General features: G+C 64.1%; 37 protein-coding genes, 2 pseudogenes and 2 riboswitches. Of the genes and pseudogenes, 20 read left to right on the forward strand and 19 right to left on the reverse strand.

The genetic code is table 11. The features are described 5' to 3' along the window. Together H7995_RS28330 and H7995_RS24735 are read left to right on the forward strand one after the other, a co-directional pair. Window positions 1-283, forward strand: a pseudogene (locus H7995_RS28330) (PAAR domain-containing protein); the annotation flags it as partial. Beyond that, window positions 280-669, forward strand: coding sequence for a hypothetical protein (locus H7995_RS24735; protein WP_185819059.1), 390 nt, complete (start codon window positions 280-282; stop codon window positions 667-669). The pseudogene H7995_RS28330 and the gene H7995_RS24735, both read left to right, overlap by 4 nt. 233 nt (window positions 670-902) lie before the next feature. Here the strand turns inward: H7995_RS24735 and H7995_RS24740 are convergent. Beyond that, window positions 903-1,169: pseudogene (locus tag H7995_RS24740) on the reverse strand (LysE family transporter); the annotation flags it as partial. A 34-nt stretch (window positions 1,170-1,203) separates the two neighbouring features. Beyond that, window positions 1,204-1,839, reverse strand: coding sequence for a TetR/AcrR family transcriptional regulator (locus H7995_RS24745; RefSeq protein WP_185819060.1), 636 nt, complete (start codon window positions 1,837-1,839; stop codon window positions 1,204-1,206). Window positions 1,840-1,923: 84 nt separating this feature from the next. Here H7995_RS24745 and H7995_RS24750 point away from each other — a divergent pair, with 84 nt between their 5' ends. Beyond that, entirely contained in the window at window positions 1,924-2,571 is a 648-nt protein-coding gene (locus H7995_RS24750; protein ID WP_166592789.1) for an NAD(P)H-dependent oxidoreductase, read from the forward strand. Here the strand turns inward: H7995_RS24750 and H7995_RS24755 are convergent. From H7995_RS24755 to H7995_RS24765, 3 genes are all read right to left on the reverse strand, one after another. Continuing rightward, a complete protein-coding gene (locus H7995_RS24755) occupies window positions 2,549-3,454 on the reverse strand; it encodes an amino acid ABC transporter substrate-binding protein (protein ID WP_182344266.1) in 906 nt (301 codons plus the stop codon). The two genes, H7995_RS24750 and H7995_RS24755, sit on opposite strands and share 23 nt — an antisense overlap. 47 nt (window positions 3,455-3,501) lie before the next feature. Beyond that, window positions 3,502-4,851, reverse strand: a complete 1,350-nt coding sequence (potE, locus tag H7995_RS24760; protein WP_182344268.1) for a putrescine-ornithine antiporter — start codon at window positions 4,849-4,851, stop codon at window positions 3,502-3,504. A 114-nt stretch (window positions 4,852-4,965) separates the two neighbouring features. Continuing rightward, window positions 4,966-5,637 carry a class I SAM-dependent methyltransferase gene (locus tag H7995_RS24765; RefSeq protein WP_185819061.1) on the reverse strand — a complete coding sequence of 224 codons (672 nt, stop codon included), beginning with the start codon at window positions 5,635-5,637 and terminating at the stop codon, window positions 4,966-4,968. 153 nt (window positions 5,638-5,790) lie between these two features. Here H7995_RS24765 and H7995_RS24770 point away from each other — a divergent pair, with 153 nt between their 5' ends. Next, window positions 5,791-6,453, forward strand: a complete 663-nt coding sequence (locus H7995_RS24770; protein WP_185819062.1) for a hypothetical protein — start codon at window positions 5,791-5,793, stop codon at window positions 6,451-6,453. A 91-nt stretch (window positions 6,454-6,544) separates the two neighbouring features. Next, entirely contained in the window at window positions 6,545-8,314 is a 1,770-nt protein-coding gene (locus tag H7995_RS24775; RefSeq protein ID WP_166592794.1) for a SulP family inorganic anion transporter, read from the forward strand. Window positions 8,315-8,335: 21 nt separating this feature from the next. On the opposite strand, the gene H7995_RS24780 is transcribed toward H7995_RS24775, so the two are convergent. Beyond that, window positions 8,336-8,527 carry a hypothetical protein gene (locus tag H7995_RS24780; protein ID WP_166592795.1) on the reverse strand — a complete coding sequence of 64 codons (192 nt, stop codon included), beginning with the start codon at window positions 8,525-8,527 and terminating at the stop codon, window positions 8,336-8,338. A 201-nt stretch (window positions 8,528-8,728) separates the two neighbouring features. Here H7995_RS24780 and H7995_RS24785 point away from each other — a divergent pair, with 201 nt between their 5' ends. After that, entirely contained in the window at window positions 8,729-9,739 is a 1,011-nt protein-coding gene (locus H7995_RS24785; protein ID WP_166592796.1) for a GlxA family transcriptional regulator, read from the forward strand. Between the two features lie 21 nt (window positions 9,740-9,760). On the opposite strand, the gene H7995_RS24790 is transcribed toward H7995_RS24785, so the two are convergent. Further along, complete coding sequence (locus H7995_RS24790; protein ID WP_185819063.1) at window positions 9,761-10,504, reverse strand: hypothetical protein; 744 nt, start codon at window positions 10,502-10,504, stop codon at window positions 9,761-9,763. 264 nt (window positions 10,505-10,768) lie between these two features. After that, a complete protein-coding gene (locus H7995_RS24795) occupies window positions 10,769-11,656 on the reverse strand; it encodes a LysR family transcriptional regulator (protein WP_185819064.1) in 888 nt (295 codons plus the stop codon). 147 nt (window positions 11,657-11,803) lie between these two features. On the opposite strand from H7995_RS24795, the gene H7995_RS24800 reads away from it, so the two are divergent. Then, a complete protein-coding gene (locus H7995_RS24800; protein WP_185819065.1) occupies window positions 11,804-12,577 on the forward strand; it encodes a glucose 1-dehydrogenase in 774 nt (257 codons plus the stop codon). A gap of 42 nt (window positions 12,578-12,619) precedes the next feature. Further along, window positions 12,620-13,918 carry an MFS transporter gene (locus H7995_RS24805; RefSeq protein WP_185819066.1) on the forward strand — a complete coding sequence of 433 codons (1,299 nt, stop codon included), beginning with the start codon at window positions 12,620-12,622 and terminating at the stop codon, window positions 13,916-13,918. 235 nt (window positions 13,919-14,153) lie between these two features. Here the strand turns inward: H7995_RS24805 and H7995_RS24810 are convergent, their stop codons facing one another. The 3 genes from H7995_RS24810 to H7995_RS24820 form a co-directional block, all read right to left on the reverse strand. Beyond that, window positions 14,154-15,215, reverse strand: coding sequence for a YkvI family membrane protein (locus H7995_RS24810; RefSeq protein WP_185819067.1), 1,062 nt, complete (start codon window positions 15,213-15,215; stop codon window positions 14,154-14,156). Window positions 15,216-15,296: 81 nt separating this feature from the next. Next, window positions 15,297-15,677, reverse strand: a complete 381-nt coding sequence (locus tag H7995_RS24815; RefSeq protein ID WP_185819068.1) for a RidA family protein — start codon at window positions 15,675-15,677, stop codon at window positions 15,297-15,299. A gap of 30 nt (window positions 15,678-15,707) precedes the next feature. After that, window positions 15,708-16,844, reverse strand: a complete 1,137-nt coding sequence (locus H7995_RS24820; RefSeq protein ID WP_185819069.1) for an NAD(P)/FAD-dependent oxidoreductase — start codon at window positions 16,842-16,844, stop codon at window positions 15,708-15,710. Window positions 16,845-17,028: 184 nt separating this feature from the next. Between H7995_RS24820 and H7995_RS24825 the strand changes: the two genes are divergently transcribed. Continuing rightward, window positions 17,029-17,652 carry a helix-turn-helix domain-containing protein gene (locus H7995_RS24825; RefSeq protein WP_166592805.1) on the forward strand — a complete coding sequence of 208 codons (624 nt, stop codon included), beginning with the start codon at window positions 17,029-17,031 and terminating at the stop codon, window positions 17,650-17,652. Window positions 17,653-17,763: 111 nt separating this feature from the next. On the opposite strand, the gene H7995_RS24830 is transcribed toward H7995_RS24825, so the two are convergent. Further along, complete coding sequence (locus tag H7995_RS24830) at window positions 17,764-18,483, reverse strand: SDR family NAD(P)-dependent oxidoreductase (protein ID WP_166592806.1); 720 nt, start codon at window positions 18,481-18,483, stop codon at window positions 17,764-17,766. Between the two features lie 153 nt (window positions 18,484-18,636). Continuing rightward, complete coding sequence (locus tag H7995_RS24835) at window positions 18,637-20,529, reverse strand: sigma-54-dependent Fis family transcriptional regulator (RefSeq protein ID WP_166592807.1); 1,893 nt, start codon at window positions 20,527-20,529, stop codon at window positions 18,637-18,639. A 333-nt stretch (window positions 20,530-20,862) separates the two neighbouring features. Here H7995_RS24835 and H7995_RS24840 point away from each other — a divergent pair, with 333 nt between their 5' ends. The 5 genes from H7995_RS24840 to H7995_RS24860 all read left to right on the forward strand — a co-directional run bounded on the left by H7995_RS24840 (window position 20,863) and on the right by H7995_RS24860 (window position 26,236). Further along, the gene (locus tag H7995_RS24840; RefSeq protein WP_166592808.1) at window positions 20,863-21,939 is read left to right on the forward strand and encodes an ATP-NAD kinase family protein; all 1,077 of its coding nucleotides are present in this window, start codon (window positions 20,863-20,865) and stop codon (window positions 21,937-21,939) included. Window positions 21,940-21,941: 2 nt separating this feature from the next. Then, a complete protein-coding gene (locus H7995_RS24845; RefSeq protein WP_185819070.1) occupies window positions 21,942-22,919 on the forward strand; it encodes a thiamine pyrophosphate-dependent dehydrogenase E1 component subunit alpha in 978 nt (325 codons plus the stop codon). 33 nt (window positions 22,920-22,952) lie between these two features. Next, window positions 22,953-23,972 (forward strand): alpha-ketoacid dehydrogenase subunit beta, encoded by a 1,020-nt coding sequence (locus tag H7995_RS24850; protein WP_166592809.1) that lies wholly within the window; start codon window positions 22,953-22,955, stop codon window positions 23,970-23,972. Beyond that, the gene (locus tag H7995_RS24855) at window positions 23,969-25,081 is read left to right on the forward strand and encodes an acetoin dehydrogenase dihydrolipoyllysine-residue acetyltransferase subunit (RefSeq protein WP_166592810.1); all 1,113 of its coding nucleotides are present in this window, start codon (window positions 23,969-23,971) and stop codon (window positions 25,079-25,081) included. Before H7995_RS24850 ends, H7995_RS24855 begins: the two co-directional genes overlap by 4 nt. Window positions 25,082-25,171: 90 nt before the next feature. After that, window positions 25,172-26,236 carry a 2,3-butanediol dehydrogenase gene (locus H7995_RS24860; RefSeq protein ID WP_232534628.1) on the forward strand — a complete coding sequence of 355 codons (1,065 nt, stop codon included), beginning with the start codon at window positions 25,172-25,174 and terminating at the stop codon, window positions 26,234-26,236. Window positions 26,237-26,471: 235 nt separating this feature from the next. Here H7995_RS24860 and H7995_RS24865 read toward each other — a convergent pair whose 3' ends face one another. Next, complete coding sequence (locus tag H7995_RS24865; RefSeq protein WP_185819071.1) at window positions 26,472-26,915, reverse strand: glycine zipper domain-containing protein; 444 nt, start codon at window positions 26,913-26,915, stop codon at window positions 26,472-26,474. 91 nt (window positions 26,916-27,006) lie between these two features. Continuing rightward, complete coding sequence (gene metH / locus H7995_RS24870; protein WP_166593029.1) at window positions 27,007-30,717, reverse strand: methionine synthase; 3,711 nt, start codon at window positions 30,715-30,717, stop codon at window positions 27,007-27,009. A 155-nt stretch (window positions 30,718-30,872) separates the two neighbouring features. Here metH and H7995_RS24875 point away from each other — a divergent pair, with 155 nt between their 5' ends. Both H7995_RS24875 and nfuA read left to right on the forward strand, forming a co-directional pair. After that, entirely contained in the window at window positions 30,873-33,164 is a 2,292-nt protein-coding gene (locus H7995_RS24875) for a fatty acid cis/trans isomerase (protein WP_185819072.1), read from the forward strand. 136 nt (window positions 33,165-33,300) lie between these two features. After that, a complete protein-coding gene (gene nfuA / locus H7995_RS24880; protein WP_045057579.1) occupies window positions 33,301-33,885 on the forward strand; it encodes a Fe-S biogenesis protein NfuA in 585 nt (194 codons plus the stop codon). 92 nt (window positions 33,886-33,977) lie between these two features. On the opposite strand, the gene cobM is transcribed toward nfuA, so the two are convergent. The 4 genes from cobM to H7995_RS24900 form a co-directional block, all read right to left on the reverse strand. Further along, the gene (gene cobM / locus H7995_RS24885; RefSeq protein WP_185819073.1) at window positions 33,978-34,724 is read right to left on the reverse strand and encodes a precorrin-4 C(11)-methyltransferase; all 747 of its coding nucleotides are present in this window, start codon (window positions 34,722-34,724) and stop codon (window positions 33,978-33,980) included. 81 nt (window positions 34,725-34,805) lie between these two features. After that, complete coding sequence (locus H7995_RS24890) at window positions 34,806-35,219, reverse strand: cobalamin biosynthesis protein (protein ID WP_166593032.1); 414 nt, start codon at window positions 35,217-35,219, stop codon at window positions 34,806-34,808. Further along, window positions 35,216-35,920: a CbtA family protein gene (locus tag H7995_RS24895; RefSeq protein ID WP_166593033.1), complete on the reverse strand. Its 705-nt coding sequence runs from the start codon at window positions 35,918-35,920 to the stop codon at window positions 35,216-35,218. Before H7995_RS24895 ends, H7995_RS24890 begins: the two co-directional genes overlap by 4 nt. Before the next feature lie 11 nt (window positions 35,921-35,931). Continuing rightward, complete coding sequence (locus H7995_RS24900; protein WP_095170170.1) at window positions 35,932-36,120, reverse strand: CbtB domain-containing protein; 189 nt, start codon at window positions 36,118-36,120, stop codon at window positions 35,932-35,934. A 99-nt stretch (window positions 36,121-36,219) separates the two neighbouring features. After that, a riboswitch (cobalamin riboswitch) is annotated at window positions 36,220-36,445 on the reverse strand. 156 nt (window positions 36,446-36,601) lie between these two features. Next, window positions 36,602-36,812, forward strand: a riboswitch (cobalamin riboswitch). A 99-nt stretch (window positions 36,813-36,911) separates the two neighbouring features. Here H7995_RS24900 and cobW point away from each other — a divergent pair. The 4 genes from cobW to H7995_RS24920 all read left to right on the forward strand — a co-directional run bounded on the left by cobW (window position 36,912) and on the right by H7995_RS24920 (window position 43,561). Next, window positions 36,912-37,979 (forward strand): cobalamin biosynthesis protein CobW, encoded by a 1,068-nt coding sequence (cobW, locus tag H7995_RS24905; protein WP_182344296.1) that lies wholly within the window; start codon window positions 36,912-36,914, stop codon window positions 37,977-37,979. Between the two features lie 3 nt (window positions 37,980-37,982). Beyond that, window positions 37,983-41,813, forward strand: coding sequence for a cobaltochelatase subunit CobN (cobN, locus tag H7995_RS24910; protein WP_185819074.1), 3,831 nt, complete (start codon window positions 37,983-37,985; stop codon window positions 41,811-41,813). Between the two features lie 75 nt (window positions 41,814-41,888). After that, window positions 41,889-42,896, forward strand: a complete 1,008-nt coding sequence (locus H7995_RS24915) for a magnesium chelatase ATPase subunit I (RefSeq protein WP_166593036.1) — start codon at window positions 41,889-41,891, stop codon at window positions 42,894-42,896. Between the two features lie 53 nt (window positions 42,897-42,949). Further along, window positions 42,950-43,561: a vWA domain-containing protein gene (locus tag H7995_RS24920; protein WP_244647818.1), complete on the forward strand. Its 612-nt coding sequence runs from the start codon at window positions 42,950-42,952 to the stop codon at window positions 43,559-43,561. Window positions 43,562-44,090 lie beyond the last annotated feature (529 nt).

Raw genomic sequence — 44,090 nt, forward strand, 5'->3', positions numbered from 1 at the left:
TATTCAGGAGGTGTGTATTGGCGATTCGGGGGCGGCTTGCGAGAAGGTCAGGTTTACCGAGGGAGGGAAGTTTGCTGGGGCCACAGGTGCGGGGGCTTTGGTGGGCGCGGCAGCCAAATATGCCAGCGGTTCAATCTGCCTGGCGCTTGGCGTATCCACAGGTATCGGAGGTGTTGTCTGTGTCGCGGCCATAGTGGGGACAGGTGCCTGGGTGGGTACGGAGTACGGTGGTATGGCTGGTGAAGATTTAGGTGAAATATTGTACGAAAAAACCTTGCCATGACAGCGGAAGAGTTTTGGAAGTCATGGCTCGCTTTCGGGCTTTTGTCCGGCCCAGGCCTGCTTGGTTTTTTGAGTATTGCCTATAGCCAGTACCTGCGCCGTTGTCATCTGCAAGCAATGAAAGAGGCAATGAAGAACAGCCGCTATATTTGTATTTGGGGAACAAATCTCGGGAAGCGCGGTTGGATCTGGTCCCTCTTGGAGATGGCAAAAATCTCCCAGATGATCACGATGCCAAGAAGCTCGCTTCAGGTCGGTGAGCTGGATCCAGACGATCTTGAAAACTTCCCTACCCACCTTAAACGTCTACTGAAAATCAATTCAGTGATATTGGTTGGTGGCGCTACTTGGTTCGTGATTGTAGTTGTGCTGCTGAAGTTTAAATAACGTGATCGAAGATACTCCGAACTGAAAACAACCCTCGGCATTTCCAGTCGAAGCCTGGTCCATCATTGGGATAAGGCCGGGGCGCCGGGACAGATACCGGGGTATGCCACGCATGTCAGCGCTACCAGTCGTGCTGCCCAATATATGCAGTCGGGTGGCTACATCGGGATTGGTATTGGCGGGGTGTCTTCGTTGTTGGCGATTCAGGGGGTGTGTAGCGGCGATTTGGGGGCGGCAGCACCGCAATACTTGAGCAGGCTGAAGGCCAGCTCCGACAGCGCGATCAATGCCCCCTGGCCAAAGGCGACTGCAGCGCCCCACAGCAAGCAGCCGGCATTGATGCCCAAGGCCGCACGCATCGCCTGACGTCTACCCTCTACCCTCTACCCTCTACCCTCTACCGTCGCGGTTCGCAGCACCAATGCGGTGTCGAGGCCCGGTGTCAGGGTCAGTAGGGGGGCCGCGAGGGTGAAGGCCTGGAAGTTGTCAGTAATGGACATGGGCGAAGGCCTGTGCAGTCAGCCAGCGGGCAAATTAGCACAGGCCCGCCGAGCTGCCACTGCGTTCGACCATCGCGACAATGGTTGCAAACAGTTCGTCTTGCGCCTCGGTAGCGGTGATTTCACCTGTCGTGGCGGCGTGGGAGAGCGCCTCGGCGGCGCCCAGCATCGCGCGCAGGCCGGCGGCTCCAATCTGCGCACCCTTGGCGAAAGGGGCGAGGGCGCTGCGGCATTTCTCCATGAAGATGGCCTGGTACTCAGCCTTGATTTTTTCCAGCTCCGGCGAGCTCGCCAGCGCTGCGATCACCCCAGGTATCTCGTTGCCCTGCAGCAAGACGCACTCGACATAGGAGCTGGCGATTACGCTTGCCCGACTGGCCAGGGTCGGTTCGCTCGCCGCGAGCGCCGCGTCCATCAGTGCCGTCTGGCGTCCGTCGAAATCCTGATAGAGCGCCGCCAGCAGCCCCGGCCGGGTGACGAAATGGTCATAGACCACGGGTTTGGTCACCCCGGCTGCTTCGGCGAGGCGTCCCAGGGTCAAGGCCTCGGTGCCTTCCTCCCGGACCAGTTGCCAGGCGACCTCCAGTAACTGACGCAGGCGGTCTTCGCGAGACAGGCGACGACGCGCTGGGGCAGTGGGATCTGGCTGGAGCGGTTGGCGACTTGACATGTTTATATACCAAAAGTAACTTAGTGGCGTTAACTTACTAAAAGTATATAGCTCTCGTCCTCACCCGTCAGCAGGAGTTTTGCCATGCACGCACTCATCGTGGTCGCTCATCATGATCCCCACTCGCTGAGCCAGAGTATCGCGGCGCAGGTCGCCCAGGGCCTGGCCGATAACGGCAACACATTTGAAGTCGCTGACCTGTGGGCGGAAGGCTTCGACCCCAGGTTTGGCGCCGCCGATTTTTCCGTGCATCACCGCCAAGCTCCAGTGCCTGCCGACGTGGTGGCCGAGCAAGCCCGAATCGACCGCGCCAATGCCCTGGTGCTGGTGTATCCGGTGTTCTGGTGGTCGATGCCGGCGCTGCTCAAGGGCTGGATCGATCGGGTGTTCGCCAATGGCTGGGCATTCGATTTCACCGCAGACGCCCCACTGCTGAAAAAACTCCAGCACCTGCAGGTGCACCTGATTGGGGTGGGTGGCGCGGACCGCGGCACCTACGAACGGCACGGCTATGGGCCGGCGATGAAGACTCAGATTGATCACGGGATCTTCGATTACTGCGGGGCCCAGGTCATGACGTCTGAGTTATTGCTGGAGTCGGAAACCCAAGACCCGCAGGTGCATCTGGAACTGGCGCGGCAGTTGGGTCGCAGTCTGTTCAGTGCAACGCTGGCCGATCGTGCGGTACGGGCTCAAGGCCCGACCGCGCTCAAGGAATCGCATAGACCTTGAACAGTTTTTTCGCCATCTCGCCGACACCGCCCAGGTGCCTGGCGTAGGCCTGCTCGATCTCGCCTGAGCGATACATCTCACTGAGGGCCGTGTCGACCAGCAGGCGGAAATCTTCATCATCGCGTGCCAGCGCCATGGCCGTCGGCGAGTACTCGAACACTCGATCCAGCAGGATCAGGTTGGAGGTGGCGGGTTGATTGGCGAGCAGGTTGCTCAGCAGCATGCGTTCGGCGAAGAAGGCATCGGCCTTGCCTTCGGCGACCAGCTTGAGGCCCGCGGCGGTGTCCGGCACGGTGACCAGGTTGGACACCACGCCCAGCAGTTGCATCTGTTGGCGGATCCAGGCTTCGCTGATGCCGCCAGCGGTGGTGGCGTAGGTCTGGTTGGACAGCCCATGATTGACGGTCGCCCGCCAGGTCGGGCCGGTACGGGCGACCTTGCCATTGAGTACATTGAGCAGCGACTCGGCGGCATCCTGGCGCACCACGGCCGAAAGACCGGCGGTGTAGATCGGGATCGAATAGCTCACCCGTTGTCGGCGCTTCAGGGTGGGCGGGGTCGGCGTACAGAGGATGTCGACCTTGCCCGAGCTGACGGCCAACATCTCATCGTCGATGGTCATAGGTTGGTAACGCACCTGCAACGTCGGCAAACCCAGCTCGCTCTTGAGCTTGTCGGCGACTTTCAGGCAGAGGTCGATTGCATATCCCTGGGCGCTGTCGCCGGCCTGGACACTGAAGGGCGCCAGGTTGGCCATATACCCCAGGGTCAACGTATTGCTCGCCCGCACGCGCTCAAGGGTACTGGCGCTGGCGATAACCGGCGCCATCGCCAGCAGGCAGGCGAAGAGCAGGTGGGTGGCTCTGGTGCGTTGTGGCTTCATCGTCGGGCGCCCCGCAGTCGGCTGTCTATGCGATCTGGAAATCAGTGCTAGGGATTGGTTCCGGTCCCGGTGCCGGCCTCGGCGGGTGCAGGGATGTCGACAAACCGCTTGGAGAGAAAGCCGTAGAGCAGGTAGCCGAATGCCAGGACCATCAGGCCGCCGAACACCGCATCCTTGCCGCAGGCGTACAGGGCGTACAACGAATAGGCCACGGCGATCAGCAACAGCACGGTGTTGCGCGTGTAGATCGCCGCGCTGACGCGGGCTTTGTACATCATCACCAGCAGCCCGGTGGCGGCTGTCACGTAGGGGATCAGGTTGGTCACCGCCGCCAGGCTGACCAGCTTGGCGAACTGGGCGCTGGCGTTGGGGGAGATGGTCGACAGCGCCATCAAGGTCTGCAACACGCCGCACACCAGCATGCCGATGATGGGGGCATCCTGGGCACTGACCTTGCTGAAGAATTTCGGGAACATCCCTTGGTCAGCGGTCATCTTTGCCGTTTGCGCCAGGGTGAACTGCCACCCCAGCAGCGAACCGACACAGGCCATCACGGCCAGCGCCATGACGATGTTGCCCACCACGGGGTTGAACATATGGGCATAGACCAGCGCGAAGGGCGCGGTCGAGTTGGCCAGTTCAGCGTTGGGGATCATCCCCTGGATCACCGTCGTCGACAGCACATAGACCACGGCTGCACCGAGGGTGCCGAACAGGCAGGCCAGGGGCACGTTGCGCTTGGGATTCTCCACCGCATCGCTGGCCTGGGCCGCCGACTCCATGCCCAGAAACGCCCACAGGGTCAGGGGAATGGCTTTGCTGATGGCATCGGAGATCGGCAGGTTATTGGGGTTCCAGGCGGCAATCAGCACTTCGGGTTTGAACCAGAACCAGCCAATGATGCTCAACCCCGCCACCGGGACAATCACCCCCCACACGGTCAGCGCACCGATCTTGCCGGTGATGCGCGGGCCCCCGAAGTTGGCCACCGTGGTCAACCAGAGCAGGCCGACCGTACCGACGAACAGGGGAATGGCACCACTGCCAAGCCAAGGCACGAACGAGGTCATGTAGCCCACCGCAGAGATGGCGACGGCCACGTTGGCGATGCCCAGGGAGAGAAAGTACAGGTACGAACAGAGGAAGAAACCCGATTTGGCGTGGGCTTCCTCGGTGTAGGCGGACAACCCGCCGGAACGCATGCAATAGATGCCGCACTGGGAAAAACAGTAGGCGATAGCCATGGAACCGATGGCCGTGACGATCCATGACAGCAACGAGACGGCCCCCAGTTGGGCCATGCTCGTGGGCAGCAGGATGATGCCCGACCCCATCATGTTCACCGTCACCAGTGTGGTGAGCCCGGTGAGGCTCATTTTTTTGCTTGAGTCGGCCATCACCATTCCTCGATTTACCCAACACACAGCGCCGGCAGGTGAGATCAGCGTAGCAGTGGGATCGAGATCGAGCCTGGTTCGACAGCAAGCATTTATTGGGTAAACGCGGTTTTTTTAGTCCTGGCGCTGGGCAATCAACAGCAGCGACTGCGGCACCGGGCTCTGTGGGTGCTGCGGTTCCTGCAGGCCGCTCAGCCGGAAGCCGGCCATGTCCAGGGCGTTGAACCAGCTGGACAAGGTGCGCATGTACCACGGCATCGGTTGCCAGTCGCCCTTGAACCCGGCGAAGGTCTCTTGGCGCCAGCCGTCCTGGTACTCGCCCGCTGCCGCCGTCCAGGGGTGCAACGTCTGGATCAGCAGGGCGCCGTCGGGGGCGAGCAGGGCGTGCAGGGCGCTGAGCAGGGGGATGATGTCCTGGTGCAGCAGGGCGAAGTTGGCGCAGATCAGCGGGTACTGGTTGCCGATATCGACCCGGGCCTCGACCAGCGCCTCATAACTGGCCAGGTGTACGGGCGCCGAGCCTGCTGCCCGCGCCGCCTCCACCAGGGATTGCGTACCGTCCACGCCGACCGCCTCGATCCCGCGTTTTGTCAGCTCACGCAACAGCCAGCCTTCACCGCAACCCAGATCGAGTACGCGTTCGGGCTGGCGCCCGAGCACTGCCAGCAGTATCGCCTGGTCAGTGACCTGCCGGCGGCTTTCAATGCTGGCGCTGCGCACCGCCTCGATCCAGGAAGAGGCGTTGTGGTGCCAGCTTTGCAGCAGGGCGGATTCGGCATCGGACATCTGGACCTCCAGGCCTTTGGCAGGCAGCGCGAAGAATTTTTCACACTACACTGAAACTGGATCGGGCCCCAGGGGCTGACGTTACCCGTGTTCTGGCCAATCAATTTTGCGCAACGCACAGCAGATCGATTCAACAGTGATAAGGATCAGTGCATGGCCAACACAGACGACGCAAAGTGCGCGCGGGTCCTGGACCCCGTCGAGCGAGTCACCGAAGTGATCTTCGGTCTGCTCATGGCAATGACCTTCACCGGCACCATCAGCGTCGCGACCGGCGGCCAGGAGGAAGAGCGCACGATGATGATCGCCGCGTTGGGCTGCAACCTGGCCTGGGGCCTGGCCGATGCGGTGATGTATCTGCTGCGCAGCCTGGTCGAACACAGCCGCAAGCGCACGTTGCTCGCCAGTCTGCGGGACGGGTCGGATCCGGCCGCCGGGCGGGCGCTGATCGCGCAGGCGTTGCCCGGGCGCCTGGTGGCTGCGGCCGGTACCGAGGAGCTGGAGGCATTGCGGCAACGGTTGATCCGCCACGCTGCGACGGCGGTGCAACCGCGCCTGGGCTGGGATGACTTCAAGGGCGCTGTCGGGGTTTTCCTGCTGGTGGTGTTGTCGACATTTCCCCTCGTGGTGCCGTTCCTGCTGCTCGATCAGACGGCGCTGGCGGTTCGTCTGTCCAACCTGATCGGATTGCTGGTGCTGTTCATTGCCGGTTGGGTGCTGGCCAAGTATGCCGGTGGCAAACCCTGGCAAGGCGCGTTGACCACGGCCACCACCGGCGCTGCGCTGATCGCCGCGATTATCGCCCTCGGCGGCTGAGCGCCGCGCGGCGCGCCTGGGTACCTGCGTGATAGCCAATCTTGTTCCCTGTTGATTTTTCCATTCGCTCTACAGTAGAAGGCCCCCGCCCATGAGCCAGACGGATCCCTTGCCTCCCGCCCCGGAACCTGGGCGTATCGCCCATCGCCAGTCCAGCGACAGCCAGCCCGGCTGGGCCCGCTGGCTGCCTGGCCTGCAAACGCTGCGGCATTACCAGCTCGCCTGGTTGCGCCACGACATCGTCGCCGGGCTGGTGCTGACCACCATGCTGGTGCCCGTGGGCATCGCCTATGCGGTGGCGTCCGGCGTGCCCGGTATCTATGGACTCTACGCGACCATCATTCCGCTGCTGGCCTATGCCTTGTTCGGCCCCAGCCGGATCCTGGTGCTGGGGCCGGACTCCTCCCTGGCGGCGGTGATCCTCGCGGTGGTGCTGCCACTGTCCGGTGGCGATCCGCAACGGGCCATCGCCCTGGCGGGAATGATGGCGCTCGTCTCGGGAACCGTGTGCATCCTGGCGGGCATCGCGCGCCTGGGGTTCATCACCGAGCTGCTGTCCAAACCGATTCGGTATGGCTACATGAACGGGATCGCGGTGACCGTACTGATCAGCCAGTTGCCCAAGCTGTTCGGGTTTTCCATCGACTCCGATGGCCCACTGCGCAACCTGTGGTCGATCACCAGCGGGGTGCTGGACGGCAGGAGCAACTGGACCACCTTCGCCGTGGGCGCTGCCACCCTGGCCGTGATTCTGCTGCTCAAGGGCAACAAACGTGTGCCGGGCATCCTGATCGCGGTGGCCGGTGCGACGATCGCCGTGGGGCTGCTGGACCTTGGTGCGCGGGCCGGGGTGGCGGTACTGGGCTCGTTGCCGCAAGGGTTGCCGGCATTCGCGCTGCCGTGGATCACCCGTGACGATATCGTCCCGGTGCTGATCGGCGGTTGTGCCGTGGCCCTGGTGTCATTCGCCGACACCAGCGTGCTGTCACGGGTCTATGCGGCGCGGACCCGCACCTATGTCGACCCGAACCAGGAAATGGCGGGGCTGGGTTTCGCCAACCTGGCCGCCGGGTTTTTCCAGGGCTTTCCCATCAGTAGCAGCTCTTCGCGGACCCCGGTGGCCGAAGCCGCTGGAGCCAAGACCCAACTCACCGGGGTGGTCGGTGCGCTGGCGGTGGCGGGGCTGCTGATGGTGGCGCCGAACCTGTTGCAAGACCTGCCCAGCAGCGCCCTGGCCGCCGTGGTGATTGCGTCCGCCATCGGCCTGATCGAGGTCAGCGACCTGCGCCGGATCTACCGAATCCAGCGCTGGGAGTTCTGGTTGTCGATCGTCTGCACCATCGGCGTTGCCGTACTGGGGGCGATCGAAGGCATTGGCCTGGCGATCGTGATCGCCATTATCGAATTCCTCTGGGATGCCTGGCGGCCTTATTCCGCGGTGCTCGGGCAGGCTGCCGGGGTCAAGGGTTACCACGACATCCAGCGTTACCCTGACGCGAGCCTGATCCCGGGGCTGGTGTTGTTTCGCTGGGATGCGCCGTTGTTTTTTGCCAATGGCGAACTGTTCAACGACCGCGTGCTGGAAGCCGTGGCCGCCTCCCCAACGCCGGTGCGCTGGCTGGTGGTGGCGGCGGAGCCGGTGACCAGTGTCGATGTGACCTCCGCCGACATGCTGGCCGAACTGCACGAAACCCTGCAGGCGGCGGGGATCACGTTGTGCATGGCCGAGATGAAGGACCCGGTCAAGGACAAGCTCAAGCGTTTCGGTCTGTTCGACCGGCTCGGTGAAACGGCGTTTTTTGCAACCATCGACGATGCCGTCGACAGCTACCTGGCGCTCGCGCCGTTGGATCAACGCTGAGCACTTGGCTGGCGCTCATGGCTACATGCGGTGCATGCGAGGCTGGATCTGTTGGCGGGGCACAATCGCGGAACCCGATCGATTGTTGCCCCCCTCCTGGGCGGCCGGGTTCTGTGCGGCGGCGGGGTCGGTGCTGCTCTGGTCGTGGCAGGACGCGCCGCTGAGACAGATGGCGGCAGCGAGCAGGACAATCGGGCTCAAGGACTTGAACATGGTCATCTCCGACGTTTGGCGGCCAGGCAAGGGGAGCCGGCGCCCCGTTCCTTGAGCGTAGCCGATTGCATCGCAGGTCAGCCCCGGGTCGACCAAGGGCCGGGGCAGCGCTAGGGCTTTGCCCGTGTCTGCAGTTACCATTGGCTTTTTTCAACGCAGCAGACACCGGCCTGGTGCAGCTATTCGAGTGGATCGAACGTGATGGAGCGACGGCAATTCAGCGGTGGCATGAAGGGCAAGAACCTTCGCTACCTGAAGGAAACCCCCAATGCCACGCCGCCCACGGTGCGTACCGGGTTTGTCCTGCTCGAACACTTCTCCTTGCCGGCATTCACCCAGGCGCTGGATACCCTGATCACGGCCAACCTGCTGCGCCCCGGGTTGTTCACGACCCGCACGTTCGGCCTGGGTGAGGCTGAGGTCATCAGTGACCTGGGGCTGGTCATTCGCCCGGATGCCCGTCTCGATGCGGGCGCGATCAACGACCTGGACCTGCTGGTGGTTTGTGGCGGCTACCGTACCGAGCTCAAGGTCAGCGATGAGTTCATCGGCCTGCTCAAGACCGCCGCCGAGCGGGGCGCCCACCTCGCCGGTCTGTGGAATGGTGCATGGTTCCTGGGCAAGGCGGGCCTGCTGGATGGCTATCGTTGCGCGATTCACCCCGAACACCGTCCCGCCCTCACGGAAATTGCCCGGGCCACCCACGTCAGCAGTGAGCCCTACGTGATCGATCGCGACCGGCTCACCGCGTCCAGCCCTTCGGGGGCCTTCCACATGGCACTGGACTGGATCAAGGGCCTGCACGACAAAGCCCTGGTCGAGGGTATCGAGGACATCCTGGCGTTCGAGGAGTCGCGCTACCGGCGCATCAAGCCGACGGAAAACGTCTGCCTCAGCGCGCCCTTGCGCGAGGTGGTGAAACTGATGGATGCCAACCTCGAAGAGCCGCTGGAGCTCGAGCAACTGGCGGTCTATGCCGGGCGTTCGCGGCGCCAGCTCGAACGCTTGTTCAAGGAGCAATTGGGCACCACGCCGCAGCGTTATTACCTGGAACTGCGCATTACCGAAGCCCGTCGTCTGCTGCAGCACACCGAACTGTCCCAGGTGGACGTGCTGGTGGCCTGCGGGTTTGTCTCGCCGAGCCATTTCAGCAAGTGCTACAGCGCCTACTTCGGGTATCGTCCATCCAAGGAAAAGCGCCTGGTCAAGTAAGGTGCAAAGTTTGAGCAGCAGTTAAAACACGATGCCCAGTTTTGCCCCGTATTCATTCCTGATCTGCTTGTCGTACTGACTGAAGTCAAACTGACCCTCAGGGTCATAGTTGAAACGGTTGTAATACAGGCTGGCGACAATCGGTAAACTGCCTTGCGAGTTGAACAGCACACTTAATTCGACATAAGGGTCGGTGCTGCTCTGCAAGTCCAGGGTCTGATTGGAAATACCCTGGACATCCAGTTGCGCATCGCCCTCCAGGGATCTTCGCGCGCCGGCTTCAAGGCGCAGGGCGGCAGTATCGAACTGATGGTTATAGCCAATCGCAACTTTGGCGAAGGGGGTGCGGTTGGTCAGTTCAATATCGTATTTGTTGTAGCCCGGATCAAAACGATTCCATTTGTAGCCAGCGCCCACCAGCATGTCGAGAAAGTTGCTGGCATCCAGTGCCAGCCGCCAGCCCAGATCCAGGTCCGCTTGCAGGTCTTTGACCCGCTGCCCCTGTTTTTCCGAGTACTGGCCACTGATCTCGGCCTGAAACACCAGGCCGGCATGGCCGGTCAACTTGTTGCCGTAGTTGAGGAACACTCCGCCTTCGGGCATGCGCTCGATGTCGTTGCTCGGCCCTTTGAATTCCAGTTCGCTGTAGCTACCCAGCAGGCCCACTGCAATCACCGGTTCGGTATTGACGGCGGCCGTTGAAGTAGGCGCCGAAGTTACCGCGACAAGTGCGCAGGCAACAGCCAGTAAATTTATTGTTTTCATAAGAACTCCAGCAGCGCGCCGCAGGTCCGTTATGGATTGCTCTTATGACGAATGTAGTTGTTTTGCAGATGGCCATTTATGGTGGGGGAGAGGCGGGCGACGAATGGAGGGTTATAGATGGATCCAAGTTGGTGAAGTGTGCGTATTCATTGGGTTTGGTAGTTTTAATTATTTTCCATGACGCTGAATTGTTGGGCGTGTTGTTGCGGATGATTGTCGTTAGTTAAACTTTAAATTGGCGTCAAAAGTTAAAATGGCATGTTTTCAAGTAACGTTTTTGAACACTTTGTTTATCAGGTCGAATACATTGCTTTTTACTGCACTGTTCAACTCGACCCAGGCCAGTCCGGTGGTGGCACGGTAATCGCCCAATTCCAGGGGGCGGGACAGCACATTGGCCGGCAGCGCGCGGCCGGCATTGGCGGGTAACAGGCCGACGCCGAGTCCGGCGGAAACCAGGGCCAGCATGGTGGTGAACTCGCCCAGTTCGGCGCGGATCTGCAACCGGATGCCGTGGCTGGCCAGGGCTTGCATCAGGCCATCGTAAAAACCGGGGGCGTAGCGTCTGGCAAGGATGTACACCGGCACCTCGGCCAGCGATGCCCGCGTCAGGCTGGCGCATGCGGCCAGGGGGTGGTCGCTGGGGAAGGCCAGCATCATGTTCTCGCGCACCACTTCCAGGGTCTGGATGCCGGGAGTGACCGCGGGCAAGCGCATCAGGCCAAAGTCCAGTTGGCCGCTTTTCAGGGCCATGGCTTGCTCCGGTCCCGACATGTCCTTGAGCTCCAGTTCGATCCGCGGGAATTGCTCATGCAGCGAGCGCACCAGGGTGGGCAGCAGTTGCGGCAGTACCGAGGAAACGAAACCCAGGCGCACACGACCGATTTCCCCACGCCCCGAAGCCTTCGCCACATCCACGGCGTGGGCCGCTTGATGCAGGGTCGCCAGCGCTTCCGGAAGGAAGATCGCGCCGACCTCGGTCAGCGCCACCGAATGCCGGTTGCGCTCGAACAGGCGCACCCCGAGTTCATCCTCGAGCAATTTGATCTGCATGCTCAAGGCCGGCTGCACGATGGACAGGCGTTGCGCGGCGCGGCCGAAATGCAGCTCCTGGGCCAGGGTCACGAATGAGCGCAACAGCTTGATTTCCATATAGGGACTCCGGGGCAGCGGGGGCAAGAGCCGTCGATCATAGAATTTGATCACCAGATCAGCAATCACCATTGGACGCTGTGAGTGGGCTGCGGTGAACTGCCGCCAAGGCCATTCAACAACAAAGGGCCATTGACGGAGAACTGTATGGGATTCACCAGTGATAGCTTTCGACTGGACGGGCGCAGGGCGCTGATCACCGGTTCGGGCAAGGGCATCGGCCTGGAATTGGCCCGGGGTCTGGGTGCCGCGGGCGCCAGGGTGGTGATCAATGATCGCAATGCTGACAAGGCACGCAGGGTGGCCAGCCAACTGCAAGAGGAGGGCATCGACGCCGATTTTGCCGTGTTTGACGTCACCGACCGCGCTCAACTACTGGAGGCGATCAACCACCTCGAAGCAACCCGTGGGGCCATCGATATTCTGGTCAACAACGCCGGGATCCAGCGCCGTGCCCCCCTGGAGGATTTCGACCCCAACGACTGGCACGCACTGATGCGGGTCAACCTGGACGGGGTGTTCCATGTCTCCCAGGCCGTCGCCCGGCACATGATTGCCCGTGGTCGCGGCAAGATCATCAACATCTGCTCGGTGCAGAGCGAGCTGGCGCGGCCGACCATCGCGCCCTACGCCGCCTCCAAGGGCGCGGTGAAAATGCTCACCAAGGGCATGTGCGCCGAGTGGGCACGCCACGGCATCCAGGCCAATGGCCTGGCCCCTGGGTATTTCGCCACCGAGATGAACCGCGCGCTGGTGGACAACCAGGAGTTCTCCCAGTGGCTGTGCAAACGCACACCGGCCGGGCGTTGGGGCCGGGTCGAGGAGTTGTGTGGCGCGGCGGTCTTCCTCGCCTCGCCGGCTTCGGACTTCATCAATGGCCAGACGCTGTTCGTCGATGGCGGCTTGACCAGCGTGGTTTGAACCGAACACCCGTCGTTATAAAAACAACAACAGGGGACACCCATGAGTGCACTCAAAGAGTCGTTACTGCCGCTGACCGATGACAACCGTCGGCAGACCAAGGTCCAGGGCTTTGCCAGCAAACGCTGGTGGTACCTGATTCCGCTGATTTTCATCACCTACAGCCTGGCCTACCTGGACCGCGCCAACTATGGCTTTGCCAGTGCGGCCGGGATCGAGCAGGACCTGGGGATTACCAAGAGCACCTCGTCCTTGATCGGTGCCTTGTTCTTTCTCGGCTACTTTTTCTTCCAGGTGCCGGGGGCGATCTACGCGCAGAAGTACAGCGTGCGCAAACTGGTGTTCTGGAGCCTGATCCTCTGGGGCTTCTGCGCCATGGCCACGGGGCTGGTGACCAATATCCCGATGCTGATGGTCATCCGGGTCTCGCTGGGCATCGTCGAAGCGGCAGTGATGCCGGCGATGCTGATCTTCATCAGCAACTGGTTCACCCGCAAGGAGCGCTCGCGGGCCAACACCTTCCTGGTGCTGGGCAACCCGGTGACGGTGCTGTGGATGTCGGTGGTCTCGGGCTACCTGATCCATGCCTGGGGCTGGCGTGAGATGTTCGTCATCGAAGGCGCGCCTGCCGTGTTGTGGGCGTTTGTCTGGTGGCGCCTGGCGCGGGACAAGCCTGAGCAGGTCGACTGGCTGAGCCGTCAGGAAAAAGACCAGTTGGCGGCGACCCTGGCCGAAGAACAGAAAGGCATGCAAGTGGTGCGCAACTACCGCCAGGCCTTCACCAGCCCCATCGTGATTCAGCTGTGCTGCGTCCATGCGCTGTGGAGCATCGGGGTCTATGGCTTCATCATGTGGCTGCCGACCATCATCAAGCAGGCGGCTGCGGCGGACATCGTCACGGTTGGCTGGTTGAGTGCGGTGCCTTACGTCGCAGCGGTCGGCACCATGCTGGCGGTGTCCTGGGCCTCGGACAAATCCCAGCAACGCAAGCATTTCGTCTGGCCGCTGCTGGCCCTGGGGGCGTTGGCGTTCTTTTGCTCCTACCTGCTGGGCTCCAGTCATTTCTGGTGGTCGTTTGCCTTGTTGACCCTCGCCGGTGCTGCACTGTACGCCCCGTACGGTCCGTTCTTCGCGCTGATCCCGGAGATCCTGCCGGCCAACGTGTTCGGTGGCGCTATCGGCCTGATCAATGCCTGCGGCGCGCTGGGGGCCTTTATCGGCTCATGGATTGTTGGCTACCTGATCGGCCTGACCGGCAACCCTGGCGCGGCCTACATTTTCATGACAGCCGGGGTGCTGTCGTCGGCCCTGTTGATGGCCTGGGTGAAGGTCAAACTGTAGTGGTCTACTAACCCCGGACACCCATTTAGGCGAGAATGCTCGGCCTGTTGAGTGGTAAGGGCGGGCGAGGCGGCCTACCGGCCGGCCTGCTTTTCCCTGGTGTATGAATTTCCTTTGTGGGAGCTGGCCTGCCGGCGATGGTCGTTAACGATATCGCGTGCATTCAGGGGGCACGCAATGTTCTTTAGGCCATCGCGAGCAGGCCGCAAGCGGGCACCCGCTCCTGCAAAAGTCCTTACACCGCGGCCGCTGAGAGGCGACCCCGGCGCAGCCAGCCGATCAGGACGGCGGCGATCAGCAGGAAGCCCAGGTAGCCGAACAGCGGATACACCTGGCCCACCAGGCTGATGAAGCCCACCAGGCTGCCGACAAAAGCCAGGACACCGGCCACGGCCGAGCCGATGCGGAATGTGCGGGTGCCGGCCGGCAGCAGGCGGGCCGAGAAGGAGTAGAGCGTGCCGACGGCGGTGTTGAGGATCATGCAAAAGATGATCAGTGCCATCAAAAGCCCCAGCACCGGGGAGATCTCGGTGGCGATCGACAGCATCGGCATCGGCAGGTCCGCCACGCTGTCCAGGCGCGACAGCAGGCCCAGGCTCATCACCAGCATCAGCAAGCCGAGCGCCGCGCCGCCCAGGATGCCGCCCCAGATCGCCTGCTTTTCGGTTTTTGCCGCGCCGCCCATGATCGCCAGGATCGGCACCCCGGCCACAATGTTGTACGACACATAGAGCAATGCCCCCAACAACCAATGGCTGGCACCGGCCTGCTGCTGGCTGGCCAACTGGTCGAGCTGGGCGAATTCCAGGTCGCGGCTGGCTGCGCCATACAGGGCCACCGCCACGGCGGTGAGAATCAGAAAGGGCGTCGCTGCCCCGATCATGCCGATCACCTTATGCACGTCCAGGCACACCACCGCGACCACGATCAGGGTCACCAGGACGCTGCCGAGCACCGCCGGAATGCCGAATTGCTGCTCCAGCAACGCCCCCCCGCCTGCCAGCATGACCACGGTCACGGCAAACATGAAGAAGGTGATCATCAGATCGACAAAGGTCCCCAGGTAGCGGCCGCACAAGGCGTACACCACGTCCTTGTGGGACGTCGCCTGCAAGCGACTGCCCATGCCGGCCAGCGCCATGCCGAGGAAGGTGAACAGCGCGGCGCTGACCACCGCACCGAGCAGGCCCCAGACGCCGAAGTCGACGAACATCAGCAACAGCTCCCGGCCCGAGGCAAACCCCGCGCCGACGATGACGCCGACAAATGCACCGGCGATTTTCAGACTTTCTTTCATGACCAATTCCCTCGATCTATTGTTGTTATTGGCTGCGCAGAGCCTCTGCGGGGTATTGCACTGATGCTTGGCCGGGGTGGCTCAGTCGGTTGTGCCGACCCAGGCCTGGACTTCGATTTCCACGTCGACCCCCAGCGCCAGGCCCGCACTGACCGTGGAGCGCACCGGGAAGCCGTTGCTGAAGTGACGCTGGTAGACCTGGTTGAAACCGGCGAAATGCTGCATGTCCGAGAGCCAGACCGTGGCCTTGACCACCTGGTCGAAGCCCACGCCACATTCGGCCAGGGTTTCGCCAATACGGGTCATCACGGCGGCGGTTTGGGTGGCGATATCGCCGCGCACCACTTCACCTTCGGCGGTCATCGGGATCTGCCCGGAAAGGAACAGGAAGTCGCCGATCCGAATCGCCTTGGAGAAGGGGTAGGGCAGGGTGCTGGGGTAGCGCTGGAGAGTGTTGGGCATGGCATGGAGCCTCGGTGGTGGGGTAAGTGTTTAACGCAAGCGCGCCGGCGCCAGGCGAAGGGGGTCGACGCCTTGTTGGTGCAGGTGCTCGGGCAAGGGGTGATCCAGCAGCAGGGCGCAGGCCAGTTGCGAGACCGCGGCGGCGGACTGGATGCCATAGCCGCCCTGGGCCGCCAGCCAGAAAAAGCCTGCGCACTGATCGTCCCAGCCGACCACCAGGTCGCCGTCGGCCACGAATGAGCGCAAGCCGGCCCAGCTGTGGCGCGGCCGACGAATCTGCAAAGAGGTGGCGGCTTCGATGTGATAGATCCCGGTGGCGATATCCAGCTCTTCGGGCATCACGTCCTGGGCGTGTACGGGGTCGGCGTTGGCCGGTGAGCCCAGCAACTGGCCGGCGTCGGGCTTGAAGTAGAAGCTCTCGTCGATGCCGATCACGGCGGGCCAGCGGGAGAAGTCGGTGCCTGCGGGGCCGTCGAAGGTAAAGGCGCTGCGCCGGCACGGCTGCAGGCCGATCGGGGCCACGTCGCACAGCTGCGCCACCTGGTCGGCCCAGGCGCCAGCGGCGTTGACCAGGGTTCGCGCCCTGAACTGACGGCCGTCGGCCAGGGTCAGGGCCCAGGCATCGCCTTCCCGGTGAGCGGTACGCAGTTCGGCATCACACATCAGCTCACCACCGGCGCGGCGCATGGCCCGCAGAAAACCCTGGTGCAAGGCATGCACATCGAGGTCACGGGCATCAGTTTCAAGGATCGCCCCGCCGATGGCCTCGGCCCGCAGGCACGGCACCAGGGCCAGGGCTTGCTCGGCATCGATCAACGACACGTTGGCTGCGCAGCTGCGCAGGCTGGTATAGGTTTGCTCGAGCAGGGGCTGTTGGTCCGGGCTGGCGATGTACAGGCAGCCCCGGGGTTCCAGCAGCGGATGTTCGGTGAACCCGGCTGGCGGTTGTTCGTAGAACGCCCGGCTGGCACGGGTCAACGCCTGGATCTGCGGGGTTCCGTAGGCTTCCATGAACATCGCGGCGGAGCGGCCGGTGGCGTGATAGCCGGGCTGCGACTCACGTTCCAGGACCAGGACGCTGGCCTGTCCCGCCAGGCGATAGGCCAGGGAGGCCCCTGCAATACCGCCGCCGATGATGACGAAATCGAAACACTCGCTGTCGTGCATGCCCAAGGACCTCCGTGGTGGGTGGGGAGAAAAGACGACGCCCGCACCGGCTGGATAAATTCTCACATAAGAGAAATGTAAGATATGAGAATTTATCAGTCAAGCCATGGCCTTGAGGTAATATCGCGCCACGCATCCGGCCCGGGTCCCCAGGGCCAGAAAATTGGTATGACAGAGAGACTGCATGAGTTCCAGCCGCCCACCGCTCGCCTCCAATGCCCAGGCCCATCCGCTGATTGACCGAGCCCAGGTTGGCGCACGTCTGCGGGCGATCCGCAAACACCAGAAGTTGACCCTCAAGCAATTGTCCGAGCGTTCAGGCGTGGCCTTGTCGACCCTGTCGAAAATGGAGTTGGCCCAAGTCTCGGTGAGCTACGAAAAACTCGCCGCCGCAGCGCGCGCCCTGAGCGTCGACATCGCCCAGTTGTTCAGCCCGGCCAAGGACCGCACGGACCTGGTGCAACCGACGGTGGTCAGCACGGCCATCGACAGTGCCGCGGGCTACAGCACCGGCAACTACGACTACCACCCGATGGCCGGCGATTTTCCCGGGCGCAGCATGACGCCGATGTACGCGCGCATCTTTGCCCGGGAGCTGACCCAGTTCGACGACTACATCCGCCACCCCGGGCAAGAGTTTGCCCTGGTGCTCAGCGGGCGGGTGCGCATTCAGTTTGAAACCGGCGAGTCCATCAGCATCGGCTGCCGCGAAACCGCCTACTTCAACAGTGCGATTGGCCATATCTACCTGGCGCAAAGCGATGACGGGGCGGATGCCGAAGTGATGGTGGTGATGTCCGAGCGCTGAGTCTGCCCTCGCGGTTACCGATTTCCCAAGTCCCGGCCTTGAAATGCCGGCGCCACAGCACTCGCAGCCACCACGGCGTCGGTGTCCTGCGGAGTGCTGATCCTGATCATTTCAGAAGCGCTCATCCATCAGGGCTGGCAGGGTAATGTCCTTGACGTAGCTGGCCGCGGACAGGCTCAGCACCATGCGCACCACCTGCACCACGTCGTGGACCGGAATCAAATGGCCCTCGCCACGCTGCTCGGCCAACTCGCGGGGTGTGCTGAGCGGGTCGTCGGTGTTCAGGTAGCCCAGGTTCAGGCAGGTGACCGCCAGGCGTTGCTGACGGTAGCCTTCACGCAGTGCATCGGCGATTCCGTGCAGGGCAAACTTGGAGGCGCCGAAGGTCACTTCCGGACGGCCGCTTTGCGCCAGGCCGGAGGTCGAGCCGGTGAGGATGATCCGCGGGTTAGGGCTTTTCAGCAGCTGCGGCAGCAGGCGCTTGATCAGCAGGATGGGCGCGGTGATGTTGCAGCTGACGATGGCTTGCAGGTGCTCGTCGTCATCGGCAAGGAAGTTGTAGCTCGGATCAAACGCGCGCTCTTCCCAGATGCCCAGGTTGTAGATCAAGGTGTCGAGGCCCTCGGCAGCCACCGCCTGCTCGATGACCCGGGCGGCCTCGGCCGGTTCGCCGAGGTTGGCTTCGAGCCAGCGCACCTGCACGCCAGCGAGGGGCTGCAGGTTTTCTGGGCGGCTACGGGAGACCCCGATCAGCGTGTCCCCAGGCTCCCCCAGGCCCTCAATCATGGCTTTGCCCAATCCTTTGCTAGCACCGACCACCAGGGTTTTCATCGATTGTCTCCTTGACCCGACTGACAGAATGGAGCGCGGATGCAAACAGAGGAGAGGGATATTGGCAAATGGCCGGGTGTTTCCAGATATGACCAGATGGTGACCTGACCGTGGGAGATTGCCCGTCCGTAGCAGCTGTGGTGTAGGTGAGATTCAGGCTGGGCTTCTCCCCGGCATCTCAATGCCATGCTGGTGCACCCGGCGGTACAGGGTTGCCCGGGAGATGCCGAGGGCCTGGGCCGTGGCGCTGGGTTTCCAGCGGTGACGGATCAGGGCGTCGATCAGGGCCTGGCGTTGCGGGCTGGCCTCCAGTTCCCGGGGATCCTCGGGCGCCGGGCCGGGCAGGCCCTGGCTGTGCAGGGGTTCGGGCAAATGGCCGGGCTGGATCAACGGCCCTTCGCACACCGCGCAGGCGTAACGCAGCACGTGGCGCAACTGCCGGACATTGCCTGGCCAGCGGTAGCCGAGCAGGCACTCCAGGGCGGCGCTGCCCAGTTGCAGCGTGGTATCGCAGTGGCTCGACTCTTCAGCGAGGATCCGGTTGATCAAGGCCAGGCGGTCACTGCGTTCGCGCAGCGGTGGCAACTGGAAGCGCGCACCCCCCAGGCGAAAGTACAGGTCCTCGCGGAATTCGCCGGCGGCCACCAGGCTTTCCAGGTCGCGGTGGCTGGCGCAGATCACCTGCAGGTCCACTGCCTTGCGCCGTGAAGCGCCCAGGGGGGCCACTTCACCCTCGGCCAGCACCCGCAGCAGGCGGGTCTGCAGAGCCAGCGGCATGTCGCCGATCTCGTCGAGAAACAGCGTACCGCCGTCGGCCTGTTGCAGCAGGCCGGGCATGCCCTTGTGCGAGGCCCCGGTAAAGGCTCCGGCGACGTAACCGAACAGCTCACTCTCGATCAGGCTTTCCGGGATGGCCGCACAGTTGATCGCGACGAAGGGCTGCTCCCGGCGTTGGCTGGCCTGGTGCAATTGGCGGGCGAAGACTTCCTTGCCCGAGCCGGTTTCGCCCTGGATCAGCACCGGCAGGTTGCGGTCCTTGACCCGTACCGCCAGGCGCAGGCTCTCGGCCAGGCGCGGGTCCAGTTCGGCCGGGCTCAACACCAGGCGCTGGCGGCTGTGGTTGCTGCGCCGGGGCGCGCTCAGGCGCCCGTGCAAAGCCTGGGTGCCTGCGTGGTGGTGCAGCAGACACAGCGATTCGTCGCGGGCGGCCTGCAGCAGGGCTTGATCGAACACCTGGCCGACGTGTTCCGGCAGCCGGCCGAAGCTGTGCAGCAGCCACTGGCGCGCCGCCGGGTTGAGCGCTTGCAGGCGGCCATCGTCGTCCCAGGCCAGCAGGTAATCGGGCTGGCTGTCGACGTACCCCGGGCTGCGGTGCGCGCGCAGCACCCAGAAGCCCTGGACGCTGTTCATGAAGAATGCCTGTTCGATTTCCCGTGCGCTCTGCACCACCATCTGCCGGATCAGGTGCTGGGAACGACGCTCGTCCGGCGAGCGCACGGCCGAGACATCGAGCACCCCGAGCAATTCACCCTGAGGGTCGAAGACCGGTGCCGCAGAGCAGGTGAGGCCGATAAAGGCCGCCCGAAAGTGGTCGCGTTTGTGCACCGTCACCGGGGTGCGGGCGGTGAGTACCGCGGCGACGCCGCAGGTGCCTTCTTCGCCTTCCGACCAGCAGGTGCCCAGGTACAGGCCGGCCTTCTGGCAATCGTTGCGGATCGTGCTTTCGACCCGGTAGTCGATGGTCTGACCCTGGGCATCGGTGAGCAGCACGCAGTAGTCGGCATCCCGCACGCGGCCGTGGAGGCGGGCGACTTCTTCGCTGGCGATGCGCAAGAACAGCTCTGAGCGCTCGCGGCACTCCTGCAGCACGTTGTGCGAGAGGATCCGTGGCCCCTGCAGCGAGCCGGGGTCCAGATGGTGTTGCTCCATGGAGCGGCGCCAGGAGTCGAGGATCAGGTCGGGCACAGGCAACTGCGGCAAATGGGCAGCGTTCTTCAAGACCCGGCTGACGCAATCCACGTGCGCCTTCGAGTGTACGGAAAGCATTGAGGCCTCCGGTTCCAGCTTCTTGTCGTTGTGCGGCCATTAAGCGCCGATCGATGCCCGCAGACAAGCGCCAGGGGGCGCACGGCCGACCGTGAGACGCGACGTCTCACGGTCTCGGCGCCGGCCCGTGCAACCTGACATCCGACGTCTCAACCGGGCCGGGTCCGACGCTGCGAATCGAATGGCGCAACGGCTCTGCAACGGGCTTTTGCGGCGGTTATTGGAGAACTGGCACCGGCCTTGCTCTAGCCCTGGCAAGCCTGACAACAATAATTCGAGGTGCCTTATGTCCTGCCATTGCGGCTTGCCGCCTGAGCTGTCCCGGAGCGCTCCATGAGCCGCCCGCCGCTGACCGTGGGGATCATCGCCAACCCGGCGTCCGGTCGCGACGTGCGCCGCTTGACGGCCAACGCCGGGCTGTTTTCCAGCACCGACAAGGTGTCGGTGATCCAGCGTCTGCTCGCCGCCTTTGGGGCCACGGGCGTTGAGCGGGTGCTGCTGCCCACTGACATGATCGGCATCGCCGCCGCCGTCCAGAAGAACAGCCACAGCCGTCAAGCGCGTGAGAGCCACTGGCCGGCCCTGGAATTTCTCGACATCACCTTGCGCCAGAGCGTCGCCGACACCCGCCAGGCCGCGCGCCTGATGGCCGAGCGCGGCGTGAGCCTGATCGCCGTGCTCGGTGGCGACGGCACCCACAAGGCGGTCGCCGGCGAGATCGGCGACATCCCGATGCTGACCCTGTCCACCGGCACCAACAACGCTTTCCCGGAACTGCGCGAAGCCACCAGCGCCGGCCTGGCCGGTGGCTTGTACGCCAGCGGACGGATTCCCGCGGCCATCGCCCTGCGCCGCAACAAGCGGCTGGTGGTGCGCGAGCCGAGCCGTGGCCTGTGCGAGATCGCCCTGGTGGATGTCGCGGTGTCCTCGTTGCCCTTCGTCGGTGCCCGGGCCATCAGCCGTGCCGCGGACCTGGCGCAAGTCTTCGTGACGTTCGCCGAGCCGCAATCGATCGGCCTGTCGGCCCTCTGCGGGCTGTGGTTGCCAGTGTCGCGGCAGGCGCCGGGCGGGGCCTGGATGCGCCTGGATGGCCAATCCCCCGAGGCCCTGCTGGTGCCGCTGGCGCCCGGGCTGCTGCAAGGTTGCGGCGTGCTGGCGGCCGGCAGTCTGGAACCCGGCGTCGCCCATGGCCTGGCGCTGACCAGCGGGACCCTGGCCCTGGACGGCGAGCGCGAGATCGAATTCAACGTCCACGACCGACCCACCGTCACCCTCGATGCCGGCGGCCCGCTGAGCATCGATGTGCAGGCGGCCCTGGCCTATGTCGCGCAAGAGCGCCTGCTGGCCATCGGTCGCGATCATCCGCAACACCCCGTGAACCTTCAGTCCCAAGACACTCCTGGAGAATAAAAATGTCGACACCGCTGACTGCTGAAAAATTGCTGCATGCCTACCAGGTGATGCGCACCATCCGCGCCTTTGAAGAGCGCCTGCACGTGGAATTCGCCACTGGCGAGATTCCCGGTTTTGTCCACCTTTACGCCGGCGAGGAAGCGTCGGCCGCCGGGGTCATGGCCCATCTGGGCGATGACGATTGCATTGCCTCCAACCACCGTGGCCACGGCCACTGCATCGCCAAGGGCGTAGATGTGTACGGGATGATGGCCGAGATCTACGGCAAGAAAACCGGGGTCTGCCAGGGCAAGGGCGGCTCCATGCACATCGCCGACTTCGAGAAGGGCATGCTCGGGGCCAACGGTATTGTCGGGGCAGGCGCACCGCTGGTGGTCGGCGCGGCCCTGGCCGCCAGGCTCAAGGGCACCGACAGCGTTGCGGTGGTGTTCTTCGGCGACGGCGGCTCCAACGAAGGGGCGGTGTTCGAAGCAATGAACATGGCTTCGGTGTGGAACCTGCCGTGCCTGTTCATTGCCGAGAACAACGGCTACGCCGAGGCCACGGCCTCCAACTGGTCGGTGGCCTGCGACCACATCGCCGACCGCGCCGCCGGTTTCGGCATGCCCGGGGTCACGGTGGATGGCTTTGACTTTTTTGCCGTCCACGAAGCCGCCGGTGCCGCCGTAGAGCGGGCCCGGGCCGGGGAGGGGCCGTCGCTGATCGAGGTCAAGCTGACCCGCTACTACGGTCACTTCGAAGGCGATGCCCAGACCTATCGGGCCCCGGACGAGGTCAAGCATTTCCGTGAGCACAACGACTGCCTGATGCAGTTTCGCGAGCGCACCACCCGCGCCGGTCTGCTGGAGGCCAGCCAAATGGACCGTATCGACCAGGAGGTCGAGTCGTTGATCGAGAACGCCGTGCGCAAGGCCAAGTCCGACCCCAAGCCGAGCGCGGCCGACCTGCTCACCGACGTCTACGTCTCCTATCCCTGAACGCCCCCTATAACAAGAATCGAGACCTTCATCATGGCGAGAAAAATCAGTTATCAGCAGGCAATCAACGAAGCCCTGGCCCAGGAAATGCGCCGCGATCCCAGCGTGTTCATCATGGGTGAAGACGTCGCCGGCGGTGCCGGCGCCCCCGGTGAAAACGATGCCTGGGGCGGCGTGCTGGGTGTGACCAAGGGCCTCTATCACCAGTTTCCCGGGCGGGTGCTCGACACCCCGTTGTCGGAGTTGGGGTACGTCGGCGCGGCGGTGGGGGCGGCGACCTGTGGCGTGCGCCCGGTGTGCGAATTGATGTTCGTCGACTTCGCCGGTTGCTGCCTGGACCAGATCCTCAACCAGGCCGCCAAGTTTCGCTACATGTTCGGTGGCAAGGCCGCCACGCCGCTGGTGATTCGCACCATGGTCGGCGCCGGGCTGCGCGCCGCTGCCCAGCACTCGCAAATGCTCACCTCCCTGTGGACCCACATCCCGGGCCTGAAAGTGGTCTGCCCCTCGTCCCCCTACGACGCCAAGGGCTTGCTGATCCAGGCGATCCGCGACAACGACCCGGTGATTTTCTGCGAGCACAAATTGCTCTACAGCATGCAGGGCGACGTGCCGGAAGAGCTCTACACCATCGCGTTTGGCGAGGCCAACTTTCTGCGCGAGGGCAAGGACGTGACCCTGGTGTCCTACGGACGCACCGTCAACACCGCGATGGACGCGGCCCGCAGCCTGGCTGGGCGGGGTATCGACTGCGAGGTGATCGACCTGCGCACCACCAGCCCGCTGGACGAAGACAGCATCCTTGAAAGCGTTGAGAAGACCGGGCGCCTGGTAGTGATCGACGAAGCCAACCCGCGCTGCTCGATGGCCACCGATATCTCGGCGCTGGTGGCGCAGAAGGCCTTTGGCGCACTCAAGGCACCGATTGAAATGGTCACCGCGCCGCACACCCCGGTGCCGTTCTCCGATGCCCTGGAAGACCTCTACATCCCTGACGCGGCGAAGATCGAAAACGCCGTGCTCAAGCTGATCGAGTGGAGCAAGCGTTCATGAGCCAGATCCATACCCTGACCATGCCCAAGTGGGGCCTGTCGATGACCGAAGGCCGGGTGGATGCCTGGCTCAAGGAGCCGGGGCAAGTCATCAACAAGGGCGACGAAGTGCTGGACGTGGAGACTGACAAGATCTCCAGCAGCGTCGAAGCGCCGTTCTGCGGCGTGCTGCGCCGCCAGATCGCCCGGCAGGACGAAACCCTGGCCGTCGGGGCCTTGCTCGGCATCGTGGTCGAGGGCGACGCCAGCGAAGCTGAGATCGACGCTGTGGTCGAGCAGTTCCAGGCGGCGTTCGTGCCAGGTGCCGGCGCCGAGGAAGACCTGGGGCCTAAACCGCAGAAGGTCGAGCTCGATGGCCGGGTGATCCGCTACTTCGAGCGCGGCGCAGGCGGCATCCCGCTGGTGCTGGTACACGGCTTTGGCGGCGACCTGAACAACTGGCTGTTCAACCACCCGGTCCTGGCGGCGGAGCGCCGGGTGATCGCCCTGGACCTGCCCGGCCATGGCGAGTCGAGCAAGCCACTGCAACGTGGTGATCTGGATGAGTTGAGCGGCGTGCTGCTGGCCCTGCTGGATCACCTGGATATTGCCCAGGCGCACCTGGCGGGGCATTCCATGGGCGGCGCGGTGTCCTTGAATACGGCGCGCCTGGCGCCCCAGCGAGTGCGTTCCCTGAGCCTGATCGGCAGCGCCGGCCTGGGCCCGGAGATCAACGGCGACTACCTGCAGGGCTTCATCGACGCGGGCAACCGCAATGCCCTCAAGGCGCCGCTGGTGCAGCTGTTCTCCAACGCCGAGCTGGTCAACCGGCAGATGCTCGAAGACATGCTCAAGTACAAGCGCCTGGAAGGGGTCGACGATGCCCTGCGGCAACTGGCGGCGACGCTGTTTCCCGCGGGCCGGCAGCAGGTCGACCTGCGCGCCGTGGTGCAGGACGCCCGGCACCCGGTGCTGGTGATCTGGGGCAGCGACGACGCGATCATCCCGGCGGCCCATAGCCAAGGTCTCGCAGCCCAGGTCGAGATCCTGCCGGGCCAGGCGCACATGGTGCAGATGGAGGCGGCGGAGCAGGTCAACCGCCTGCTCCTGGACTTCGTGCAGAGCCACTGAACGCGCTCCCGGTGACCGGCGACGGTCACCGGCGGCCTTTGTTTTCAAGGAGATTTCAACATGAGCCTGATCAATACCCCGCCCCGCAGCATGCGCGCCGCCGTCTGGCATGGCCGCCACGATATCCGGGTCGAAGACGTACCGCTGCCCGTGGCACCCCCCGCCGGTTGGGTGCAGATCCGTGTCCAGTGGTGCGGTATCTGTGGTTCCGACCTGCATGAGTATGTGGCCGGGCCGGTGTTCATTCCGGTGGACGCACCGCACCCGCTGACCGGGATCAAGGGCCAGTGCATCCTCGGTCACGAGTTCTGTGGCGAGATCGTCGAAATCGGCGCCGGGGTCCAGGGCTTCAGCGTCGGCGAGCCAGTGGCCGCCGACGCCTGCCAGCACTGCGGCACCTGTTATTACTGCACCCACGGGCTGTACAACATCTGCGAGAACCTGGCCTTCACCGGCCTGATGAACAACGGTGCCTTTGCCGAGCTGGTCAACGTGCCGGCCAATCTGCTGTACAAACTGCCGGCCAATTTTCCCGCCGAAGCCGGGGCGCTGATCGAGCCCCTGGCGGTGGGCATGCACGCGGTGAAAAAGGCCGGCAGCCTGCTGGGGCAGAACGTGGTGGTGGTCGGTGCCGGGACCATTGGCTTGTGCACCATCATGTGCGCCAAGGCCGCCGGCGCGGCACAGGTGATCGCCCTGGAAATGTCCGGCGCACGCAAGGCCAAGGCGCTGGAGGTGGGCGCCAGTCATGTGCTGGACCCCAAGGAGTGTGATGCCCTGGCCGAGGTCCGGCGCCTGACCGGGGGCTTGGGGGCCGATGTCAGCTTTGAATGCATCGGCAACAAGCACACGGCCAAGCTGGCCATCGACCTGATCCGCAAGGCGGGCAAGTGTGTGTTGGTGGGCATCTTCGAGGAGCCCAGCGAGTTCAACTTTTTCGAGCTGGTGGCCACCGAGAAGCAGGTGCTTGGCGCGCTGGCCTACAACGGTGAATTCGCCGACGTGATCGCCTTCATCGCCGACGGCCGCCTGGACATCACGCCGCTGGTGACCGGGCGCATCCAGCTGGAGCAGATCGTCGGCCAGGGCTTCGAGGAACTGGTCAATAACAAGGAGCACAACGTCAAGATCATCGTGTCACCCAGCCGTATCTGAAGCTACCTGCTTCGAGCGGTGGGCCAGGCTGATTCCGCCGGGGATTGCCGCAGGCCTGCCGGCTACCGTTATCAGCACCCTGGCCTGGCTCGGCGCGATAGTGGGTGTTCTGGGGGGTGTTGGTGGGGCTGGGCGATGCATGGCTTGATCCATGCCCGGGGACGGGTGAAGCGCGGGTGAGGGTTGATGCGCCGCTGTGGGAGCTGCCGTTGGGCGGCTCCCACAAGGCTGACAATCAGTCGTGTTTGTTTTTGTGCTTGTTCTTGTTCTTGTTCTTGTTTTTGTGCTTATGGCTGTTGCCGCCGGAGCTGTGATGATCGTCGTCATCGGCCAGGTTGTTGCCGACTGCGCCGCCAGCGGCACCGCCCAGGCCGGCGCCGATGGTCGAGCCGGTGGAGCCGCCCAGTTGGTTGCCGATCACCGAACCCCCGGCTGCGCCCAGACCGCCGCCAATCGCGGCTTCATTCTTGTTGCCTTTGGGGGCGGCGATGGCGCCGCCCGCAGCACCGCCAACACCCGCGCCGATCGCCGCGCCAGTGCTGCCGCCGATCTGTTGGCCGAGGACATTACCCAGCGCACCCCCGAGCCCGCCGCCGACGGCTGCAGTGCCATCTCCAGCCGCCATGGCGCCTTGGGTGATCAGAATGCCTAGAGCAAGGGTAGACAGGGTCAATCGCATGATGGGGGTCTTCCGTGTGTTCACGCTGTGGGGAAACTTGAACTGTAGAGGGCGCGGCGTCGATTAAGTTCGATCCGCGCCCATTCAGGCCTCAGTTGTCATACCCCAGGTTCGGTGCCAGCCAACGCTCACTCACGCTCAGTTCCTGGCCTTTGCGGGCGGTGTAGCTCTGCACCTGATCCTTGTCGATCTTGCCAACGGCGAAGTACTGCGCCTGCGGGTGGGCGAAGTACCAGCCGCTGACCGCTGCCGCCGGGAACATCGCATAGTGCTCGGTGAGGAACACACCGCTGCGGCCAGCCTTGAGTTCCGAGGCTTGCGGGTCGAGCAGCTTGAACAGGGTCGACTTCTCGGTGTGATCCGGGCAGGCCGGGTAGCCGGGGGCCGGGCGGATGCCGCTGTACTGCTCCTTGATCAGCGCTTCGTTGTCCAGCACTTCGTCCTTGGCGTAACCCCAGTGTTCCTTGCGCACCTGTTGGTGCAGCCACTCGGCGCAGGCCTCGGCCAGGCGGTCGGCCAGGGCCTTGACCATGATCGAGTTGTAGTCGTCGCCCGCGTCCTGGTAGGCCTTGGCCACTTCCTCGGCGCCGATCCCGGCGGTGGTGATGAAGCCGCCGACGTAGTCGGTGACGCCGCTGTCCTTGGGCGCAACGAAGTCGGCCAGGGAGAAGTTCGGCTTGCCATCGGTCTTGATGATCTGCTGGCGCAGGTGGTGTAGACGGGCAATCGGCTTGCCGTCGTCGCCGTAGACTTCCAGGTCGTCATCGTGCACCTGGTTGGCCGGCCAGAAGCCGAACACCGCGCGGGCACTGATCAGCTTTTCGTCGATCAGTTTGGCGAGCATTTCCTGGGCGTCGGCATACAGCGCGGTGGCGGCTTCACCCACCACTTCATCCTGCAGGATGCGCGGGAACTTGCCGGCCAGGTCCCAGGAGATGAAGAACGGTGTCCAGTCGATGTACTCGGCCAAAACCTTCAGGTCAATGTTGTCCAGGACCTTGGCACCCGTGAAGGTCGGTTTCACGGGCTCGTAGCTGCTCCAGTCGAACTGCGGCTTCTTGGCAATCGCCGCCGGGTAGCTCAGGCGCTCGGTGCGGGCGCTACGGTTGGCAGTACGCTCGCGGACCTCGATGTATTCCTCGCGGGTTTTGGCGACGAAACCGGCCTTCAATTCCTTGGACAGCAACTGCGTGGCCACGCCCACCGCACGGGAGGCGTCGGTGACATAGACCACCGCGTCGTTGCTGTACTTGGGTTCGATCTTCACCGCCGTGTGGGCCTTGGAGGTGGTCGCGCCACCGATCATCAGCGGCAGGTGGAAGTCCTGGCGCTGCATCTCGCGGGCGACGTGGACCATCTCGTCCAGCGACGGGGTGATCAGGCCGGACAGGCCGATGATGTCGCACTTCTGCTCCTTGGCCACCTGCAGGATCTTCTCCGCCGGGACCATCACGCCGAGGTCGACGATGTCATAGCCGTTGCACCCCAGGACCACGCCAACGATGTTCTTGCCGATGTCGTGCACGTCGCCTTTCACGGTGGCCATGAGGATCTTGCCCTTGGCCTCCGGTTTGTCGCCTTTTTCCAGTTCGATGAACGGGATCAGGTGGGCCACGGCCTGCTTCATGACCCGGGCGGATTTCACCACCTGGGGCAGGAACATTTTGCCGGCGCCAAACAGGTCGCCGACGATGTTCATGCCGGACATCAGCGGGCCTTCGATGACCTCGATCGGCCGGGCGAAGGATTGGCGCGACTCTTCGGTGTCTTCGACGATGTGGGTGGTGATGCCCTTGACCAGTGCGTGCTCCAGGCGCTTGTTCACGGCCCAGTTGCGCCATTCTTCGGTCTCGGCTTCCTTGACGCTGCCATCGCCCTTGTACTTGTCGGCGATGGCGAGGAGGGCGTCGGTGCCGTTGGGGGTACGGTTGAGCACCACGTCTTCCACGGCATCGCGCAGCTCGCTCGGGATCTGGTCGTAGATCTCCAGTTGGCCGGCGTTGACGATGCCCATGGTCAGGCCGTTGCGGATTGCGTAGAGCAGGAACACTGAGTGGATCGCCTCGCGCACCGGGTTGTTGCCACGGAACGAGAACGACACGTTGGACACCCCGCCCGACGTCAGGGCGTAGGGCAGTTCGTCACGGATGTAGGCGCAGGCGTTGATGAAGTCGACCGCGTAGTTGTTGTGCTCCTCGATGCCAGTGGCGACGGCAAAGATGTTCGGGTCGAAGATGATGTCTTCCGGCGGGAAGTCCACTTCGTTGACCAGGATGTCGTAGGAGCGTTTGCAGATTTCTTTCTTGCGCGCCTCGGTGTCGGCCTGGCCCGCTTCGTCAAAGGCCATTACCACCACGGCGGCGCCGTAGCGCTTGCACAGTTTGGCGTGGTGGATGAACTGCTCGACGCCTTCCTTCATGCTGATGGAGTTGACGATGCCCTTGCCCTGGATGCACTTGAGGCCGGCTTCGATCACTTCCCACTTCGAGGAGTCGATCATGATCGGCACGCGGGAGATGTCCGGCTCGCCGGCAATCAGATTGAGGAAGGTGACCATGGCCTTCTTCGAATCGAGCATGCCCTCGTCCATGTTGATGTCGATCACCTGGGCGCCGGCTTCCACCTGCTGCAGGGCGACTTCGAGGGCTTCGGTGTAGTTGTCTTCGCGAATCAGGCGGGCGAACTTGGCGGAACCGGTGATGTTGGTCCGCTCGCCGACGTTGACGAACAGCGAGTTGCGATCGATGGTGAACGGTTCCAGGCCTGACAGCCGGCACGCCTTGGCAATCTCCGGAATCTGCCGTGGGGCATAGCCGGCAACGGCCTTGGCGATGGCCTCGATGTGCCCCGGCGTGGTGCCGCAGCAGCCACCGACAATATTGAGGAAGCCGCTCTGGGCGAATTCTTCGATGACCCGGGCGGTTTCCTCCGGCAGTTCGTCGTACTCGCCGAACTCGTTGGGCAGGCCGGCGTTGGGGTGGGCCGAAACGTGGGTATTGGCCTTGTTCGACAGCTCTTCGAGGTAGGGACGCAGTTCACTGGCACCCAGGGCGCAGTTCAGGCCGACGGAAATCGGCCTGGCGTGGGCAATCGAGTTCCAGAAGGCTTCGGTGGTCTGGCCCGACAGGGTACGACCGGAGGCATCGGTGATGGTCCCGGAAATCATGATCGGCAGTTCGAAACCCAGCTCCTCGAACACGCCCTGCACGGCGAAAATCGCGGCCTTGGCGTTGAGGGTGTCGAAAATGGTCTCGATCAGGATCAGGTCGGCACCGCCCTCGATCAGGCCCTTGGCGGCCTCGGTGTAGTTCTCCACCAGTTCGTCGAAGGTCACGTTGCGGTAGCCCGGGTTGTTGACGTCCGGCGACAGCGAGCAGGTGCGGCTGGTCGGCCCGATCACCCCCGCGACGAAGCGCGGCTTGTCCGGGGTTTCCAGGGTTTTGGCGTCGGCCACCTTGCGTGCCAGGCGGGCACCTTCTACGTTCAGTTCGTAGGCCAGGCCCTGCATGCCGTAGTCGGCCAGGGACACCTGGGTGGCGTTGAAGGTGTTGGTTTCCAGAATGTCGGCGCCGGCATCCAGGTAGGCCTTCTCGATCGAGCCGATCACATCCGGGCGAGTCAGGACCAGCAGGTCGTTGTTGCCCTTGACGTCGCTTGGCCAGTCGGCGAAGCGTTTACCGCGGTAATCCTGTTCCTCGAGCTTGTAGCTCTGGATCATCGTGCCCATGCCGCCATCGAGAATCAGGATACGTTCTTTGAGGGCTTGCTTGAGAACGTGGAGGCGAGCACTGCGATCGGACATGGGGACTACCTGGTCAGGCGATTACGAAGGGCCGGAATCATAACAAACCTGTGCGCTATTGGGGCATGAGGAGGTTTTGCATGAATATCGCTCATGTTGAAGCCAGGGCCGGACCGGTAGAATCGTGACGTTTTTTCATGATCGGGACCAGGGACATGTCGTATCGCGTTTTCATCAGCCTTTTTGCGCTGCTCATCAGCAGCGCCGCCACCGCCCAGGGACCGGCGCCGGCGATTTCCTATACCCGCGATATTCAACCGATCTTCACCGAAAAGTGCGTGGCCTGCCACGCCTGTTATGACTCCCCCTGCCAGCTCAACCTGGGCAGCGGCGAGGGTGCTTCTCGCGGGGCGAACAAATCCCCGGTCTACGACGGTCAACGCAGTCAGGCCGAAGCGCCGACGCGGCTGTTTTATGACGCCCTCGGCAAGCGTGCCTGGCAGCAAAAAGGCTTCTATTCGGTACTCGACGCCCAGGGCAGCCAGGCCGCGCTGATGGCGCGCATGCTCGAACTGGGCCATCAAACCCCGTTGCAACCCAACGCCAAGCTGCCGGAAGAGATCGTCCTGGGCCTGAACCGGGCCAACATGTGTCCGCAACCGGGGGAGTTCGACGCCTATGCTCAGCAGCACCCCAAGGAGGGCATGCCGCTGGCGGTGACCGGACTGACCACGGCGCAGTACCAGACCCTGCAGCGCTGGCTGGCGTCCGGGGCACCCATCGACGAACAGGGTCTGGCGCCCAGCGCCCGGGAAGCGCTGCAGATCGTGCAGTGGGAAAACCTGCTCAACGCCCCCGGCGCCCGGGAAAGCCTGGTGGCGCGCTGGCTGTATGAACACCTGTTCCTGGCCCACCTGTATTTCAAGGAGGGCGAGCAGGGCCACTTCTTCCAGTGGGTGCGTTCGCGCACGCCCACCGGCCAGCCCATCGACCTGATCAACAGCCGGCGGCCCAACGATGACCCGGGAACCCAGGTGTACTACCGCCTGTGGCCGGTGCAAGGGGTGATCGTGCACAAGACCCACATCACCTATCCCTTGAGCCCGGCGAAAATGGCCCGGATCAAGAGCCTGTTCTACAGCGGCAACTGGCAGGTCGACGCCTTGCCCGGCTACGGTCCGGAGCGCCGGGCCAACCCGTTCCAGACTTTCCAGGCGATTCCTGCCCAGGCGCGCTATCAATTCATGCTCGATAACGCCGAATACTTCGTGCGCACCTTCATCCGTGGGCCGGTGTGCCGCGGACAGATCGCCACCGACGTGATCCGCGACCACTTCTGGGCCTTGTTCCAGGCGCCGGAACACGACCTGTACATCGTCGACCCGAACTACCGCGGCCAGGCCACGCCATTGCTGGCGATGCCCGGGCAGAACGACGACGTCGGCAGTGTGCTGAGCCTGTGGCACGCCTATCGCGACAAGCGCAATGAGTACGAAACCCTGCGCCAGGACGCCTACGCCGATGCTCCGGCGCCGAGTTGGTCGTCCTTGTGGGCGGGTAACGACAACGCCTTGCTGAGCATCTTTCGCCACTTCGACAGTGCCTCGGTGACCAAGGGCCTGATCGGTGACGTCCCGCAGACGGTGTGGCTGTTCGACTTCCCGTTGCTGGAGCGCACCTATTACCAGTTGGCGGTGAATTTCGACGTGTTCGGCAACGTGTCGCACCAGGCCCAGACGCGGCTGTATTTCGACCTGATCAGAAATGGCGCCGAACAGAACTTCCTGCGCTTGATGCCCGCCGACGCCCGCGACGGTTATCTCGACGACTGGTATCAGAACGGCGGCAAGTTCAAGATGTGGATGGATTACGCCAGCATCGACAACGACACGCCGACCGCGCTCAAGCTGGCGCCCAACGACCCCAAGCGCGACTTCGTCCAGCAGTTGCTGGCTCGCTATGGCGACCTCAATGCCCGGCCGGACCCGATCAACCGCTGCAGTGGCGCCTACTGCTCCCGGCCGAACATCGATCCGGCCCTGCAGAATGCCGAGCAGGCCCTCAGTCGCCTGACGTCACGCCCGGCGGCAGGGTTGAAGGTGATCGAGCAGATGCCGGAAGCGACCATGCTGCGCATCGAAACCGCCAATGGCAAACGTGAGGTCTACAGCCTGGTGCGCAACCGCGCCCACAGCAACGTGGCGTTCATGCTCGGCGAGTCGCTGCGCTATCAGCCTGGACTGGACACCATGACCCTGTACCCGGGGGTGCTCAGCAGCTATCCGAACTTCATGTTCAACATTCCGGCCGACGAAGTGCCGGAATTCGTCGAAGACATGGAGAACGCCAAGGATGCCGAGCGTTTCGAGCGAATCGTCGGGCGCTGGGGCATTCGCCGCAGTCACCCGCAGTTCTGGGTGTACTTCCACGATTTGAGCCAGTACCTCCATGAGACCGACCCGGTGGAAGAGGGCGTGCTGGACATGAACCGCTACGAGAACCTTTGACCCCTACCTGGCGTGGCGCCCGCAAACCGGCGCCACGCCAGGTGTTTTCGACAGGGCTTTATCCCGACAAAAATACTGGGACTTTGTCCGGCGCCATGATTGGCGTAAACTGCGCCCAAGCCTGCGAGGAATTTCCATGACCGCCATTACCATTACCGACGCCGCCCACGATTATCTGGCTGATCTGCTCTCCAAGCAGAACACCCCGGGGATCGGCATTCGGGTCTTTATCACCCAGCCTGGCACCCAGTACGCCGAAACCTGCATTGCCTACTGCAAGCCGGGCGAAGAAAAACCTGAAGACACTGCGCTGGGGCTCAAAAGCTTCACCGCCTACATCGATTCGTTCAGCGAGGCCTTCCTCGACGACGCCGTGGTCGACTACGCCACCGACCGCATGGGCGGGCAACTGACCATCAAGGCGCCGAACGCCAAAGTGCCAATGGTCAACGCCGACAGCCCGATCAACGAGCGCATCAACTATTACCTGCAAACCGAAATCAACCCAGGGCTGGCCAGCCACGGCGGTCAGGTCAGCCTGATCGACGTCGTGGACGACGGCATTGCCGTGTTGAAGTTCGGTGGCGGCTGCCAGGGCTGCGGCCAGGCGGACGTGACCTTGCGCGAAGGCATCGAGCGCACCCTGCTGGAGCGCGTTCCTGAGCTCAAGGGCGTGCGCGACGTGACCGACCACACGCAGAAAGAAAACGCCTACTACTAATAAGGTGTTCGCTGCGACATGAAAAAACGGCGCCCGTGAGCGCCGTTTTTTTATGGTCAGTCCTTGTGGAACCTGTAGCAGCTGCCGAGCCCTCAGGGCCGGTACAGGTGCGCATGCCCGGCCCGGTACAGTGACGACTCACTGAAGGAGTCCGCCGCCAGCACCCGGCCCACCAGGATCAGCGCCGTGCGCCGAAAACCTTTGGCCTGGACCTTGTCGACGATGTCGTCGAGGGTGCCCAGGACCCAGTCCTGATCCGGCCAACTGGCCTTGTGCACCACGGCAATCGGGCAGTCGGCGCCGTAGTGGGGCAGCAGTTCGGCGACGATTTTCGCCAGGTGGTTGACCCCCAGGTGAATCGCCATGGTCGTGCCATGCCGGGCCAGGCTGGCGAACTCCTCGCCGGCCGGCATCGTGGTTTTATCGGCGTAGCGGGTCAGGATCACGCTTTGCGCGATGTCCGGCAGGGTCAGTTCGACCCCCAGCAACGCCGCACAGGCCGCCGTGGCCGTGACGCCGGGGATGATGTCGAAGGGGATGCCCAGCGCGCGCAGATGGCGGATCTGCTCGCCGATCGCCCCATACAGACTCGGATCGCCGGAATGCACCCGTGCCACGTCTTCGCCCCGGGCGTGGGCCTGGCTGATCAACTCGATGATCTGTTCCAGGTGCAGTTCGGCACTGTTGACCACCTGGTGCGCCCGGTGGCCCTGGAGCACGGCTTCAGGCACCAATGAGCCGGCGTAGATGATCACCGGGCAGCTGTGAATCAGCCGTTGGCCCTTGACGGTGATCAGTTCCGGGTCACCGGGACCCGCGCCGATGAAGTAGACGGTCATGGCCGGCTCCTGTGAAAAAAAGGACAAGGCAAGGCTTCAGATGAACGTTGCTCATGATCGAAGGGGGGGATTATCGGGATTTTACAGCGCGCAGGCCAATGCAAAGGTGGCCTGGGCGTATTTCTGCCGGGAAATCAGCAGGGTTGCCGGGGCCTGGGCCAACTGTTCGGCCAGGGCCAGGGCAGCGCTTTCGGCCACGCCATAACAGCCGGTGCGTTCGAAGGCGATCTGCGACTGGTGGCTGAGGCGGGCTTGATACTGGGCCAATTGTTCGCTGCTGAAGTACATCAGTGGCAGCGCCAGTTGGGCGGCCAGTTCAAGCAGTCCAGGCTCCTCGCGCTTGAGGTCGATGCTGGCCAGGGCCTTGATCGAGTGCAGCTCGATCTGGTGCGCTTGCAGGGCCTGATCGAGTAACGCGCGCAGCGTGCTCGCCGGGCAGCCACGCTGGCAGCCCAGGCCGACCACCAGGGTCGGCGCTGCGCGAGGGTCACTCATGCCGGGAACTGGCCCGCGCTTTTGCGGCGGAACAACCAGGCGCTGAGCACGCCCAGGGCCAGCCAGAAAGCCACGTTGGTCAGTTGCGACGCGATCTTGAACTGCGTTTCCAGCGCTTGCGGCGCCAGCATCGAATGCACGGCCGGTTGGGGGGCGCCGATCACATGGGGTACCACCAGGATGGCAACGCCCAGCAGCTTGAGCAGCCAGTTGCGGCCGAACGCGATCAGGGCAATCCCGGCGGCGGTCGAGGCTGCCGTGCCGATCCACCACATTTGCCGTTGGCCCAGGTCGGCCGCGGCGGTGCCCGGCAACTCGGGTGGCAGGCCGAGGGTCGGTGCCAGGACGAAGGTGGCATAACCGGCCAGGCCCCAGAGCAGGCCCTGGGACGTGCGGGTCGGCGCGCGCAGGGTGTAGAGGCCCGCCAGCATCAGGGCAAAGCCGACGGCCACCACCAGGTTGCCGCCCGTGGTCGACAGCACACGCTGCCAGCCGTCTTCCGGTTCCCAGGCTTCGCCGTCATGGCTGTGGGCCGCGGTACCGGCGGCGTGTTCATGGACTTCAACCGCCGCAGGTGCGGATTGTTCGTAAGTCTCGGCCTGCAGAATCAACGGGGAGACCCAGAAACTCTGCAGCAGCGTCAGCAGCAGGGCGGCAAGCAGCCCACTGAAACCTGCGGTTTGTGCAATACGCTTGATCATCTGGGCAGGTCTCAGTGGCACGGGAAGGCGGCGCTGTGGCGGGTATCGTGGGCGGCGTTGTGCACGGCCTCGATATGGGAGAACCCGGCGAAGTACACCAGGCACACACCCAGGATCGATGCGCCGATGGCGGCAACGAGGCGTTGGCCCAGTGTGGTGGTGCTGGCGGTGGCGTGGCGGGTGCTGGTGATGGTCGACATGGCGCTTGCCTCTGGTCAGTCAGGGGTGAGTCGTGCGCATGCAAACCTCCGCGAGCCGGGCACGCAGAAACTTGAACAGCGCCCGCCCACCGCGGGTTTGTTGGCTATGTGTTGCGGGCCGGTCTCCGGGCTCACGAGGGGCGGGCTGTGGCCACGCCTGCAAGAATCGCCTTCCCATGCCGTACAGCTGGCACAGTGGATCTGACTCTTCGCTCGCTTACCGTTGCGGGGGCAGCACCGGACTGACATGGCTTTGCAGTAAAGCACATGATTCACCGGTTTCCCGTTTCACCCTGTGAAGGGCACCCGTAACAAGGTGTGTAGGAGAGCATGGCCGGGGGATGGGCGTCAATTGGCATGGGTTCTCAATTGGGGCCCAGGCGCCTGCATCGCGGGCAAGCCCGCTCCCACCAGTACTCCTGTGGGAGCGGGCTTGCCCGCGATGGGCTCGACTAGACATTGACCCGCCCCGATGCGATGCGTAGCCTTGCGCGTTCGAGGTTCTTTGGCGCGTGCGCCGAAGCTAAGAAGGGAACGCGGTCAATGCCGCGGCTGCCCCCGCAACTGTGAACGGTGCTGTTTCTGCCAGGCCACTGCACGCTTGATCTCAAGCGGCGGGAAGGCGCAGGAGCCGCCAGTCGAAAGACCGGCCCACCGTCAGCCAGGAGACCTGCCTCGTACCAGATTCTCACTACAACCGGGCGGGGTGATCCGGTGGCGAACGCTTTCCGCACGCCAGCGCGTTGCGGCTTCTCGTCCCGTATGCCCGCCACCTTGCCAAAGGGCATCCGATGAAAACACTGGCCAAACTCCCTGTCACCATCGTTACCGGCTTCCTCGGCTCGGGCAAAACCACCTTGCTGCGGCACATGCTCGACAACGCCCAGGGTCGTCGCATTGCGGTGATCGTCAACGAGTTCGGCGAGCTGGGCATCGACGGCGACATCCTCAAGCAGTGCACCATCGGTTGCACCGAAGAAGAAGCCACTGGCCGGGTCTATGAACTGGCCAACGGTTGCCTGTGCTGCACCGTCCAGGAAGAGTTCTTCCCGGTGATGCGCGAACTGGTGGCCCGTCGCGGCGACCTCGACCACATTCTCATCGAAACCTCCGGCCTGGCCTTGCCCAAGCCGCTGGTCCAGGCCTTCCAGTGGCCGGAAATCCGCAGCGCCTGCACGGTCGACGCCGTGATCACCGTGGTCGACAGCCCGGCCGTGGCCGCTGGCACCTTCGCCGCCTTCCCGGACCAGGTCGACGCCCAGCGCAAACTCGATCCGAACCTGGACCACGAATCGCCGCTGCATGAGCTGTTCGCCGACCAACTGGCCAGCGCCGACCTGGTCATCCTCAACAAGGCCGACCTGATCAGCCCTGAAGACCTGGCCCGGGTCCGCCTGGAAGTTGCCGAGGAGCTGCCGCCGGCGGTCAAGATCATCGAAGCCAGCAGCGGGCGCTTGCCGCTCGACGTGCTGATTGGCCTGGGTGCCGGTTCCGAAGAGCACATCGACAGCCGTCACAGCCATCACGACCATCACCACGACGGCGACGACCATGACGACCATGATCACGACGCCTTCGATTCGATCTCCATCGAGCTGCCGCAAGCCGACGAAAGCCTGCTGCTCGATGCCTTGACCCAACTGGTGGTCCAGCACGGCATCCTGCGGGTCAAGGGTTTCGCCGCGATCCCGAACAAGCCGATGCGCTTGCTGATCCAGGGCGTGGGCACGCGTTTCGACAAGCATTTCGACCGTCAGTGGGGCGCGGACGAAGCACGCACCACGCGCCTGGTGCTGATCGGCCAGGCGCTGGACGCCGCTGTGCTCGAAGCGCAATTGCGCGCCGCGCTCAGCGTCTGACCCATGCACCTGCTCAGGACCCAGCCCGGCGGTTTTGTTGCCGACGACAATATTGCCGACCTCGGGCAAACCCCCGCCGACCTGGTGATCCTGTGCAGCGGCGATTCCAGCCTGGCGCTGCTGGCCGAAGTGGCCCAGCAACTGCCGGATGACTACCCCAGCCTGCGGCTGGCCAACCCGATGCAGGTGCAGAATCACGCGTCGGTCGACCTATACGTCGACCAGGTGCTGCGCCATGCCAAAGTCATCCTGATTTCCCTGCACGGTGGCATCGGCTATTGGCGCTACGGCGTCGAGCGCCTGGTGGAACTGTCCCGGCGCGGGGTGCAACTGATCCTGGTACCGGGCGATGACCGCCCCGATCCGGAACTGAGCGACCTGAGTACGGTGGCGGTGCAGGACCGGGAGCGGCTGTGGCACTTCCTGCGCCAGGGCGGCAAGCGCAATGCCCTGGACCTGTACCGCTGCCTGGCCAGTCGCTGGCTTGGCCGCGACTACCCGTGGGCTGAACCGCAAACCCTGCCGCGTACCGCGATCTATCACCCGCGGCACAGCCAGCCCGACCTGGCCACCTGGCAAGCCGACTGGCAGGCCGGGCAACCGGTGGCGGCGGTGCTGTTCTACCGTTCCCATTTGCAGGCGGCCAACACCGCCTTCATCGATATTTTCTGCCAGCGCTTGCAGGCGGCGGGGCTCAACCCGCTGCCGATTGCCGTGGCCAGCCTGAAAGAGCCCGGCTGCCTGGCGGTGGTCGAGGACTGGCTGGATCACGTCCAGGCCTCAGTGATTCTCAACACCACCGGCTTTGCCCAATCCAGCCCGGAGGCGCCGCACCTGCGGCCGTTTCGCCGCAACATCCCGGTGATCCAGGCGATCTGCGCCCAGGACAACGAGCCCGGCTGGCGCGCCAGCGAGCAGGGCCTGGGGCCGCGGGATCTGGCGATGCACATCGCCTTGCCGGAACTGGACGGGCGCATCATCAGCCGGCCCATCAGCTTCAAGGACCTGGCCTGGCGCAGCGAGCGCAGCCAGTGCGACGTAGTCTGCTACCGGGCGCAACCGGAGCGCATGGATTTTGTCGCCGAACTGGCGCGCCGCTGGAGCGAGCTGGCGCGGGTGGCCAATGGGCAAAAGCGCGTGGCGTTGATTCTCGCCAACTACCCGACCCGCGACGGCCGTATCGGCAATGGCGTTGGCCTGGACACCCCGGCCGCGGCCTTGAACATCCTGCGGGCGCTGCAGGCCGAAGGTTATCCGCTGCCGGACGAACTGCCGGACAGTGGCACCGAGCTGATTCGCCAACTGCTCGGCGGGGTCAGCAACGACCTGGACAGCATCGACCAGCGCCCCTGCCAGCAAAGTCTGGCGCTGGACGACTACCAGGCCCAGTTCGACGCCTTGCCCGCCGCCAATCGCGCGGCGGTGCTGGCGCGTTGGGGCGCGCCGCAGGAGGACCCGATGTTCCGCGGCGGGCGCCTGATGATCGCCGGGCTGCGCTTTGGCCTGACCTTCGTCGGCATCCAGCCGGCGCGGGGTTATCAGGTCGACCCGAGCGCGGTGTATCACGACCCGGACCTGGTGCCGCCCCACGGTTACCTGGCGTTCTATTTCTGGCTGCGCCAGGTCTACGGTGCCCATGCGCTGATTCACGTGGGCAAGCACGGCAACCTCGAATGGCTGCCGGGCAAGGGCGTCGGCCTGTCTGAGAGTTGCTGGCCGGATGCGCTGCTGGGGCCGCTGCCGAATATCTATCCGTTTATCGTCAATGACCCGGGAGAGGGCGCCCAGGCCAAGCGCCGGACCCAGGCGGTGATCATCGACCACCTGATGCCACCGCTGACCCGCGCCGAAACCTACGGCCCGCTGCGCAACCTCGAGTTGCTGGCGGACGAGTACTACGAAGCCCAATTGCTCGACCCACGGCGCGCCCGTGAACTGCAGCGGGAGATTCTCGAACTGGTGCGCGAAACCCACATCGATCGGGAACTGCAGCTGGACGGCAAACTCGACAGCCAGACCGATGCGGCGATCTGGTTGCCGCGCCTGGACACCTACCTGTGCGACCTCAAGGAGTCGCAGATCCGCGATGGCCTGCATGTGTTCGGCGAGTCACCCAGCGGGCGCCTGCGCATCGACACCTTGCTCGCGCTGTTGCGCATCCCCCGGGGCGACGGGCGGGGCGCGCAGTCGAGCTTGCTGCGGGCCTTGGCCAAGGCGTTCGGCCTGGGTTTTGATCCGCTGGATTGTGAATTGTCGGCACCGTGGAGCGGCCCCAAGCCGGACGAGTTGCAGCGCCTCGGCGAGGACGCCTGGCGCACCGCCGGCGATACCCGCGAGCGCCTTGAGCTGTTTGCCGCGCACCTGATCGAGCAGGCAGTGAGCCCGCTTGCGGCCCAGTCGTTGCCCTGTGGGAGCGAGCCTGCGTACGAAGCGATTGCCCCCACCGACCTGCTCCCACAGGACGCATGCTGGGCTGAAGTCAGCGCGATCATCGGCCACCTGCGCGAAGTCGTCGCCCCCCGCCTGGATGCCTGTGGCCCGGCGGAAATGCGAGGCTTGCTCGACGCCCTGGCGGGTCGGTTTGTCCCGGCCGGTCCGAGCGGCGCGCCGAGCCGTGGACGTCTCGACGTGCTGCCCACTGGCCGTAACTTCTATTCGGTGGACGTGCGCAACCTGCCGACCACCACCGCCTGGCGCATCGGTTTCCAGTCGGCCAACCTGATCCTCGAACGCCACCTGCAGGACCACGGCGACCACTTGCGCCAGCTCGGCCTGTCGGTATGGGGCACGGCCACCATGCGCACCGGCGGCGACGACATCGCCCAGGCCATGGCATTGATGGGCGTGCGTCCGGTCTGGGCCACGGGCAGCCAGCGGGTCGACGACTTTGAGATCCTGCCGCTGAGCCTGCTGGACCGCCCGCGAGTGGACGTGACCTTGCGCGTATCCGGGTTCTTCCGCGATGCCTTCGCCAACCTGATTCGCCTGTTCGATGCCGCAGTGCAAGCCGTGGCCGCGCTGGACGAGCCCGATGACATGAACCCGCTGGCGGCCAAGGTCCGCGAGGAGCGGCAAGCCTTGCAGCACGCGGGGCTCGATAGCGACGCGGCGGCTCGCCAGGCCGGCTGGCGGATCTTCGGGGCCAAGCCGGGTGCCTATGGGGCGGGTGTGCAGGGCGCCATCGATGGGCGCCTGTGGCAAAGCCGCGACGATCTGGCCGAGGTCTACCTGAATTGGGGTGGCTACGCCTACGGTGGCGCCGACGAGGGCACCGCCGCGCGCAGCCAGTTCGCCCAGCGCCTGAGCCAGGTCCAGGCGGTGCTGCAGAATCAGGATAACCGCGAGCACGACTTGCTCGATTCCAACGACTATTACCAGTTCCAGGGCGGCATGCTGGCCGCCGTGGAAAGCCTCAGCGGCTCCGCGGCAGCCAGCTACCATGGCGATCACAGCCAGCCGGACCGGCCAATCATCCGCACCCTCAAGGAAGAGTTGAACCGTGTCGTCCGTTCCCGCGCCGCCAACCCGAAGTGGATCGAAGGGGTCAAGCGCCATGGCTACAAAGGTGCCTTCGAACTGGCGGCGACCGTGGACAACCTGTTTGCCTTCGACGCCACCACCCAGTTGATCGACGATCACCAGTACGCTCTGCTGGCCGACGCCTACCTGCTTGACCCCTCGACCCGCGAGTTCGTGCGCCAGCATAATCCCCATGCGCTGCGCGACATGACCGAACGCCTGCTCGAAGCGCAACAGCGCGGGCTATGGCAAGCGCCTGGCGAGTACCGTGAGGCACTGGAACATTTGCTGCTGGATATCGAAGAAGACTCCTGAACCCTTGTGCAACCGCCTTCGCTGGCAAGCCAGCGAAGGCGATGTGACAGACAACCGTTGTAGCCGAGACCCGAGATGACCGACACCCCCCATTTCCCGCTGTCCGCCGTGGTCGGCGCCGACGCCCTCAAGCTGGCGCTGTGCCTGACTGCCATCGACCCGAAAATCGGCGGTGTGCTGATCGAGGGGCCGCGCGGCATGGCCAAGTCGACCCTGGCCCGTGGCCTGGCCGACCTGTTGGCCAGCGGTCAGTTCGTCACCTTGCCCCTGGGCGCAACCGAAGAACGGCTGGTCGGCACCCTGGACCTGGATGCGGCATTGAGCGAGGGCCGCGCGCAGTTTTCCCCGGGGGTCCTGGCCAAGGCCGATGGTGGGGTGCTGTACGTCGATGAAGTCAATCTGCTGCCCGATCACCTGGTGGACCTGCTGCTCGACGTGGCAGCCAGCGGCACTAACCTGATCGAGCGTGACGGTATTTCCCACCGTCATCCGGCGCGTTTTGTGCTGATCGGCACCATGAACCCGGAAGAGGGCGAACTGCGCCCGCAACTGCTGGACCGTTTTGGCTTGAATGTCGCCCTCAGCGGCCACACCGCGCCGCTGGAGCGCGGGCAGATCATCCGCCGTCGCCTGGATTTCGACAGCGACCCGCAGGCTTTCTGTGCGCAGTGGGAAACCAGCCAGTTGGCCCTGCGTGAGCGTTGCCAGCAGGGGCGCCGGCTGCTGAGTGAGATAGCCCTCGACGATCAGGCGCTGGCACAGATTACCGAACGCTGTTTCGCCGCCGGGGTCGATGGCCTGCGCGCCGACCTGGTGTGGCTGCGCGCCGCCCGTGCCCATGCGGCGTGGCGAGGGGCAACGGCGATCGAGGACAGCGATATCGAAGCGGTCGCCGAATTTGCCCTGCGCCATCGCCGTCGCCAGGCAACGCCGCCTGCCTCGGACCCACAACCGGCGCCCCCGGCGTCTGCCCCTCAATCAACGAACGCCGACGCGGGCCAGGGCCAGTGGGGTGAAATGCCGGCCCAGGCGCTGCCCACCGGTGTTCGCCGTGAAGTGCCGAGCTGGCCAAAAAAGCCCTAGGCATTCGCCCGCGCTGTGATGCGGGGGCGGATGCCAGGCCCCGGGCGGGGCGCTTGAAGAATGGTCGGCAGGGGCCGCGCCGCAACGCCGGCAGCGGATCGGTGGATTGGCCGGGGACGCTGCTCAAGGGCCGGCCACGCAGCCGCGACGCGCTGCTGCTCCATTTGCGCAGCCGAGCGCCCCACGAACTGTGGCTGGTGATAGTCGATGCCTCGGCCTCGACCCGCCGGCATCAGGCGCTGGCCGATGCCAAGGGCCTGTTGGCGCAGCTGTTCGACGACGCCTACCGGCAGCGCGCGCGCCTGGCGTTGCTTGCCGTCAGCGGGTTGGCTCCCAGTTGGCAGGTCCAGGGTTTGAAGGCTTCCGGCGGTCTGCGGGATTGGCTTGAGGGGTTGGGGGCCGGTGGCGGTACGCCGTTGCTGGCGGCCCTTGGCGAGGCGGGGCGGTGGTTGGGGCGGCGGCAAAAACGCTTTCCGGAGGAAGTTCAGCGTGTGTTGTTGGTGACTGATGGTCGTCTCAAGGCTTGGTCGAACCTGCCTGTGTTCGATTGTCCGAGTGTGTTGGTGGATATTGAGCGTGGCCCGATTCGATTGGATCGGGCTCGGGATCTGGCTCGGGAGTTGGGGGCTGGGTATCGGCATATTGATGATCTTGGGGCGGGGTGACGGGAGGGGGATATCCGTTGCCGCGGTGAGGGCTGCTTAGGGCTCCGCCCTGACGGTGGGTCACTTGGAAGCCCCAAGTAACCAAGGGCTCTTTCCCCTGACGTACGGCCCCTCGCTTAGGCTAGGGGTACCTTCGCTACGGTATCCATCCGGGGGCATCGCCTCCGGTTTGCTTCGCTGCACCTCCTCTCGATGCATGCGGCTTCGCCGCACGACGCTACGCGCCTCCCCCGGATAGACACCTTCGCTCAGCTTGCCGATGGGCGGGTGGATCAAGATCAAGAGCCAGAGCACGGCGGCCTCCCGGCCGGCCTGGCTTTTCCTGGTGTACGAATTTCCCTTGTGGGAGAGCTATCGTTGCTTGCCCTGAGTGAGCGGCACTGATTGGCCTACGGTATCTGGCCGGCGAAGGTGCTGAAGAGCACATCGTGATCCAGGCAATAGGTGTGAGCGTTGACGGCTCTTGCGCGCAGACGGAAAACCTCCTGACGTGCTTCCACCTTTGTGAGGGCATCTCTGCCCAGCGACT

The organism is Pseudomonas kielensis (genome assembly GCF_014236655.1).
Taxonomy (GTDB): domain Bacteria; phylum Pseudomonadota; class Gammaproteobacteria; order Pseudomonadales; family Pseudomonadaceae; genus Aquipseudomonas; species Aquipseudomonas kielensis.

Coding starts and splice junctions, on each gene's coding strand:
- H7995_RS24735 (WP_185819059.1), top strand. CDS start 280: ATGACAGCGGAAGAGTTTTGGAAGTCATGGCTCGCTTTCGGGCTTTTG.
- H7995_RS24745 (WP_185819060.1), bottom strand. CDS start 1,839: ATGTCAAGTCGCCAACCGCTCCAGCCAGATCCCACTGCCCCAGCGCGT.
- H7995_RS24750 (WP_166592789.1), top strand. CDS start 1,924: ATGCACGCACTCATCGTGGTCGCTCATCATGATCCCCACTCGCTGAGC.
- H7995_RS24755 (WP_182344266.1), bottom strand. CDS start 3,454: ATGAAGCCACAACGCACCAGAGCCACCCACCTGCTCTTCGCCTGCCTG.
- potE (WP_182344268.1), bottom strand. CDS start 4,851: ATGGCCGACTCAAGCAAAAAAATGAGCCTCACCGGGCTCACCACACTG.
- H7995_RS24765 (WP_185819061.1), bottom strand. CDS start 5,637: ATGTCCGATGCCGAATCCGCCCTGCTGCAAAGCTGGCACCACAACGCC.
- H7995_RS24770 (WP_185819062.1), top strand. CDS start 5,791: ATGGCCAACACAGACGACGCAAAGTGCGCGCGGGTCCTGGACCCCGTC.
- H7995_RS24775 (WP_166592794.1), top strand. CDS start 6,545: ATGAGCCAGACGGATCCCTTGCCTCCCGCCCCGGAACCTGGGCGTATC.
- H7995_RS24780 (WP_166592795.1), bottom strand. CDS start 8,527: ATGTTCAAGTCCTTGAGCCCGATTGTCCTGCTCGCTGCCGCCATCTGT.
- H7995_RS24785 (WP_166592796.1), top strand. CDS start 8,729: ATGGAGCGACGGCAATTCAGCGGTGGCATGAAGGGCAAGAACCTTCGC.
- H7995_RS24790 (WP_185819063.1), bottom strand. CDS start 10,504: ATGAAAACAATAAATTTACTGGCTGTTGCCTGCGCACTTGTCGCGGTA.
- H7995_RS24795 (WP_185819064.1), bottom strand. CDS start 11,656: ATGGAAATCAAGCTGTTGCGCTCATTCGTGACCCTGGCCCAGGAGCTG.
- H7995_RS24800 (WP_185819065.1), top strand. CDS start 11,804: ATGGGATTCACCAGTGATAGCTTTCGACTGGACGGGCGCAGGGCGCTG.
- H7995_RS24805 (WP_185819066.1), top strand. CDS start 12,620: ATGAGTGCACTCAAAGAGTCGTTACTGCCGCTGACCGATGACAACCGT.
- H7995_RS24810 (WP_185819067.1), bottom strand. CDS start 15,215: ATGAAAGAAAGTCTGAAAATCGCCGGTGCATTTGTCGGCGTCATCGTC.
- H7995_RS24815 (WP_185819068.1), bottom strand. CDS start 15,677: ATGCCCAACACTCTCCAGCGCTACCCCAGCACCCTGCCCTACCCCTTC.
- H7995_RS24820 (WP_185819069.1), bottom strand. CDS start 16,844: ATGCACGACAGCGAGTGTTTCGATTTCGTCATCATCGGCGGCGGTATT.
- H7995_RS24825 (WP_166592805.1), top strand. CDS start 17,029: ATGAGTTCCAGCCGCCCACCGCTCGCCTCCAATGCCCAGGCCCATCCG.
- H7995_RS24830 (WP_166592806.1), bottom strand. CDS start 18,483: ATGAAAACCCTGGTGGTCGGTGCTAGCAAAGGATTGGGCAAAGCCATG.
- H7995_RS24835 (WP_166592807.1), bottom strand. CDS start 20,529: ATGCTTTCCGTACACTCGAAGGCGCACGTGGATTGCGTCAGCCGGGTC.
- H7995_RS24840 (WP_166592808.1), top strand. CDS start 20,863: ATGAGCCGCCCGCCGCTGACCGTGGGGATCATCGCCAACCCGGCGTCC.
- H7995_RS24845 (WP_185819070.1), top strand. CDS start 21,942: ATGTCGACACCGCTGACTGCTGAAAAATTGCTGCATGCCTACCAGGTG.
- H7995_RS24850 (WP_166592809.1), top strand. CDS start 22,953: ATGGCGAGAAAAATCAGTTATCAGCAGGCAATCAACGAAGCCCTGGCC.
- H7995_RS24855 (WP_166592810.1), top strand. CDS start 23,969: ATGAGCCAGATCCATACCCTGACCATGCCCAAGTGGGGCCTGTCGATG.
- H7995_RS24860 (WP_232534628.1), top strand. CDS start 25,172: ATGCGCGCCGCCGTCTGGCATGGCCGCCACGATATCCGGGTCGAAGAC.
- H7995_RS24865 (WP_185819071.1), bottom strand. CDS start 26,915: ATGCGATTGACCCTGTCTACCCTTGCTCTAGGCATTCTGATCACCCAA.
- metH (WP_166593029.1), bottom strand. CDS start 30,717: ATGTCCGATCGCAGTGCTCGCCTCCACGTTCTCAAGCAAGCCCTCAAA.
- H7995_RS24875 (WP_185819072.1), top strand. CDS start 30,873: ATGTCGTATCGCGTTTTCATCAGCCTTTTTGCGCTGCTCATCAGCAGC.
- nfuA (WP_045057579.1), top strand. CDS start 33,301: ATGACCGCCATTACCATTACCGACGCCGCCCACGATTATCTGGCTGAT.
- cobM (WP_185819073.1), bottom strand. CDS start 34,724: ATGACCGTCTACTTCATCGGCGCGGGTCCCGGTGACCCGGAACTGATC.
- H7995_RS24890 (WP_166593032.1), bottom strand. CDS start 35,219: ATGAGTGACCCTCGCGCAGCGCCGACCCTGGTGGTCGGCCTGGGCTGC.
- H7995_RS24895 (WP_166593033.1), bottom strand. CDS start 35,920: ATGATCAAGCGTATTGCACAAACCGCAGGTTTCAGTGGGCTGCTTGCC.
- H7995_RS24900 (WP_095170170.1), bottom strand. CDS start 36,120: ATGTCGACCATCACCAGCACCCGCCACGCCACCGCCAGCACCACCACA.
- cobW (WP_182344296.1), top strand. CDS start 36,912: ATGAAAACACTGGCCAAACTCCCTGTCACCATCGTTACCGGCTTCCTC.
- cobN (WP_185819074.1), top strand. CDS start 37,983: ATGCACCTGCTCAGGACCCAGCCCGGCGGTTTTGTTGCCGACGACAAT.
- H7995_RS24915 (WP_166593036.1), top strand. CDS start 41,889: ATGACCGACACCCCCCATTTCCCGCTGTCCGCCGTGGTCGGCGCCGAC.